Source organism: Nostoc sp. NMS9, from assembly GCF_017114995.1.
Lineage (GTDB): Bacteria > Cyanobacteriota > Cyanobacteriia > Cyanobacteriales > Nostocaceae > Nostoc.
This window is the reverse complement of record NZ_JABXKL010000009.1, coordinates 1-57,671: the sequence shown is the minus strand read 5'-3', so window position 1 is coordinate 57,671 and position 57,671 is coordinate 1. Positions and strand designations below refer to the sequence as shown.

Here is a 57,671-nt window from a genome sequence, read left to right as displayed (position 1 = left end):
TCCCAACGGTACTTATTGGTATCAACGGCGTGGGAAAATCGAGTATTCTTGACTGTCTTGCTATTCTTCTAACACAGTTTACTGGACAGATGCAAAACTCACTCGAGTCTTTACGTTTTTTTATTACGCAAGATGTTACAAACGGACGGGAAAGAACACTCAATAAAATTACTGTACTTATAGAATCACAAGAATTAAGTTGGTCAATGAGTGAATATGATTTACAAGCTAATATCAAAGGTATTTTAGATTTACAAAAGCAAATAAAAGAGAGTCTAGAAAAATATAAAAATGTTGAAATTGAGACTCTTTTTATGGAAAGTGAAAATCTGGGTACAGAGATAGCAAATACAATACGTACCAGATTAAGAGAATATCTAAAAATAGCTATTGAAAACTTAAACAATCAGTTAGCAACTATTGCTGATACTAATATTCCTTTAGCAGTTTATTACCCCGTTAATCGTGCTGTTATTGATATGCCCCTAGAAATTTCAAAGGTATCTTCTTTTAAACAAGTAGATGCTTATGAGCAGGCACTCACAGGAGGGAGAATAGACTTCAAAACATTTTTTGAATGGTTTAGGAATCGAGAAGATTTAGAAAATGAAATGCGAAGAGATAACCCTGATTATAGAGACAAACAATTAGAAGCAGTAAGACAAGCTATCTCTTCATTAATACCGGAATTCTCAAACTTGCAGGTTGAGCGTTCACCTCTGCAAATGACTGTCAGAAAAAAAGGTGAGAAACTCATAGTTAATCAGCTATCTGACGGGGAGAAATGCTTGCTGGCAATGGTAGGAGATTTAGCAAGACGATTAGCAATAGCCAACCCAGGTTTAACAGAACCACTTGAAGGTAACGGTGTTGTTTTAATTGATGAAATTGAACTACATCTACACCCAAAATGGCAACGGGAAATTATTTCAGCGTTGACAAGAACATTTCCCAATTGTCAGTTTATTGTTACTACCCATTCACCCCAGGTTATTAGCCAAGTCAAGCCTGAAGGAATTTACATTCTAGAAAAAACAGACGAAGGTGTTGTTGCTAAAAGACCAGAAAGTTCCTTTGGGAGAGATAGCAATCGGATATTAGAAGACCTCATGCGTGTTCCAGCACGTCCACAAGAAATTAAAGATCGTTTACATGAGTTATTTAGACTAATTGATGAAGGAAATCTTGATGGTGCTAGGCAATTATCTCAGGAAATTGCTGATATTATTGGACAAGATGAACCAGAATTAGTAAAAGCAAGTGTATCTATTCGACGTAAAGAGATTTTGAAGCGGTGAAATATATCAAAAAAAGTGAGGAACCAGAAAGTTTTACCGTTTGGAAAAATCTAGCAAATGAGGATTGGCAACCAAGTTGGGAAAACTTCAGCAAACCACAAAAAACTGATGTACATGATTCTTTATTGCAAGAGCAAGGTTTTATATGTTGCTATTGTGGAAGGCGTATTACCAAGGATATTAGCCATATTGAACATCTAAAGCCTAGAAAAACTCATTATAACTTAGCACTCGAATATACAAATCTGTTAGCTTCATGCTAAAGAGAAAGAGAACGTAAAGAACCTCTGCACTGTGGAAGCAAGAAAGATGAATGGTATGACGAAAACCTCATGGTTTCGCCTCTAGATATAAACTGTACTGAGTTCTTTAGATATATAGAAGATGGACAAATTCTCTCAACAGAAGTTCTAGAGAAAAAATCTGCTGCCGACACAACAATTGATAAGCTTGACCTGAATATTGATAAGCTAAAAAAAATGCGTAGTGATGCCATAGAAGGTATCTTGGAAGGTTTTGAGGAACTCACAGAGGATGACCGACAAAGATTACTCCAAGCTTTCTGCCAACCAGATGATAATGGGCGAAATGAAGAGTTTTGTGCTGCTATTGCGTATATCCTTAAAAATTATTTTTGAGTTAATGAAGTAAGCGCCATCGCCTTACCATAGTTTCAGTGTAATTTTTAGGAAAAATTGTATGATTCTTGAAGCAGTTATTCTTCATGTTAAACCTGGTCTAGAATCAGATTTTGAAGTTGCTTTCAAAAAAGCTTCTAATTTTATTTCTTCAATGGACGGATATTTATCCCATGAATTGCATAGATGTGTAGAAGTTCAAGGAAAATATTTATTACTTGTCAGATGGGAAAGTTTAGAATCTCATACTGTGGGATTTAGAAGTTCTGCTGAGTATCAAGAGTGGAAAAAACTGCTGCATCATTTTTATGAGCCATTTCCCACTGTTGAACACTTTGAAGAAATTGAAATATGAAAAACAATAAGTTACAAAAACTCATCCTTTGATAAGTTCAAAAGAAGCTAGAGTTAATACAACCTAAGCTCAACTTATAAATCTTGATGTTTTAGTTACAAATAACTCGTTTTTAGATAAGTAAAACTAAAGTTGGATTTAATAGATTTAATTATTAATTATAAAAAGTCCAACAATGATAAGTAAAATAGGAGCTTTAGTTAACAAAACTTCTTCCTAACTTATTAATGAACAAGTTTTAGTTACTACAGCATGTTCTGGAGCTATAAAAGCTTCTTCTGTAGTTGACACAGCTTGTTCTATAGCAACGCACCATCAAAATATAGTCAGTCTATCTGGTCATTTATATACCTTTTACTCTACTCGTTGCAACTGCGCTACTCTGGGGTCAACAATTTTTTGCCCCAAGCTAGCAAATTTAATAGCTACAGACATCTTACTACCCGTTCCGAAGACATGAGTGATTTCACCAAGACCAAAAGTTTTATGTAATACTCGATCGCCTACTTGCCAATTTTGCTTTGTATCTTGTTTTCCATTGGGAGTAGAGGCACTTTTGGTATAACTTTGACGACTCAGGCGTTGAGTAGTTAGTAATTCTTCTGGCAATTCGTCGAGAAATTGCGATCGCACAGCAGGTTCACGAGAACCATACAAACGGCGTTCCCGCGCGTGTGATAAATACAACCTTTCTTGGGCGCGAGTAATCCCCACATAACACAAGCGGCGTTCCTCTTCCAAAGATGCCGGGTCACTTAGCGAACGGTAGCCGGGAAATAGCCCTTGTTCTAATCCCACCAAAAATACTACGGGAAATTCTAGCCCTTTAGAAGCGTGCAAAGTCATCAAAGAAACGGCTGTCTGTCCTTCTTTTAAGTTATCCAAATCGGAACTGAGGGCGGCGCTACTCAAAAAGTCTCGCAAGGAAATCTCTTCGTTTTCTTCTTGAAATTGCAGTGCGGCGTTATAAAGTTCCTGGACGTTTTGTACCCGATCTGTGGCTTCATCTGTGCCTTGATTCATCAAGTCTTGAACGTAACCAGAGTCTTCTAATATTCCTTGTAAAACCTCAGTCACGGGAAGCGTAGCAACTTGTCCTTGCCAACGGCTAATCATTGCGGCAAAGCTATTTACAGCTTTTGTTGCCCGTCCAGCTAACGTATTAACTGATGTTTCATCGCTGAGTATTTCCCACAAGGTTATCCCTAATTGCTGAGAAGCGTTCATCAAAGCATCAATAGTGGTTTTGCCAATTCCCCGCCGGGGAGTATTAATAACTCGTAATAAACTGACTGTATCAGCTGGATTATTTATCGCTCTTAAATAAGCGACGACATCTTTAATTTCTTTGCGATCGTAAAATCTCATTCCCCCCACAACTGTGTAAGGAATTTGATATTTCACCAGCAATTCTTCAAAAGGACGAGATTGGGCGTTTGTCCGATAAAGTATGGCAAAACTACCCCAGTTCAATTCTGGATTTTGCTGTTCTAAAGTGCTAATTTGATTAATTACAAATGCCGCTTCTGCCAGTTCTTCATCAGCTTTGTGACAAGTAATCTGCTCACCCGATCCCCGCGTCGCTTTCAGGACTTTATCAATCCGTTGGGTGTTATTTTCAATTAGTTCATTAGCCGCTTGCAGAATGTTTTCACAAGAACGATAGTTTTCTTCCAGCTTAACCATCGTTCGGGTATCATCATCTACCAAACCATCGCCAAAGTCTTCCTGAAATCCTAGCAAGATGGTGAAATCTGCCATCCGAAAGCTGTAAATTGATTGATCTGCATCGCCGACAACAAAAACTGAGCGATTTTCCCATTGCCATTCGCTCTTTTTGGTTTCGCCATTAGTAACTAATAAATTAATAAGTTGATACTGAGTACGGTTAGTATCCTGATATTCATCTACGAGAATATGGCGAAACTTGCGGTGCCAGTAACCCAAAACTTGCTCGTTTTGTTGAAATAATCTCGTAGGTACAAGAATTAGATCGTCAAAGTCGAGAGCGTTGTTTTGTGCTAATTTATCTTGATATAAATTGTAAACTTGGGCAATTACTCGTCCGCGATAATTTGGTTGGTCGTGCTCAAATTCTTGGGGTGATAAACCTTGGTTTTTAGCGTTACTAATAGCGTAACGAACAGAGCGGGCGTCAAACTTCTTATCGTCTAAATTTAGCTCTTTATTAACGATTTCTTTGATTAGACTTATTACATCTGATTCATCAAAGATAGAGAAATTACGATTCCACTGGCGTCCTTTTTCGTCTACGTATTTTTCAATATCAAAGCGGAGAATGCGAGAAAATAGACTATGGAAAGTGCCACACCATAAGTCTTTGATAGTATCTTTGTAAACTTGCGATCGCAATTGTGTTTGTTGATATTCTGTCAACAAATCCAACCGCTGTCCGTGTTGTTTCATCGCCAGTTGTTCTGCAAACAGCCGTTGAATCCGGTCTTTCATCTCCCGCGCAGCTTTATTGGTAAAAGTAACCGCCAGAATATTTTCTGGATCAACACGGTGTTTCAGAATCAGATTTGCAATGCGATAAGTCAGCGCTCGTGTTTTACCGGAACCTGCGCCAGCAACAACTAGCAACGGGCCGCAGTAATGTTCGACAGCTTGGCGTTGGCTGGGGTTAAGGTGACTGAGAAAGTCGATGGTTGTTGTCATGGATGTGAAAAAGCGATGTCTAAGGGCGGGCTACGCCTACGCCTGGCGTCACATCAATAGAGAGTTGCTATTGCCCAGGTTACAACATCTTAACGAAACTTGGTCAACAAAGATTGTGTGGCAATATTCTTAACCAGAATGGTACTCTATCATGATTTATGTAGAAGCAAGAAAAAGCTATGCTCTCAGTCAAAGGCACATTCCAAAACGGTGTGGTTCATCCTAACGAACCAATTGAAGGGCATGAGGGACAGTCAGTTATAATCGTGTTTGTCGAAGAAAACCCTACACCTGGGCCAGCAACACCAGAAGACTCAGATTGGGATAAACTGAGGCAGTTGATTAAAAACTGTGCAGTTGATACAGATATTGGCGACTTGGCACACCAGCATGACCATTATCTCTATGGAATGCCAAAGCGAGAATCATAACCTTGACGAAAGTTTTTGTAGACACTGCTGCCTGGATTGCCCTTCTTAATGTTAGGGATAATCTTCATCACCAGGCAAATCAGGTAATGGATAGACTTTTGCGCTTAGAAACACCTTTGGTGACAACAGAGTTTGTACTATTGGAGGTTGCAGATGCTCTGTGTACACCAGTCAGCCGTGTTCAGACAGTTGCTTTCATCAACAGTTTGCGACTTTTAAAAAGTGTGCAAATCATCCCTTTTGACCAAAAATTGTTGGATAAAGGTTGGATGTTATATAGCCAGCGTCCCGATAAAGATTGGGGGTTAACTGACTGTATTAGCTTTGCGGTGATGACACAAGAGGAGATTACTCAAGCCTTTACATCTGACCGTCATTTTCAGCAAGCGGGGTTTACCAAACTGTTGTAAATCAAAAAATACTGGGATTTAGACAAGATTTGTGTCGTGGTGGCAATTCATAAATTGCCCCGACAATACGTTAATTTTTCTACGTAGATAGGTTAGCCACGAGTTATTCCTGCACGTTCTGTCGTAAAATCAGCGACGGGGAATCAAATATCATAAAAATACTGGGCAAGCTCTCACTTGTTCTGTTGTTAACAGAGCTTCACAGCTATTTTCAGTTAATTTAACTACGGATTTTCGTAGGGACACCGCAATGTTCCCTAGCCCGTGGTTTATTGAAGTGAAAAACGCTGTAATACCTAACCAAGAGTCTTGTCACCAATCGGACTATTCACTCCTTGAGTACCCAATTGACATAGGGTAGCAATACACGATACATCATGATTCAACCGTTAAATTTTTAAAGATGAAAAATTTCTTTAATTTCAGGTTTAACCAATACAAGGAGGAGTGGATATGGATGTTAGCTTAATTGTATCCAACATTTTGAATCCGCCAATCCTGTTTTTCTTTTTAGGCATGACTGCTGTTTTTGTCAAGTCCGATCTGGAAATTCCCGCACCAATGCCCAAACTCTTTTCGCTGTACCTACTGTTTGCCATTGGTTTTAAGGGAGGGGTAGAACTAATCAAAAGTGGCATCACTCAGGAAGTAGTTCTAACACTCGTGGCAGCAATGATGATGGCTTGCCTTGTTCCAATTTACACCTTTTTTATTTTAAGGTTGAAACTGGATACTTACGATGCTGCTGCGATCGCAGCAACCTACGGCTCTATTAGTGCCGTCACTTTCATCACGGCTAGTGCTTTTTTAACTGAGCTTGGTATTACTTTTGATGGTTACATGGTGGCAGCTCTTGCGCTCATGGAATCCCCAGCGATTATAGTTGGTCTAATTTTGGTGAATATATTCACCGCCGATGGAAAGCGGGACTTTTCGTGGCCGGAAGTTTTGCAAGAAGCATTTCTTAATAGTTCAGTTTTTCTCCTAGTCGGTAGTCTATTAATAGGTGTCTTGACAGGAGAACGCGGTTGGCACGTATTAGAACCCTTTACTCAAGGGTTGTTTTATGGCGTTCTCACCTTCTTTTTACTCGACATGGGACTAGTCGCTGCCAGAAGAATTAAAGACTTGCAAAAAACCGGAGTTTTCCTAATTTTATTTGCCATACTAATTCCAATACTCAATGCAGGCATTGGGTTGGTGATTGCCAAATTGATCGGTATGCCTCGCGGAGATGCGCTGTTATTCGCTGTATTGTGTGCCAGTGCTTCTTACATTGCTGTCCCAGCGGCGATGCGGATGACTGTACCAGAAGCAAATCCCAGCCTCTATGTTTCCACCGCTCTAGCAGTGACATTTCCATTCAATATTATTGTGGGAATTCCGTTATATCTCTACGGAATTAACCTATTTTGGAGGTAAGAATATGCACGTAGTTAAAAAGATAGAAATTATCGCCAACTCCTTTGAGCTTGCCAAAATTTTAGATAAATTAGACAAGTCGGGTGTACATAACCATGCCATAATCCGAAATGTTGCTGGTAAAGGATTACGAGGAACGACAGAAGATTTAGACATGACCATGCTTGATAATGTTTACATCCTCGCGTTTTGTATGCCAGAACAACTCAAGCCTGTTGTCGAAAATATCAAACCACTCCTTAATAAGTTCGGAGGTACTTGCTACGTTTCCGATGTGATGGAGATTCGCTCTGTCAGATGTGTTGCGTCGATGTAGGAGAGTGATAAATTCAATGAAGCATTTCATGGAACGTCGTGACTTTTTGAAGTTAGGAATGACTGGGGCATTTGGAATAATGCTATCTGCCAGCGATTTCCTCTGGCAAGTTGAACAGGCGAAAGCTGCCGAAATCCCCTCAACTTCTCCTGAATCCCTCAGTCCCGATGCAGCCTTACAAAAGCTGATAGAGGGAAATCAGCGGTTTCTTGATCATCATCCCCAATACCCGGATCAATCTGCGCTGCGGTTGCAGGAAGTTGCTCAAGCTCAACATCCATTTGCAACTATTCTTAGTTGTGCGGATTCACGAGTACCCGCAGAAATTGTTTTCGATCAAGGCATTGGGGACATCTTTGATGTTCGGATTGCCGGAAATATTGCTACACATGAAGCGATTGGCAGTATTGAATATGCGGTTGTCTTGTTAGGTTCTCCACTGCTGATGGTGATGGGTCATGAGCGTTGTGGGGCTGTAACTGCCGCTGTACAAAACGAATCGTTGCTTGGTGATATTAGTACTTTTGTTAAGGCAATTAAGCCAGCAGTGGAAAAGGTCAAGGGTCAGCCGGGTGATGCAGTTGAAAATGCTGTGGTGGCAAATGTGCAATATCAAATTGAACGATTGAAGCACTCAAAGCTTTTAACTAAGCAGGTGGAGTCAGGCAAATTGAAAATTGTCGGGGGTCGTTACGATTTAGATACAGGTAGGGTGACTATTATCACTTAATTCGGCAGAGGATTCTTAGATCAGGGGGAGCAGGGGAGCAGAGGAGACAAGGAGACAAGGGGACTTACAGCTATTTTCAGGTAAATAGACCACGCGGTAGGGGCACAGCATTGCTCATTGGTGTCAACTTAAGCTGAAACCCTTTTCAAACCTCGTTTCCAGCCTCTTGCTGGAAATGCACATCATTGCGGCTCTGCCGCAAGTCTAGAGGCGGAGCCTCTAGGACGGCATTCCCAGTCGGAGCAGGGGAACGAGACAACGAGACAATCTCTCAAAGCTATGTCTAGACTGGTTTTTACGTTAAGTTGACACCAATGAGCATTGCTGTGCCCTTACGACAGATGTGGTTCAAATACATGAAAATTGCTGTAATCTGAGTATTACAACAATGCATCGTGCGGTCGAAAAATTACGCTTACGTCTAAAAAAAAAGTCTTTATGCTAGAGAGCAAGATACCCCGCGAGTGCAAGAGTTAAGGCATGATTATCGCCGAACTTTAGATAAGATTGATGTCCGAAACCTCATATTTGTCGATGAAGCGGGATTAAATTTATCAATCGCTGCGCGGGTTGTTCGCCAGAGCAGTAGATGGTGAACGAGCGGTTGGTAGTATACCTGGAAGCAAGGGCGGAAACGTTTCTTTAGTTGGTGCTTTAAACCTTGATGGACTGATTGCAGCAATGACTGTGCTAGGAAGTATAAATACTGAAGTATTTCTCACTTATGTCACTCAAGTCTTAGCACCTCAGTTGTGGAAAGGGGCCATTGTCGTCATGGATAACCTGAAAGTTCATCACGCCGAACGTGTAAGGGTTGCAATTGAGTCCGTCGGTGCAAAAGTCAAGTTTTTGCCCCCTTACTCTCCAGATTTATCTCCTATAGAACTGTGTTGGTCGAAACTGAAGCAATTTCTCCGTTCTTGTGAGGCACGCACCACCGAATCACTCGACCAAGCAATGGCTGTTGCTGTCAATTACATTACCGAAGATGATGCCTTCAGTTGGTTTAATCACTGTGGTCTATTTACCTGAAAATTGCTGTAATCCTACACAGTCATTGGCAGACGAATAGTGAAAGTAGAACCAATTCCTGGCTGACTTTTGACAATAATTTCACCACCCATCATCTGGCAAAAGTGGCGGCTAATTGCCAACCCCAGTCCCGTACCTCCATACTTTTTCGTAGTTGAGGTATCACCTTGTGTAAAAGGTTGAAATAACTGCTGCTGTTGATGGTTAGACATACCGATACCTGTGTCGGTAACGGTGAAAATAATGCTGCCCAAAGGAGCCTCCAGTCGAAATTCATCCTTTTCTCTGTAGACTGTCAGCGTCACCTTGCCGTTTGTAGTAAATTTACTGGCGTTGCTGAGTAAGTTTAACAAAACCTGCCGCATCCTAGTTTGATCGGCGTACATGGTGCCAAGTTGCTCATCAAAATCTACTTCTAAAACATTGGCATTTTTTTCTATAGCTGGTTTGACTGTGAGGACAACGTTATGAATCAGCGTTGCAATCTCGAATGTCTCAGGATACAGGGTCATTTTCCCCGCTTCAATTTTTGACAAGTCGAGGATTTCGTTAATCAAGTGCAGTAGATGCTTACCAGCAGCGTTAATTGTTTCTAAATCTGTGATAAAATCTGCCGATAAACCAAGATCGGTAGCGTCGTCTTCTAGTAGTTGGCTTAAGCCAATGACAGCATTTAATGGTGTGCGTAATTCGTGGCTGACATTGGCCAAAAATACGCTTTTTGCTTTGCTAGCAGCTTCGGCTAATTCTTTAGCTTGTTGTAGTTCTTTTGTTCGCTCAGATACGCGCTCAATCAGACGATTTAGAGATTTGGCGAGTAAGCCAATTTCATCTTCAGTGGTGACGGGCGCTCTCAAATCGAAATTATGTTTCCTTGCAACTTGTTCAGCTACTTGGGTTACAGTGATAACTGGTTCAGCGATCGCTCGACTGGTACGCCAAGCTACAATAGCTGCGATCACTACCGAAACTAGCATACTCACAATCACGATAAATCGCTCAACTATTCTCGCCTGCTCAACGGCTTTTTGCCTTTCTTGCTCTTGATCTTCAGCAGTTTGCAGAATGTTAGTCAAGTTTTGAGAAAGCTGGTCTAGCCGCATGGCTGTTTCACCACGCATTATTGTTAATAACTGCGATCGGGCAGAGGAAATCTTCTGAGGCTGTACTTTTGGGGAGTCAATTTTCTGTAAGACGACCTCGATTTGGTCAACGTAGGCTTTTAAATTAGTCTTATAATCCAGCAATAACGTCTGTAAAGTCGAACTTGTTGCTGCTAGTCTTTTAGGTTTAGTATCGAGAAATCCGCCAATTTTTGACTCTAGTTGCTTGGCTTTTTCAACATTCTTCAGAAAATCAGCTTTTTTGCTTTGCAGTTGTTGTGAATTTTCTAATACAGCAACTAGGTTAGAACTATGTAATTGCGCCCCTACTACTGCATCTTTATAATTACTCAGTAGTTGTCCTTGTTCATAAGCTTGATTGAATTGTCTAACTTCCCTTCCCCGGTAGTAATTAGCAATCACCAACCCAGTCAGTGAGCCAAAAAAGCCAATTCCAATAGCTACAAAGTACCCATAGCCAATTTTTTGATGGATACGCCAAGAACTAGCTTTGAGTTTCCCTCGTGAAGGAAATTCTATAGTTGGGAGTTCGTCTGTCGATGGCTCTTCGGCTGACACTTTTTTGCTTTCTGAACTGCTGTAGATAGGGGTTGGCTTTTGAGTTGGCATTTCTCAAACCTCCTTGCCTTCCCGCAAAAATAATCAAATTAGTCTAGATTGTCAAAATACTTTAATTTAGTCATTAACATCTACATTATCTTCTTTTATCGCAAGAGCAAATCATTGCTTGCTAGATAATTAGCATCACTTAGATTATATAAGTAAATTTTACAACAAAATTAATAAGTATAATTACTAAATTTAATATAATTCACTTTTTTTAGGAGCAACGATATAGTTTCCTGCACTAAAGACCCGCCTGAGAGCTTTTTCTCCTTACTACACTACTTTCTACAGTATGCAGTTGATAGCAAGCAATGAGTTCTTGCGATCGCTTACGCCACTGCTCTACCTTACTGCTTCTCTATAAAATTAATACAATCAGGAAAAAAACAAAAGGTTTGATACTTGTTGGGGATGGGGCATTGGATATTGGGCATTGATTATTTTTCCCTCATCCAGGCAGACATATCATAAAATAGGTTAAAAGTCTAGTCTATATGAACACACAAAAATTTTTATTACGTATTAAAATCAATACGAATGCCTTAATTGACGAACGCGGCTTAAGATAGCTTTAATATCAGATAAAATCGGCTTCTAGGCTTATATAAATGAGAAGTGGATTGATTTTTGCATGATTTGTACTTAGATTTAGTACGATTATGAGCAAATGAGACGGAATCGGATAATCACAACCTGAGGATTCCAGTTGATTCCAAAAATAGAACTCAGGAAGTTGATTATAATACATCCTGCTGCCTTCTGAGTTCTATCCTCCTACTGACTGTCTACCTTGTAGTTGATGCAGTAGATAGTACCGGGCAACTATGGTTATAGGACACTAAAATCTTTTTGTGCCTTTCACCAAATTGTACTGATGCACAAGTACATTACCTAATCAACAACCTTTTGGTTGTAATTATCCAGGATTAGAAAAACTCAACTGTCAAATTAATAGGAGTGAAAATGCCAGAACAAGAATTTACCGAAACCGCATCTAAAGAGACTACAGTGGCAGAGATCAACAACCAAACGGGAACCATCACCAAACTCCAGCCTCCGGCACAGTCTCAAGACGAATGGCTAAAATACGGGGAGCAAATTTCTACCTTTTTAGCAACATTACCAGATTATCTGGGGAGCTTCTTTAATCAATATAAGCAACCCCTGGTAACAGTTGGTTTAATTGTAGGATCAATTGTTGCCGTTAAAGTACTCTTGGCAATATTAGATGCTTTGAATGATATCCCTTTGGTAGCACCTACTTTTGAGTTGATTGGTATTGGTTACTCTGCCTGGTTTGTTTACCGCTATTTACTCAAAGCCTCAACCAGGAAAGAGTTAACTAGTGAAATCACCACTCTTAAATCACAAGTTGTCGGTAAACAAATTCCAGAAGCTTAATATCTAATTATCGCTTCTCTACGAGACGCTACGCGTAGCTTGCTCCTATGTAGAAGTACGCTCTAATTCCAAATCACCGAAGTCTGAATGCCGGAAGTCGGCGTTCAGACTTCTTTCAAAATGCCTACGAAGTGTTAGTAAAGTTTGTATAGAATTCGCTCCTTTGACCCTGCGTTGAATTACGAATTACGAATTAGTAATTATTGTTGAGGCGAACCTCCGGTGGGCAATTTAACTTTTGGGTTCGGTTTTGAGGTCTGTGGAAGTTCTGGAGATATTTTAGGCGATACCTGCGGCGGACTACCCCTACGCACTATATTAGGAGATGTAATTGCCTCCAGTTTGCCCCGTTTTACTAAAGCTTGATGAATCATCGCCGCCACTTGTGCCCGACTAGCTACTTTGTTGGGATCGAGGACTTGGGGATTTGGGTAGTTAACTACCAGACCATTGGTTGTAGCAGCGGCGATTTTACCGATAGCATAAGGCGGAATATCTTTAGCATCTTTATAGACACTGATAATCTGATTTGGGGAAGTGGGTGCTTTCAAATTCAACCCACTGACAAGGGCAACTAAAACTTGCACTCGTGAAATATTTTGTTGTGGTTTGAAGGTTTTTTTCGGGTAGCCTTTGAGAAATCCGGCACTGATGGCTTGGTCAATTGCTGAAGTTGCCCAGAATTTTGTTGGTACATCTTGAAATGCGATCGCAGTCTTAGACGGTTCTTGGTCAAAGGCTTTTTCTAGTATGGCAGCAAATTCGGCGCGGTTTACAGGCTGATTTGGTCTAAAAGAATAATCAGGAAATCCTTTGAGAATCCCACGGGCGGAAAGAACGTCTATAAAACGCCGACTCCAAAAGTTATCGGGCACATCGTTAAATGCAATTGGCGGCGGAATGATTGATTTTGGTTTTGCCGGAGTTACTAAAGGCAACGCTGATGATTTGAGTGATGACTCAAGTTCTGTTGGAGAGGATACAGGTGTTTGTGGTTGTGGGGATTGAGTTGGGATTACCAGAATAGATGGTAACATTGCGCGGTAAGGAGTTGCGCTGTTAGTTGGGAATGAACGTATTGTGGGTTCAACAACAGCTTCAGGTGGAGAATAGGGCAAAACGTTGTTGGGGACTGCATAAGGTTCTACCTTGACAGTAGGAGAGGGCAATACTGGATTTGGTCGAACACTAGGAGATGGAGTGGAAGAAGGCAACAGCAGCCCGTTTAAGTTCCAACTAGAATCCCTGCGGGACAATGACCAAAAAAGAATCGCTCCGATAGTGGCGAAGGCAACCAGAATGGCTATAAATTCATCAAAGCCAAGGGCGGTTTTTTGAGATGACTCCGGTTCGGAAGGAGGTCTATTTGTCATCGTGATTACCCTGATAGCAGTAAAAATTTGTGTCTAAACAAATTAAGCCACAGATGACTCTTTTACACCAGCCCTTTTTTAATTCGCAATTCGAGTAGGATATCAGATTTCTGGTTCAACGCCTAGCGATCGCGATTGGGCAGCTAGGCGATCGGCTCTTTGGGATTCCTGTTCTGCTCTTTGGGATTCCTGTTCTGCTCTTTGACATTCCTGTTCGGCTCTTTGGGATTCCTGTTCGGCTCTTTCATCGCCATTCAACAACAAATTACCTTGTAAATCCCACCAACGCAGCCAGGGTAATTCCACATTCTGATAAACTCCTACCCATAAACCTAATTCAACTTCTAACGGGCCTATGGGATAATGTCCTCGTTCATTTGCTGGTAAAACCTGATACTGTCCTTCAATCAGATGATAAACTTCTAGGCTGGCTTTACTCACTTCATAAATACCGTAGAAGGGAGGACGAATGACTTGCTCATAAATCCAAAATTTCCCCTTCAAAGGAGTTTTATCTCGTTCTTCATTACCGTCCCCAGAGACAAATTCTAAGACAATCAACGGAGCAATAAACTCTCGCCACAACACATAAGAACGTCGAGTTTGTCCATTCAGCAAAAACGGTACATTCGGTACATAAAACCAATCTGGTGCTTCTGCGCCTTTTTCAGGGGGATCGGTCAAGCGCCAGTAAATGCCTAAGTCCTGCCCTATACAGTATTCACCTTCAGGATTTAATTGCTTGAGGATGGGTGTAATTGAGTCAGTTAGTAAAATGCTTTCTTTGGGGATGTTCTTGCCAGTTCTTGCCTTCGGCACGCTCCGCGAACACAAAAGTACCATCGGACTCAGGAAGCTGAGTATGATCGGGGAAGGGGAAAAGAGTGAGGGCGTTGGGTGGATTGCTTACAGAGGTCATAACGCTACCTTTGCACGCTTCGTAAAGATTATTTTTAGTTTAGCTTGCGATCGCTTTCTAAATATTCTCCACCCAGATTATAAATTGCACGCCAATTACTTCCAGTCGCCTGAGAAGGATTTTCAGCTTGATAGACCACTAGTTTTATTAGATACCTAAACTAAAACCGGATTTTGAGGGTGGCAGAATGTAAAATATTAACTTATTGTTTACCTGTCTTTGAAAAAATCAGGGTGTCTAGTGCCAGAAGAATTCAGTTGCCAAATCTCACCGCCATTTTTATCTAAGGGTAGCGATCGCGATCTTGGTTTAGATTCAACCCTCCAAGAACTACCAATGTATAACTTCCCGGTGGAAATCAGCCACACTGGTATGGAAGTGGCTAGTTTTTTGGAAAAATACCCCTTGCTACCAGGAGTAATTTTGGTAGAACAGGGACAGTTTATTGGGATGATTTCGCGGCGGCGACTACTGGAATTTTTGATTCGTCCATTTGGACAAGAGTTATTTGTTCAGCAACCATTAGCTGTTCTTTACAGCTATGTGCGGACATCGATGTTGATTGTTACTGATACAACATCGATTTTAACAACAATGCAACTTAGCTTAAAGCGATCGCCAGAATTATTAGCAGAACCAATTGTCGTACAAACTGAATCTGGTGCTTATAGATTGTTAGATGTCCAAGAATTGAATATTATTTCTTGGCAAATTCGGGGAATCGACAATCTGATCCGATATGAACGCAGTCAAGCCCAAATGATTCAAAATGATAAAATGGCAAATTTAGGGCGTTTGGTAGACGGCGTAGCCCACGAAATTTTAGACCCAGTGGGTTTTATTTGGGGTAACATCATTTATGTTTCAAATTACAGTCAAGATTTACTCAAACTCATAGCGGCTTACGATCAAGAGTTACCATCAGTTTCTCAGGCAATTAATCAGATTAAAGAAGAGATTGAGTTTGATTTTTTAGAGCAAGATCTGTCGCGATCGCTTGCTAGTATTCGCACGGGTGCGGAAAGATTAAAAAAACTCGTTACTAGCTTGCAAAATTTTTGTCATATTGATGAACTTTTTCCCAAGCCAGTAGATTTGCACGCCTGTATAGATAGCATCATTTTATTAATTAATAGTCGTCTTCAAGGAGAAATTGAAATCGTCAAATACTACGGTCAATTACCCCCAGTGTATTGCTTTATGGGGCAATTAAACCAGGTTTTGATGAATATTTTAAGTGAAGTTGTGGATACTTTACTCAATGAAGCAGTGCGACAGCAGTTACATTTAGAAGAGACAAAGACTGTTCAAAAACCCCGAATTGAGATTACCACAGAAGTTATATCACAAGAAGCAAGCAACCCAGATGCACCAGATTCTCGCTGGGTTTTAATTCGCATTGCTGACAATGGCTCTGGAATGTCTGAAGAATTACAACAGCAAATTATGGAGTCTTTTTCTCTGGAAACAAAGAATGGTAAAAATACTAGTTTAGCGGTAAGTTATCGAATTATCACCGTCAGACATGGCGGGAAATTGAATTTTCATTCACAGATTGATATAGGTACAAAATTTGAAATATTGTTACCTCTCGTGTAAGAAGATATATTGAGGAAAATGACCCATATATTAACAATTTTTTCAAATAAATAATTGCTCAAATACTGATTCTGAAATCAGCATGAGATCGTGTTGAAGTTAGTGTTTTATAACTTTAAGATACTTAGATAGTATTTAAGGTTTCCCACTCATCTAAAGAAACTTCAAACTCTCTCTTAACTTCTTCCATAGCTAACTTTTCTGTCTCAAAATAGCCAATTTCTGAAATTTCTCCCGCTTGTGATACATCGAAACGGTAAAAGCCAGAATCGGTTGTATATTGCACAATTCTAATTTCTTTAGGTGGATCTAAGTCTTTGTATATCCCATCTATACATATACGTCGATATATAGCTCCAGTAGATTTATGGTTTTGATTTAAGAAAACACGATGCTTGACAACAGGAAACCGTTGCTTAAATAATTCAAGGAGTTCAAAGAATACATCACATGCTTTTGCTTCGTCTCCAACTTCTCGGAGAATAATATTTTTCCATCCTGCTGTTGATTCGTACCATTTATAATATCGAGCTACCCAGTCGTTGAACTGTGTAAAAGGAGGTGTCTCTTCTCCATAAAAGATCCCATTTTCCCCCAGAGCAAAAGAATAGCCACCAATAAAGCCATCTAACGCAGTTAAGGAACGCTGTCCTAAATACATTGCTGGTCTTGGTCTAATCATTTCTAAAATCTCATAAAGATTTTTCATTTATACTGCCTATTTAGAAATCAATACGCAAGGTATTAATGACACAACCCCCTTTTGTAAGGAGGTTGAATTCACTAATTTTTAAGGAAGTTTAGGGAGAATGCAAGTCTAACCATCCATATCCGTTTCAGCCTCCAGTTCAATTCATCTGCAATAAATTTTCGCCACGTTGGTAAATTTCCCGTGCGTGATCAGTCCAAGCACCTTGTCCCCAATAACGAAAACAACTAGTTTGCAGCAAAAGATTATGTAGAAGAACATTACGGTATTGAGATTGTCTAGTAATCGGTTCTGCTGAGTCAGTTTGCAGTAAGGGATCGATCTTTTGATGAAATAAGCTGCTTAATTGATACATGGGAGACAACACATTTTCATATCCTTTTACCCAACTGATATGATTTGTCCATGAGGCTCCATCCAGATGAAAATTAGAGTTTGTTTGCTTTAATTCTTGAATGGCATTCTCTACAGCTTGTGGTTGAATATTATCTGGTGAAATGCGCTCCCAAATCTGATGTTGTCCCACTGGCTGACAAGTTGGATAATCTTCAGGTTTGCATCCAGCAGCTTCGATTAATTCTAAATATTCTGTACCACACATCCCAACTACACCTGATTTTCCTCCCCCATTATTTACCATATCCCCCCAAGCTTGTTTAAAAGCGCTAGGAAATTCATTCATCATCACGCCGCCATTTTCACCATCACCAATTTGGCTAACTATTGGTGGCACAAATACACTACCAATTTGTTGTTTGGATAATGTTTTCGCTTCATAATAAGGCTGCATCTGAGCAACTAATTTAGTATCGGAACCTTGGGTTTTAATTAAAGCTGTGATACTAATTGTTTCGCCTTGAGAATTACGGGCAATTAGACGATGTGGTAAATGTTTATTAGTGAGAGATTGACCAGTAAGAGTTTCTACAGAATGTTCTTGAACAAGTAACCAGCGATATCCACATTCTTTTAGCGCTTTCACAAATTCAAAGAGAGCATCAGGATGATTTGGTAGATGCATTTCTGGGGGCGAAAATCCTTTCACTCGCGCTAGTGCTTCCCAGCCAAAAATTGCCGCAAAGTGATGTTGCCATGCAACGATATGCAATTTAATATCTGCTATGGGTGTGGAAGGAATAACTGCATGGCCCCACATTGTACCCAGCCATTCTACATAAGGTTGGTAGGTGCGATCGCAAGTAATCCGTTTAAGGTTATCGAGAACATCACCGCGTCCCATTTGCCGCAGTCCCCACAGAAGATTACCAGAGTAATCCAACATCACACGCGGATTGCAACCTTGATTTACAAGTTCGGGGATCAAGTCACCCATGCGGCTGTAACAATGGGCAAAAGGATCTGCGTTGTGGTTATCCCCTTCGTTGGGATGTTCAAACATATATTGCAGATTGCTGATGAGTGTACCGCCATTTCCAGCAGGTATAGTTGGCTGGTGCATGTGTAAAGCGATCGCAAACACAGCATTTACGTCTTCTAAACGGATATTCGTTGTTGGTAAAAATACTGATTGCTCGTGGTTAACCACAGAGAGAACCTCTGTTTCCCAACCAGAAATATTCGGCAAGCCATCAATGATTTCGGGCAAAGGAGTCAGGGTTGTAGGGAAGGAAAGCATTTCTGATTGCTCCGAAACAAGGTATGTCTAATTATGCGATCCCACAGCAATTTCTGATCTACAACTTTATCTATTGATGCAAACTGCGATCGCCTTGTAGTCCCACAATATCTGTGTAATTCAACAGTTTGGATATCACACTTATATAAAAAATGTTGGAAAATATACAGCAATCCTATTTAATTTTGTTGCTATAGCTGTACATCTGTATGCCCCTACAGCCGATTCATTATGTTGCAAAGATTTTTGGAAATGGTATGATACAACTCGAAATTAAGAAATTCAGATTTCATCTGGGTTTCTGGGTTTGAATCTGTTTCCCTCTTTTAAATAAGCTGTAAAATCCACAGAAAGTATACACAGTAAATATTAGTATTTATCAAGATAAAATTTTCTATTGTATGCTTTACGCAAATTTAATTTTAGGAGGAGTCTAATGAAACTAAAGCAATTTGGAATTACATTTTTGAGTGTTTGTATTGCTGCTTTCTCGGGAATGAAAGCAGCAGAAGCGGCATCATTTTCAGTAATTGCCGACGATCTTAATAGTCCACGGGGTCTAACTTTTGGCCCTGACGGCAGTCTCTACGTCACAGAGGCAGGAACAGGCGGAAGTGGAGCTTGTGTTCCTTCACCGAGTGCCGCAGGTCAATCTTTATGTTATGGCACAACTGGTGCAGTGACAAAAATTGGAAATGGTACACAAGAGCGTATACTTACAGGACTTCCTTCTTTGGCATTACCAGATGGTACTGATACTGCTGGGCCTCATGATATCAAATTTGATGCTACTGGCAAGCCTTATATTGCAATTGGGTATGCTTCTGATCCCACATTTCGCGCTACATTAGGTAACACTGACTTAGGAAAAATCATCACTGCTAATTTCAATACAAATTCTTGGACTAGTGTGGCTGATTTAGCTAATTATGAACTTGCAAATAATCCCGATCGAGGCGATCTAATTAGCAATCCCTTCTCTCTTCTTTTAGATGGAAATAATATTGTTGCAGTTGATACTGGTGCTAATGAGTTACTCAGCGTAGGTATTGATGGAAGTAATTTAAAGGCGATCGCCACAATTCCCCGCCAGACATTAACTAATCCAGTTTTTCCCTCTGGCGCATCGTCATCGCCATTTGAAATCCAAGCAGTACCCACAAATATCGCCAAAGGCCCAGATGGCGCTTATTATATTAGTCAATTAACTGGTTTTCCTTTTCCAGAAGGTGAAGCAAAAATCTATCGAGTTGGTGCTGATGATAAACCAACAGTTTATACCGATGGCTTTACCCAACTTACTGACTTAGATTTTGATACTGAGGGTAATTTATATGCTTTGCAGTACGCTAATCAGTCCCTCTGGAAAGGTAATCTAGATGGTTCTGTAATTAAAATAGCCAGCGATGGAACTCGCACAACTATTCTTAGTGGCAATGGATTAGAGTCTCCTACTGCTTTGACTATTGGTGCTGATAATGCTATCTACGTGACAAACCGAGGCGATCGCCCAGGACAAGGACAAGTTATCAAAATAGAGAATCCCAAGTCTGTTCCTGAATCTACTTCTACTTTCAGCTTATTAGCATTTCTTGGCACTGTGAGCGTTACTTTGTTGCACAAGGGTAAAGCCAAACGACTGAAGATTTCGGGCAAGTTTGTTCAGGAGTGTTGAGTCAGCGATCGCGCTTGGCGTCTCCCCTTCTCTACGAGACGCTACGCGAAGGGATAAGTTTTTCAATCAGCCGTTGTCTGCTTGGTGCTGGCGGTGTCGCTATTCGTAAAATTAGCTCTAACAACCAAGGGGCGAGGCGTTGACACAACACGGCTAAATGACTTTGCCATCCGACTAAAATTTCTGATGAATCATTTTGCATTCCGGTGACGAGGGCTTTAGCCACTTGCTGGGGAGTCATGGGGATCACCCAGCGAAATAATTTTAAGTCGCGCACCATGTCTGTGTCTGTCAGGGAAGGCAATAATGCAATGACGCGGATATTGTGTTCGGCTAGTTCTTGGCGCAAGGCTTGGGTAAATCCTAAGATGGCAAACTTGGTTGCTGAGTATGTCGCCATCGTTGGTGCTGCAACTTTCCCCATCAGGCTCGATACATTGACAATTGTCCCTTGTCTTTGGCTGGCCATGCGTCGAGCAATCAAACTAGTGAGGTTGTACATTCCTAACAAGTTCACAGAGAGTTCTTCTTGAACTTGGGGCATTTTTGATTGCAAAAATGAGCTTTGGTATGCGACTCCCGCACAATTAACCAGCAGGTGAATCTGTCCGTAATTGCGCCATAGTTGGGCAACAGCGATATTTACTTCAATTGTTTGAGTCAAATCTAAGGCCACGATCGCAGCTTCTGTACCCATAGCTTCGATTTCGTTGGCTACCTCCAATAACTTGCGGCGATCGCGTGCTACCAATATCATCCGTTTGATGCCTTGTTGCGCTAATTCGAGAGCGATCGCTCGTCCAATTCCACGCGAAGCCCCTGTAATTAGGGCAACTTTACCTTGAATCTCCATTAGTTCTATTCTCCAAAATTTAAGTCTTACCAAACTCTTCGTAATTGCCGATACACACAAGCAAGAGCTACTTGCTTGTCGGCACAAAGTAAGACAAATAATCAATCACAATTGAAATCAAATTGAAACTAAGCCTTTAGCAACAAGATATTTCTTGGTTAATCTGCAATCCCTCATAGTTGTCTATATGAGGCAGAAATTTCTCGTTTTGAACCCGTCAAAGCCTAACACACTTGGCTGAATGGGTATAGCTCATAGATTTTATTTCTCCTAGATCCGAGCGTTCATCAGCATCGCTTTCATACACACGTTAGCAATTAAATCAAGCTATTGCAATATTCTTTAATAAGGATTTCTTAATACTTCTTAACGACAAGTATATATATACAAAAGATTTTATTAAATAAGTTTTTATGAATCCCTCAGTATAAATATCTCATTTTCCTGACAAATAGCCCTGTTTTAGGAAATTGTGATATCTAATTCATGGTTTAGAAACAAAAAAGACATATAGCATTTTGGCTGATGGTTGCAATAGTTAGAAGTCTCAACTAACTCATATAATTGCAACAGTATATTTACTGTTTTATTGAAAATTAAGGTTGATGACTTTTATTTATTGAAAACAATCAAAAAAGGCTAGATATTTGTCTGAAATTATCTGTCAAAACTTTAGGATAAATAGTAATTTGTTTAGGTTTAGCTTTGAGTTCATCAAAGTAATGCTTGAGACTTGCCTCGTCTATAGCAAACTTCAATCATTCTCGAACAATAAGATCCCCGATTTATTAGAGAAGTCGGGGATCTGAACTGTAAGTCAATATGATTTCTAATTAATGATTCCGCCGAAAACTGCACTCCGTACATTTACGTAATTATTAATTATTACCCCACAGTTAAATCGACTTACTCGCAGCAAGGATGGATATCAATACTGCTCGGTTAAAAATATTCGTAGGTTGGGTTGAGCGTAAGCGTTACCCAAGAAAGCAAGCAAAATGTTGGGTTTCGTTCTTTAGCCCAGAGCAGGCATCGCACTTTTGATCTCAATGTCTGAGCCGTCCCCCCAAAGCATCGCTTGTGTGTAGACACAAGTATTTGAGAGTTGCACCACAGGTTTTTGATCCCTCCAACCCCCCTGCAAAAGCAACAGGGCTGTTTCATTGCCTCAAAGGTTGATAAGGGGTAGGAATAGGTTGAGGATTTGATGGTTTGCTGGACTGGGGAGTTGACCCACTCCAAACTTGATTGAACTGAGCTACCGACAACGACTGTAAAATACTGAGATTAAGCGGCTCTTTGCTGATAAAAGTGGCATAAGAAGGCTGCAAATAGGAACGATATTCAGGGCGGTTAAGGAGATGGGTTTCTAAAAAAGCGACGCTGAGGGCGTTGAGATAGGAATAAACAGCAGCACGATCGGGGGGGCCCAGCAAGGCAGGTGGCACAGGTAAGACATCGTTTTGAGGAGTAGGTTCGGCGATCGCTGAAAAGTGGGTGGCATTTTCAATCAAAGCTAGGTACTTATTGGAGTCAGAAAGCCAGGTAAAGGGGCGAATTTGCTCAAATACGGGTGGTGCAAAAACATCTTGACTACCTGCAACCAGCATGACGGGAATTTTAATTTGACTGATTCCCCCCTGACCCAAAACTGAGCTGTCAATGGGATTAATTGCAATGATGGCCTTGATGCGATCGTCTTTGAGTTCGTAATTCTTTGGAGGTAAATCGTTTGCTTGACACTGCAAAAACAGCGACAAATTAAAGGATGAATTATCGGGATTGCAATCTTGCCTCAGTTGGCTAAAGTTAATATTTGCTCCTGCTAAAGTCAAAACAGTATAACCACCAAAAGACTGACCGATCGCCCCAACTTGCTGAAAATTGAGTTTTCCTTGGAGGGTGGGATCGGATTTATCTAGACGCTGGAGTTCATTGAGTAGATATTTGATATCCAAAGGTCGGTTGATAAATTCTGCTGCATCTGGCGGCCCTGCCAAACCCGCAAAATATTGTTGAAAGCGTTCGGCATTACTACCAGGGTGTTCTAGTACAGCAACGGCAAAACCATAGGATGCTAGATGTTCAGCCAGATAGACAAAGGTAGAGCGATCTGAGGCCAGTCCGTGAGAAATTACAATCAGGGGAAAGGGAGGCGAGAGTAATTCTCCAGCTTTTTGTGAACCTGCTGACGGCAGATAGATATCCACAGGTAGACGGCGTGAGCGAGAAATGTCATTTAACTCCAGGCTTTTTTTCTGCCAGGTGAATTTTCCTGGCGATCGCAAATCTGGTTTTTGGGAGAAATCAATTTTGGAAGTGGCTGCTTGAGCGATCGCTTCTTTTTGAAGAGAGGCAAAAACTTCATCCTTTTTTTTAATCAATTGCGACAAGTCATCGACTATCCTTAACCCCTCTGTGAAATTCACCCGTATAGTATCGCTAGGAAATTTCCGCAGTAAATTCACAACCGTTAAACCCTCTTGTTGATCGGCAGCAGACAAAATTAAAGAGGCACGTATGGCATAGAAGCCATTTTTTCGAGACTCAGTGAGAAGTAATTTTCCCAATTGTTGCACCAACTGCTCGCCTATCGGTGAGTAGGTAACTTGAGATACTAGTGTAGGAGTGACATTAAAGCGCTGCTGGAGTAGATCCCGCAATTGAGCAAGTTGTTCGGGAGTCGCACGACTAGCATAAAATGAAAAATCTTGATCGATTTTGCCTTCTTTAGCAAAGGTTTCCAGCGAGTTCACCGATAAGGAAAATTCGCCGAAGGGAGGATAATAAAAGCTAATGCGTTCAGCCCCCAATCCGGGAGTAGCAGTCAAGAACGTAGATAGAAAACCTAGACCCAGATATCTCAAAAATTTTTTCATTAGAAAAACCCACTATCTAACCCTGGCAAACAAGTTTGGGCAGGTAGGAAAGCGGGGCGGGATCTATAACCGCTTTCCTGTTTAATTGGTTTGGATATATCAAACAGGCTAGAAGCACAATAAAGCAAGTACTTACCATAAATTTGACAGGAGCTTTGAATAATCAAAATACATGAGTAACAAATTTTTCAGTCAAACAGCATCAGTAGCGCGATAATAGATATAGAGAGATCAAAATTAAGTTATATGTCCTTTGCTTCCTGCGCCTGTTGTGTTGTCGTCCTCAACCAACAACAAGAGCAAAATATCTCCCACCAAAACCAGTGCCAGGATGTGCCAGTTAACCACAGTAAGAGCACGGTTAAAAGTTGTACTGTAATTGAAAATGGCCGGGTGGTCGTTAAACCCTTACAACCACCACTCAATGAGACTTCCGAGTAACTTTCAGAAATTTAATCCCTTCACTCTAAAGGTAAAACATCGTGGAAGCGGTTGTAATCAATGTAGCGATTTCCATCGGGTGTGTGGTAAAAGATATCGACAAATTGATTGTTCCATAAAATCTCATTCGCACTATAGCTATGACGGGCATGGACGACTTGGGCAACCGTTTCATCAATGCCACTCAAAGAGACAATCAGTATAGTATTTGTCTGGCTTAACGATTCTGGTGTCATTCCATATAAAGGACTAAACTCATCAATGACATGCATCACTGACCAGCTTAACGTGAAGCTAGGTGTTTGGTTCCTCACCAGTTTGAGATCGTGGAACCGACGCATGAACTGTCCTTCTAGGGTTACTTCGTCGCGCATCAAGTAGACTCGCATCTGCGCTTCCAGAATCGTATTGCGACGCTTATTAGCGCTGCGAAATATGAGAGTCGGCATCGCATTATGAGCTGTAATGACAGCAACACGGCTAAAGAGTACACGGGCTGTAGGCCGAGAGAATCGAGCAAACGCTAGTCCTGTCATCACAGCAATTCCCACCAAACCGATCATTGCTTCAATCGTGACAATAATGTTGGCGTAAGTTGTTTTCGGATACATTGCCCCATAGCCAATAGATGCTAGGGTTTGCACACTAAAGAAAAAGACATCTAAAAAAGAGCCAGGTCGGGCGTTGGCAATACAATCTCCTCCTATCAAGTAAGCTAGGGCAAATAGAGCATTAATAGTTACATAGAAAGTACAAATCAGGAGCAGAAAGCCAGTCCAGGGAATCGTTAGCAGCAGATGATAAGGATCGCGCCAGTAGGAATGCCATGCACCCATACCTATAATCTCAAATTTTCCATCTTGAACTTGAATCTTAATCGGTGAGATCGGACGGTGTCGTTTCTTGAGTGAAAGTCTCTTCAGTCGAAATTTCATTGCAAGTAGCCAAAAGAACGGCAACTGCTTAGTATTGTAAATTAAGTTGCTTTAGAGACATTCACTCTAGACAAGTGGGGAGTGGGGAGTGGAAATTTAAACTTTCTTTTCTTAAATCAGCAAAAAAATAGGGTGTGCAATGCCCACCCTACTAATTTATCTGCTAGAAACTTATTGTTATGACTTTAGTGATTGACCTTTAGAACACCGATCAAACCACTCCTGGTATTTTTTCTGGTGTGTCTCATCTTCAACAGTAATGGTAACACGCACCTGCTTGCAGCCGTGATTTCGTTCTAGTGCGATCGCATTCAATAATAAATTAGCAATTTTAGGTGAGCTAAATTCGCCGCTTACCGTTAAACCGTTGTCAAAATGTGTAGCTTCAAGTTTTTCGACTTCGGCCAAGTCAAAGCCAGTAATTTCTCCTTGTCCTAAATCAATTTCTGCGAGTTGTTTGTGTTCTGGGCTAATTTGTTCCACAATCAGCCTTTCACGCCGGACAGGAACTTGTACCATCCGAGTTTCAATTACTTTGCGAACAATTACCTCACCAACTTTACGCTTACTGCTTTCAACAAATAGTCGTTCTTCTAGTAGACGAATAATCTGTTCTTCAGGAACCTGTTCTAAATTATTTAATGACTCAACTGGGCTATTTGTAATTTGATTGTTAGCTAGCTGCTCAGTTGAGTTAAAATCGCCTGGTGTTTCTGATTCTAAATATTCAGGCATATATTCAATTTCTGATTTGTTTAAGTCTATGAAAACAGATTGAGTGGGCTTGTCTATTTTTTTTATTCTCTGGCTCTGCAACTGAAATAAAGAAGGATGTGTATCAGCTAACTGCTGGCTATATTCAGCAGTTTTTTGATTAGCCTGGTTAGATATAACGAGGTTTAGCCGACGATTACCATCCACAATTAAATCATGAACCACTCCTACTAGCTGACCTTGATTATCAAACACAGCAAAATTGTTCACCTTCTTTCTTAAATCTGCCAGCGAGGAGATAGTGTGAGAATTACCCTTTGCCTGTAAAGTGTTTTTTGCCATAGTTTGGCTATTCATCTGGAAAGTTTACTAACTGCTTTCTACTTAGCTAAATTAAATGTATTAATCATCTGGATACCATTTAGAAAATATTTGCGATCGATGGATTTATCCAACTCATATCCAGAGTAATATTTGCAATCAAAAATCCTAAGTGGTATCAGCTATTGTAAGCACAGGTAAAGCTAATTCAACAGCCTCACCTGTACTGTATAGAATTAATATTATTAGTCATTAGCTATTAACTAATGACTATATTTAGTTAGCGTTCTTCAATCGGAAGATTACCAGAATTAACATCTAACTCTTCACGACGCACGGTTTCTTGAGTTTCAACTGTTTCTTGATCGACCACTTTTCTAACTCTGACTTCTTCACGCAAAAATGCTTCTTTGCGAATATCAGGAGTTTCTTCATGGATTTCTATACGAGCAACTTCGCCTTCACGAAAGTCTGCTTCGCGCCCAGAAACAGCCGTACCCGCATCTGCTGGAGTTACACGCTCAATCACAACTCGTTCTCTTTCTACTGGCACTGCAATCCGTGCGGTATCAGTTTCAACATGCTTGCCAATCGTTACTTCTCCAGTTTTTTGGCGTCGTTTGCTGGCAATCAGCCGTTCTTCATACAATCTTAGAGTTTGATGATCTTGCTCATTTAACCCGTATAAAGCAGGCTCATTTTCGTAAGTATAGCTATCACGGGCGTAAGTAGGAGTTGTACCTAATGGTACTACAGGCGATCCTAAAGGATCTAATCCTGCTAAAGGGTCTAATGGTGCTGCAGCTTCTACAGGAAGGTTGTAGTCTGTGGGTTGGCGATATACGCCACGCACCCGTTCTTCATAGTCGTAATCAAGGGTTTGACGTTCATTGAACTCAGGCAAATCTTCAGCTTGCTCTCTAGTCAAGCCAATTGTGTAAACGCGATCGATGTTATAATCGATACGGGCGCGGCCAATTGGTAGTAATACTTTTTTACCAAAAATCCAGAAGCCTAAGTCAACAACTAGATAGCGAAAATGACCTTCTTCATCAACTAAAACATCGCTAACAGTACCAACTTTTTCATCAGTTCCCTGTGTATATACACCCAGCCCTTTAATGTCATGACCATCAAAGCTCTCTTGATAGCTAGGCTCAAAATCTTCTAATTTGTAAAGAACCATTATGTTTAACCTCAAATATTTTTTGTCATCTCCTAATAACTAAACTAGACATTTATTTATTTTTATACATCCTTCTGCCGAATGAATTATTTCCAAGGTTAAATAACCGAAAGTTATAGAGAATTTTGATTGATATGGCTAACTAGAGACACGAAATTGGGAGCATCTCGCTTTACTTTTGTAAAGATATGTCTAGCTTTAGTACACGGGATTCACCAGATATATTAAGATTCTCACTGCAAAGTTTTGTATCTTTGGATCTGTGCATGGTTTCTCAAAATATAATTTTTTTGAATGTTAAGATTCCCGACTTTTTAGAAAGTCGAGAATCTTGTTATTGAATAAAAAACACAGGCAGAGATAAAAATTAACTTTGCCTGCATGATTATTTTTAGATAAATCTATCAAACAAATTTATAACCCAGCTAATTAAATAGCTTCATGTGCAGTAACACCATATTATTGCACATGTACATTCCCCGCAGTATCAACATCTAACTCTTCTCGACGAATAGTGTCTTGTGCTTCCACAGTGTCCCGTTCTACTACTTTCTTCACCCGAACTTCTTCACGCACAAATGCTTCTTTATGTATCTCAGGCGTTTCTTCATACACTTCTATGCGTGCTACTTCCCCTTCTTGAAACTGAAGTTCATTAGAATTTACAACCTTTCCTGCTTCTGTTGGCGTAACTCGCTCAATCAGAACTCGTTCTTTTTGAACGGGTACTGTAACGCGTACAGTTTCTGTTTCAATATGCTTACCAACCGTTACTTCTCCGGTTTTGATGCGGTGTTTGTTGGCAATTAATCGTTCTTCATAGAGTTTAAAAGTTTGATGAGATTGCTCATTCAACCCATACAAATCTGGATCTTTTTGGTAATTGTATGTATCGCGATCGGAAGTCACACCGCTAGTTGGAGAACGAAATACACTACGTACCTTTTCTTCGTAATCATTATTAACAATCGCGTCTTCTGTATGATCGGGTAAACCTTCTATTTGCTGTCTGCTTAACCCATTAACATAGACACGTCTTTCTGGATAACTGATCCGGCAAAGACCAATTGGTAGTAAGATTTTCTTGCTAACAAAATCTAAGCTGATATCAATAATTAAATACCGAAAATGACCATCATCATCAACTAAAACGTCAGCAACTGAGCCAACTCTGTCTCCTCCGTCAGTATAAAGATCCAGCGCTTTCAGGTCGTCTCCGCCAAAAGTATCTCGATAATTTTGGTCAAAATGTTCAAGTTTATGAAGAGGCATACGCTGTTCCTAAGTTGTTTATAAGGTTTATTTACAAGTGTAAAAAATATTGAGTTAAGTATCCTCCTGCTGGCGACTGAGTTCAATGGAGATATTTGAGGATTTATATTATTAGGGGAATACTCAAGTGAAACAGCCCTGCGTTTTAAGGGGATTGGGCGATCTCGTCTGCGTAAGTCCTAATTAAGAGCCAATACTGAAACAATGAGAGTAGACATTACAGAACCATACAGATTATGAGTGAACTTCCAAATAGTCTTGAAGATGCGATCGCCCAATCCCGTGTAGCCGTTCAAGCTGCCCTTGCAGATGGCTGTACTCGCTTACAAGTTGAATTCCTATTCCCAGAACTGAAGTTTATGCCGGTAGCGGAACAATTTCTGCCAGCGTTTACAGATTATGATTCCCATTTGAAGATTTTCTTTGCTGACGCTGGGGCTGCGGCCCTAGCCCGTCGTGATTGGGCAGATGCACCATTTCAAATTTTGGATATTGGTACGGGTAGGGCTGCTTCCTTGCAGACAAAAATTCAGCCAGAGGATGAAATTTTCTTATTCATTGCCCCCACATCTGTAGAAGTGCCGCAGTTGGAAAAGCTGTGTGAAGTAATAGGCGATCGCCCTTTAGTCTTGTTAAATCCCCGTTTAGAAGATTCTGGGGTTGTGGGCATTGGTTATACAGCCAGAAAAATCCGCGATCGCTTTATAAGTACTATTGAATCCGCCTATTACGTGCGCCCCATAGACGATCAAAGTGCCCTATATCGCTGCTACCCAGGACAGTGGGAAGTTTGGCTGGAAACCGGCGGCGAATATCAAAGAATTGCCGAATTACCCACAAAACCATCTGGTGATGATTTGGATCTCATTGTTTTAAAAGGACAACCGCAAACAATAGACGCGACACCTGCGAGAAAGCCCAGTGTGTTTAAGAGTTTGCAACGATTTTTAAAAGCGTTGAGCAGTTAGGCAAAAGTAGAGGTAGCAGGAGGAAACTTGATCATCTGCTGCCTCATTTTGAGTTTTTTATTTATCCTTTGAGAGTAAATTGTCACGAGGAAGACCGCTCCCGTCACGAGGAAGACCGCTTCCGTCACGAGAGAGACCGCTCCCGTCGCGAGGAAGACCACTCCCGTCACGAGGAAGACCACTCCCGTTGCGAGGAAGACCACTCCCGTTGCGAGAAAAACCGCTTCAGTTTGTTGGGGAGTGCGTAGACGCAAAGCGATTTGTTGTTAGATATCGCTGCTTTGGCAGAGCAACAACTTAGGCGATCGCACTATATAATTCATAATTCACGCCTGATGTGAATTAAAAACGCCTCTTGTACCGTAAAGGTTTTGAGATTGTCCAAAATCATAATTTTGGAATTATCAACGCAATTACAAGGGTTTCAACACTTAATTCACATTAAACGTGAATTATTAATTATTCGGTCACACGGTGAAGTTACTGATTTATTAGGGGTGCTATGTCAGGGATAACTCAAAATTGGCGGTGTTGGTGTAGTAAATTTGTAATATCAGTCAGTTGCTTGGTGGGAAGTGTGTTAATTGCCTCTTTGCAAGAGCGTGTTTTTGCCCAAATTACCCCGGATACCAGCTTGCCTAATAACTCTAGGGTTACAAGGGATGGGAACATCTTCAATATTACTGGAGGAACGCAAGCAGGATATAATTTGTTTCACAGTTTTGGCGAGTTTTCTGTGCCTACTGGTGACACTGCTTCTTTTAATAATAATGTTGCAGATATTAAAAATATCATTAGCCGAGTTACGGGTGGGTCAGTTTCTAATATTGATGGGTTAATTCGCGCTCGTGGTAAGGCTAACCTGTTTCTGATTAATCCAAATGGGATTATTTTTGGTCAGAATGCCAGCTTAAATATTCGTGGTTCTTTTCTGGCAAGTACAGCTAATGCACTGCAATTTGGAAATATCGGATTTTTTAGCGCTACTGAGAAAAATATCCCTTCCCCGTTATTGACTATTGATCCTTCAGCATTGCTGTTTAATCAAAACGCACCGATTATAAATAACTCAGTAGCACCAGCAGGAACAGATCCAGCAGGCTTTGACGCATTTGGTTTACAAGTACCAAATGGAAAAAGCTTATTGCTGGTGGGTGGTAATGTCAGCATGGATGGGGGACAATTAAATGCTTATGGTGGGCAAGTTGAGTTAGGAGGATTGGCAGAACCTGGTAGTGTCTTGCTGGGTGTAGATGGCGATAATCTCAGCTTAAGATTTCCTTCTAATGTTGAGCGAGCGTCGGTATCCCTCACCAATCAAGCAGGTATATATGTAGAAGGTGCTGGTGGCGGTAATATTGCAGTCAATGCCAGGAGTCTAGCGATTGTAAGAGAAAGTGTCCTATTTGCTGGTATTAAGGAAGGTTTGGGGACACCTGAAACTGTTGCAGGAGATATTACACTGAATGCTACCGGGGCAATCTTAGTTGCTGATCGGAGCAGAGTTTACAATCTTGTGCTTTCTGGGTCACTTGGCAATGGGGGTAATATTACTATCGATTCTGGTTCGTTCTCGTTACGCGATGGCGCTCAACTTGCTGCCTCAACCTCTGGACAAGGCAATGCAGGGAATGTGACAGTGCGGGCACGAGATGCTGTTTCTTTTGCAGATAATGCTTTCATCCTCAGCACGGTGGAATCAGGGGGTGTAGGTAAGGGAGGTAATATCGACATCAAGGCTGCAACACTATCACTAATTGATGGCGCTCAACTGCTAACCATTACTCGTGGTGCATCTGCTACCCAGCCAGCAGCACAGGGGGATGCGGGGAATGTCAATGTTAATGTTACTGGCGCTGTTGATATTGCTGGGGAGAAAAACGGTTTGAAGAGTGGGATTAGCAGCAGTGTGCAAACGGGGACACTTGGCAATGGGGGTAACATTACTATCGATTCTGGTTCCTTCTCGTTGAGCGATCGCGCTCAACTTACTGCCTCAACTTCTGGACAAGGGGATGCAGGGAATGTGACAGTGAGTGCAAAAGATGCTGTTTCTCTTGCAGATGCTGCCATCTTCAGCACACTAGGTTCTACAACCGCGCCAATCATTAAAGTAAATTTTGATGACTCTCGGCGTCCCACAGTCACAATTGAGCCTCGCGAACAAACTATCAACCCAAATACTTTAGGTAGTAGTGGAGATATAAACATCACATCTGATTTACTCAGTATCACTAATGGCGCTCGACTGACTACTAGCACCTTTGGCAAAGGAAATGCAGGTAGTATCAATCTTAAGACTCAGAATGCAGTATTTAGTGGTAATGATATCAGTGGTTTATCAAGTGGTGTTTTTAGTGCAGTGGAAGAAAAGGCAGTGGGAAATGCCGGAACCATTGGAATTACCACAAATGAACTAACACTTAAGAGCGGCGCTCAATTAGTTGCCAGCAGTTTTGGAGAAGGAAATGCAGGTACTATAACAATTCAAGCCACCGATAAATTTTTAGTAAATGGAATCAATAGCAATGGCTTACCTACGGGTGTATTTGCAGAATCCAGAACAGGTCAGGGTGGAAATATTCAGCTAAATATAGAAAATTTACTTATCTTACGTTATCAGGGTTTAATCTCTGCCACTAGTGGTGTTGCTGGTAATAATGGACTTGACGGCAATATAAACATCGACACCAAATTCTTAGTCGCTGTCCCCTCCGAGAACAGTGATATTATTGCCAATGGCTTCGGGCGAACTCCTGGTAGTAATATTCAAGTCAATGCCCAAGGAATTTTTGGCACTCAATTTCGGAAACAGCAAACCTTAGAAAGTGACATTGTTGCAACTGGAAAGGTCACATTAAACACGCCCTATGTTGACCCCAACCAGGGATTAAGCGAATTGCCAACAACACCAGTTGATACCAAGTTAGCCCAAGGTTGCTACAGTCCTGGTTACGCCCAAAACCGATTTGTGATCGCTGGACGCGGCGGTTTACCACCCAATCCTAAAGACATTCTCACTCCTGATGCAGTCCAAATAGATTGGGTATCCCTTAAACCCCGCAACAACAACCGTTCCTTACCACCTGTTACTAGTAAACCAACTATTTCCACTCCCAAACGCATTGTTGAAGCCACAGGTGCAACGCTAAACGCATTTGGACAAATAGTCCTCAGTGCTAATTCATCCACCGCTACTCCTCACACTTCCAGACAGAACCCAATTCAATGTTATGGTAGCTAAAGTTACTCAGACTTTTGCAGCGTCCTGCTTGCTGTGGCTCAGTAACCTGACAATTACATCTAGCGGGTGCCTAAATCCAGCTACCATCTCAATTAACCAGACAATTGATTAAGCCCCCCTTAAACGTAGGCAAACTTCCGTCATAGTGTACTAGCTAGCTGCTATGGCGAGTGGGATCGCCGTAGTCGATGAAGTATTGCAGCAAGTAAGTAAGCACAACTGCGATCATGACGCATGGCAATTTAATAGTGCTTATTCTGAAGCATTTTGATGATTGCATTGGTTATATTGAATAGGAAAAACTGAGCAATCCAGATGTGTATCGTGTACAGTTTTTCAATGGTGCAATACACCTAGAGCGAATGATATTTTTCTAAATAGTTTAGCAACAACCCTTTAACTCACAGCATAATCTGTATACTGCCGTATGTAAGGCGGGTGAAACCCAACGACAATATCGTGTTTTGGTACTCCCATTGCTGTAAGTTGCTCACCTACATCCTCTTGTGTACCATTCCACTGAATCCAAATTTTGCTGTTTTTGATATCAAAATGCATCACAGGGCCAAAAACCCTACGTCTATTTTGCCAACCAATATATATCAGTTGGTAATGGTCTTGTTCTACGTCAAAAATTGTTTGAGCTTCAATTTCATTATTAGAGGAAGCGCGTTACAAGCGATAAATATTACCTACGGATACTCTCGTGACCATCGGCCAGACTTAAAACAATTTCTGATACAACTAATATGTTCTGGAGATGGAGATATCCCAATATTTTTCAAATCAGCATCGGGAAATCAAACAGATTCATCTAGCTTTGGTCAAATAGCAGTTGATTCTAAAAAACAGATAGAAGTGGATAGTTTAATACTAGCTGATGCCGCCCTGTACACAGAAGACAATATCAAATTAATGTCCAAAATGACATGGTTATGTAGAGTCCCAGGGACTGTGAAATCAGCACAATTCTTAGTAGCAAATACTGCGGAATCAGAATTTGTTAAAAGTGAGTTATCAGGATATTCATTTGGAGTTAAAAATATCACTTATGGGGGAATAGAACAAAGATGGTTAGTAGTACAGAGCCAAGCCAGAAAAAAATCAGATTTAGAGAAGCTAGCTAAAAAAATCACGAAAGCTGAAGAGAAAAATAAAATTGATTTAAAAAAGTTGTCTCAAGAAAGATTTGCCTGTGAAGCTGATGCAATTAAGGTAACCGCTCAAGAATCCGGGGTAAATCGCTCAGTGACAAGGCTCAAATGGCGTAAACTCGTTCCTGAACTGGTAGTTCGCCCCGATTTATTGAGCGGATAGTAATGATGGATGAGCAGAACAATCAAAATATATCGTTCACAAAGTCGTTACTGACCGTCCCGCACGCAGGGAACCACGAGTTCAAAAACGCCGCCCCAAAGCTTACCCCTTTATGACAAAACCTCGACAAGAATTACGTAAACAACTGCAAACTTCTTAATTGGCAACTGTTTCCGCTTTTCTTAGTACCATTTGTCTTTAGACTACAGTGATTCCTAGCGTATAAGAACCAGGGTCAAAATAGCCAGAACTGAAAGTTCCGCCATTTTGAGGGAAGTAATCATAATCACTTACTGAAATGGAGTAAGTACCTGCCCCTAGTGAAGCGGTGATTGATTGAGAAGTACTGGAACTCTGTAAGTTCCCAGCACTATTAAATAGGCCGAGAACTGGATAGGTACCACTGTAATTCGGCGTGTTAATAGTCACAGTTCCTGGGTTAGCTAAAGAAAATGTGAAAAAGTCGAAATCAGGATTGTTCCCTGGAAGTCTTGCCAGTTGAGCAGAAGTATTAACTTCTGAACCTGATGTTAAAGTACCTAGCTTCTCAGCAGTAGCTAGTGTGTTGTTTGTCCCTTGTCCAGCATCTTCTTTCTCGTAGAACAGGAAGTCGTCACTATCAAGCTTCAGAGGCGATGCTTGCACAACACCAACGAGTTCATCTAGCTCTCCTGAGTTGTCCAGAAATACCCTTGTATCGGCTCCCACAGTCTGCAAGCGATAGTCTGCCAATGTTCCTTTGAGCTGGATTGTATCTTCGTTGGAGTTGAAGCCACTGATGGTAGCGTAGTCTGTCAAACCACTACTTCCACTGTTGTTATCGTCATAAAAGACATTAGTAGCATCTCCAAGTAAGAACTGATCTTCCCCAGGTCCTCCAGTTAGGGTATCAACCTCCCCTAATCCAGGAGAATCAGAACCGTTAGTATCAACGCCTATGAGGACATCATTTCCAGGCCCTCCAAGGAGAGTGTCATTGCCGACCCCGCCACGGAGGGTGTCATTGCCTTCCCCTCCTTCGATTTGGTCATTGCCAGCCCCGCCAAACAGGCTGTCATTCCCATCCTCGCCCAAGACGAGGTCATTACCTTCCTGACCATCAAGAAAGTCATCACTATCCCCACCAAGCAAGGTGTCATTGCCGCCTCTGCCAAAGAGGGTATCACTGCTGCCTCCTCCAATCAGGGAGTCGTTAAAACTAGAACCAAAGACTTGCTCGATATTGAACAGGACATCATTCCCATCTCCCCCACTGGCAGTTCCAGTGCCAAGGTCAACGGTAACTCCGGCAGTGGCATTTAAATAATCAGCAGTATTAATGCCAGTCCCACCAAAGAGTTGGTCATCCCCGCCTCCACCTTCGAGTTGGTCGTCGCCGTCCCCACCAAGCAGAATGTCATTGCCGCTGCCGCCTAGCAGGGTATCATTGCCTTCTCTACTAATGAGAGTGTCACTCCCGTCCTCACCAAGCAGGATGTCATTGCCAGCCCCACCAAGCAGGATGTCAATGCCGCTACCACCAAGCAGAGAGTCATTGCCGTACCCGCCATTGATAAAGTCGTCGTTAGCCCCGCCAAGGAGGGTGTCATTGCCGTTATCACCAAAGAGGCGGTCATTACCAGCCTCACCATTGACAAAGTCATTCCCGTCCCCACCACTGAGGAAGAAGTCATTGCCAGCTCCGCCCAAGATGGTGTCATTGAACCTAGAACCAACGATTCTTTCAATCTCCAACAGGACATCATTCCTGCCTTGCCCTGTAGCGGTTCCAGTGGCAAGGTTAATCGTGACTCCGGCAGTGGCACTGAAATAATCAGCAGTATCAACGCCAATTCCACCCAAGAGTTGGTTATTGCCAGTCCCACCACGCAAGGTGTCATCGCCAGCCCCACCACGGACAATATCGTTGCCTTCCTCGCCATCCAGCAGGTCATCGCCAACTCCACCATCAAGCAGGTCATCACCACCTCTACCAAAGAGGGTGTCATTACCGCGCCCGCCAATTAGAAAGTCCTTGAAACCAGAACCAAAGACTTGTTCGATATTAAACAGGACATCATTCCCTGCCCCTCCCTTGGCGGTTCCAGTCGCCAGGTTGACGGTGACACCGGCAGTGCTATTTGAATAGTCAGCAGTATCATTGCCAGTCCCACCAAAGAGTTTGTCATCCCCGTCCCCTCCTTCTAGTCGGTCATGGCCAGCCCCTCCTTGGAGGGTGTCATCGCCAGCCTGACCAATCAAGTTGTCATTGCCATTCTCGCCATCAATCAGGTCATCGCCAGCCCCGCCATTAAGCGTGTCAACCCCTTCCCCACCAAAGAGTTGGTCTTTACCGTCTTCTCCAGCGAGTCGGTCATCTCCGTCCCCGCCTTCGAGAAGGTCATTGCCAGATCCAGCAAGGAAAGCATCATTACCGAACCCACCAAGCAGGGTGTCGTCACCGCCTTTGCCAAGGAGTTGATCGTCATCCTCCTCACCATCGAGAAGGTCATTGCCAGGTCCACCAAGGAGGACATCATCGCCGAACCCACCAAGCAGGGTGTTCTCGCCGTCCTCACCATTGAGAAGGTCATTGCCGTCCTCGCCATTAAGCGAGTCATCGCCAGCCCCACCCAAGAGGTCATCATTGCCGCCCCGACCAAAGAGGTTATCATCACCGCCCTGACCAAGGATAGCGTCATTCTCAAACGTGCCAATTAGAGTGTTATTCGTGTTGTCTCCAATAAGGTCTGCCATATCAATCCCCTCGGTTATAAGTTTGATTCAGAGATATTCGCTGGCAGAGGTGTCATCTATGAGTAGCCCTGCCAGCGGGGAGAAACCCTAGATAGGTAGTTCAAATAAATGTAGCATGTACTTACACTGGTTTCGTAACCGCTCAATAATTCAGGGTAAATCGCTCAGTGACAAGGCTCAAATGGCATAAACTCGTTCCTGAACTGGTAGTTCGCCCCGATTTATTGAGCAGATACCTGGTTTCTTGGTCTAGACACTGCCTAAATAGTTATCACTAGCATAGGGCAAAGGCATCTTATTTGCTACTAAAAACTAAGAGAGGAATGGCACTAAGAAAAGCTGAAACACTTGCGGTTTAAGCAGTTTGCAATTGTTTGCGTAATTCATGCCGTGGTTTGGTCATTAAGGGGTAGGCTTTCGGACGACGTTTACGAACTCATGGTTCGTTTCTAGCAGGACGGTCAGGAACAGCCTTGTGAGCAATAACTTTGAGTTGCATTGCGATAAATTTTAAGACATTTTGTTGAAGTTGCAGCTAAGAGGCTATTTATAAAGTAAATCTAAAGGTGGTTAATCAAATGAAATGATAACGATAAGATACTTTTGAGATAGTGCATTTACATAGCGTTCAATGACTCGAAAGGCTTATTCTACCGACCTGAGTGACTCAGAATGGGCTATTCTAGCTCCCTTAATTCCACCAGCTAAGTCCGGTGGACATCCGCGCACAACTGATATGCGCGAAGTATGCAATGCCATCTACTACCACTTGAAAACAGGTTGTCAATGGGACATGCAACAGGCGTGACTTTCCTCCAAGCTCGACGGTTTATAGTTACTACCGGAAATGGCAGAAATAAGGAGTTTGGCAACAATTGAACCACACACTACGTAACCAGGTTCGGGAACAAATGGGTAGGTCAGTCCAACCAACTGCGTTAGCAAAGCTCGCCATAGGCATCGCAGCAGACAGTCAGTCGGTGAAAACGACTGAAAAAAGGGAGCCAGTGCGTTGGGCGGCTCTGCCGACTTGAAGCAACTGGCGTGGGAAGTGTACGGCTTTGATGGCGGTAAGCTAGTTAACGGACGTAAACGCCAAACTAAAGATTTACTTTATAAATGGTCTCTGAAAGTGCCAATTCCTAACTTTTTTAATTTGTTTGCAACGGTGCATTCAAGACTTTCTCGATGCGATCGCGCGTTTCTAATAAGTGCGCTTTGGTATATTCATCCTCGGAATTAACCCCCTTAAGTTTTTCATCAAGCTGTTTGAGTTTATACCAAGCTAAAGTACGAGCATCTTCTGGAACATATTCTTTTCGCAATACCATACTAGTCAAAATGTCCAAATACTGACGCTGCAAGGCTCGCCGCAAGCTGGCGATCTTCATCGGTTTAGCTTTTGGTTGGATAACTTCCGTCCAAATACCCGACTGCAAAGTGTCAAATAGTTCTGGCAGAGTCAGTGCTTTTCCTTCGGGAGTTTTGAGTTCAATATCCTTGAGACGAGAGAGGCGATCGCCTGAGAGTAAATCTCGCAACACAGAACCCTGCATCAGTAGCACCAAGTCATGAATAGGAAAATCCAAACGACCAACTTGTGGAGAACTACCCCAATGTCGCCAACGGGAAGGTGCTAATTTATTCAGTAATTCTGGTGAAAAACTGAGGGCATCTTCTGCAAATACATATTTTTGCAGCGTTTCTAAAGCTTGTCGTTGTTCTTCAACTGGTACTGGTTCAAATGGTAAACGGTGTTGCGGGACTCCAGAGACTTTCTCGGAAGGTATTTCACTGGGGTGAATGCGATAGAAAGATTGCCCCCCGATGTATTTTGTGGTGAAATATATTTGCTGGAAATAGTTACCCAATACTGTGCTAAAACGTTCGCTGACATCGCTGTAACTATCACCAGCCATTGGGAAACGCTTATCCAGACGTTCCCACATCACCCGCGAATTATTCAACTGCCACTGAGAATAAAGCAGCACATTACCGCTGTTATCCCAAGCATCAGCTGTGGGGTCAAGATCGTATACATCTTCATCTGTGGAATAACTCAACTCTGGCTTGTAGGATTGTGCAGCAATTTCCTCCAAAATTGGCTTTTCTGCTATAGGAGTTGATGTCTGAATTGTTGTATAGCCGTACTTAATTGCCCATTCATCATAAGGCCCCACCATATTAGGAAAATAATCTCCTTGTTTTGTACCTTGAGGGGCGATATTTGGGGGAATATAGTCCATGACAGAAGTTGTCAGACCTTTATTTTTAGTAATTTCCGTATTATTCATCTCCTCTGGTGGTAGCAGTGTACTACCACGGAAGTTATGACGTAAACCAAGAGTATGTCCAACTTCGTGAGCGATGATTAAACGTAAATATTGATTAATATATTCTTTCACCTGGTCTGGAGTAGCCATAGTATCAGGCAGCAGTGACATCGCCAGTGAACCAAAAGCAAACTGGTTAGCGGCTTCCATCCCGTAGCATAAATCGTATTCGCCTGCCATTTTCGATAAACGACTCAACAATCCCTCTTGCCCTTGCATTTTCTGGGGCACACCATTGTTTTTCGCATCTAAACCATTGGCGCAAAGTAGACGATTTTGCATCAAAGCTGATAAAGTAGTGCGATTTTCTGTTTGGCTGGGTTGGACGATTTTGCGATATTCACTCTTGAGTGCCCGCACAAAGCTAGCATCTACGAGAATGTCTGCATCCAAAATTTCTCCTGTCAATGGGTTAACACGGGATGGTCCCATCGCAAAGTAGCCATCGACTGTATTAATCCAGCGAATCGTGTTGTAACGAATATCTGCCGGGTCCCAGGTAGCATCATCTGGCATTTGGCGGACTTCAATTGCATCCTTGAATCCGGCTTTGAGAAAGGCTTTGTTCCACATAAGAACGCCTTCTTTCATGGCATCGCGGTACTCTAACGGCACAGCGTTATCAATCCAGAAAACAATCGGTTTTTTGGGGTGAGAAATGACTGCTTTCGGGTCTTGTTTTTCTAAATGCCAGCGATTTATGTAGCGGACAAAAGAATCGCCGCGATCGTCGTCTTTGGATAAATCTTGGTAGGCGGTGATGAAATAGCCGATGCGATCGTCAGCAAGGCGCGGTCGATAATCTTGATCGGGTAGTTGGGAGAGACTGTAGTGAACGCGCAGGGTAAAGCCACGGTTGTCAGCTAGCGACGCAAAGCTTGCCACTTCACTGTTGGGTTCAACGCTACCAGAGTAATTTAAAACTGACTCAACTTCTAAGTTTTGGGGAAAGGCTTTAGCAGTACCAAAATATGACTGGTCTGTGCTGGCGGGGACTCCTAAACTTGCAGATAATCCAGCTAAGTCTGTGAGTAACAAATCTCCCAAGTCAATGAGAAGAGTTTTGCGTTCTGGATGAATGCTTTTAATGGAAATGTTGTAGAGAACAGAGTCACTAAAAGATCGCGTCAGCGATCGCACCTGGGGATCTCCCTCACGAGTGCGAAAATTCACATTGCGGATGACAAAGTGTAGTTTATCATCCACCCGTTGGAAATAAAACAAAAAATCTTGCAGAGGCATACCACTGTAAATACCTTGTTCGCCAATGCCCGATTCCAGGGTTGCCGTAGCTAGGTAATTTTTATTAAGTTGTTCTGGTTTAATTTCTAGATAAATCTTATTCTTTTCTTTATTGCGATAAAGTGTGAACAATCCCCCTGACTTTTGGGTGTTTTTAATTACTTCGTTAAATGGCTCTAAATCATCCTTTGCTGCTGGTTTAGCACTAGTATTGGGCTTTCCATCCGGTTTTTCTGCGGGTTTGGCAACTTGTAAAAATGGTTGCTGACCTACTTTTTTCAGGTTTTCTACTATCCAAATAAACGGTTGAGGCTGTACGTGTTTATTTTGATTAACTACCCAAACTTGCCCTGACGGTAGCCTCTTCTGAGGAATATTAATGTCCTTTAATGATAAGGCTGAAATTTTCGTTGAAGAAGTTTCTGTCGATAACTTACTATTGGATTTATTTTCACTTCTAGCTGTAACGACATCTTCTACAACAATATGCTTGGCTGTATCAACATTGTTAACAAACGGTGACTTAGCACTAGCTGTCGCTATCCCTAAAAACAAACTATGTAAGAAAATCATATAAAAGGTTAATCTGTTCATCGCATTCATGACCTGATAACAATCTCTCGTTAATTTTTAACTTTTGCAAAGGCAAATAGCCTGCCCTCTGCCGATTATCTCTCTTAGCTGCTTTATATTAGGCAACAAACTTTCAAGTTTAATTTTAGTTGCCATTTTTCAGCTTTGTTGTGCTGTTTTAGTGTAGGATTTTTCCTAACAATTGTATCTCCAACAAACAGTAAGTATGATTTTTACATCAGACTAGTAAATTTTTTGGAAAAAAGTATAACAAATTAGCCAAAGCATGGAATTACTTGATTTTTGAAAGAATTTTTAAGTTAACACTTTGTTTACATCATGAGAAGAAGCTTAAGGCTATTACAGGTGAGCCAAAAGCCGCCATCCAACAACGTTGTTGGCAAATTCACCAGAAGTAGCCCGCCGTAAACATCGCTAACTCATGATTTTTTTACTATAGTATTTATTTATACTATTGATTGTTGGGAATGAAAAGCAAACTAGCATAAAAAAGTTTTTAATTCAGGATTATCAAAAACAGTTATTTAAATGTAACAACGGAAACAGAAATGTCAACATATTTATCTCAAGTCTGGCAGCTGCTGAGAAATTATGTGAGGGGTACAAGGTTACAAGAGATGCCAAAGACCACATCGCCACAAACTGAAGCAGTTTTACCTCTAGGAAAAAATATTAAAGAACCAGACAAAAGGGTTAAATTGGCTCAAGATAATTTGCAGGAATATTTCTACTCTCCAAGACTGCAAAAAAGCTTAGAAAAATGGACAATACCAAAGAACGGTTTGAGTTATCAGATAGACGATCGCACATTGGGAACTTTACCCACTGGGTTTTACTTTAGAGTATGCGATCGCCAGATGCATGAAGAGATTTACGATTTATTGGGCAATGGTGCCCTGAAACCTGAAATAGTCAAGCAACTAATGGAATTGGTTGTGACTGGTCAAAAAATCCGCCCAAAATTGCTTTTTTGGCGGCTAGAAGATTTTTATCGTCGCTGGTGTCAGGGAGAATTTATCGATGGCACACCAGATGATAACCTGCCTCAGAAAACAAAGTTAAAGCTAGCGGCACAAAATATTGCGATCGGGTTGAGACAGGTAGACATATATACAGGACTAAACGTACTGATTTTATTATTAGAGTTACACCGCTACGCCCAAGGGCGAGATGAACTCAAACAAAAAATCACCTTTTATCCATCTGCCCAACCGGACACAGACAATTTTTTCACATCCCAACTGCTGCGGATTATCAATTATAGCGATGCCCTGGAAATTGGCAACTTTAGCAGTATAGTTGGACAATTCCTTAAAGGCGGTAACTTTCGCAATGCTTATCTCGGTGATGCCAACCTTACAGGGGCAGATTTTAGTGGTGCTGACCTAAGCCTTGCTTATCTCGGCGATGCCAACTTAACTGGCGTAAACTTCAGCGGTGCTAACCTTAGCGGTGCCAACCTCGGCGATGCCAACCTCAGCGGTGCCAACCTCAGCGGTGTTAACCTCAGCGGTGCCGACCTCAGTAGCACCAACCTCAGCGGTGCTAACCTTAGCTGTGCCAACCTTAGCCGTACCGACCTCAACCGTGCCGACCTTAGCAATACCAACCTTAGCCGTGCCGACCTTAGCCACGCCGACCTCAACCGCGCCGACCTTAGCAGCACTAACCTCAGCCATGCTGACCTAAATAATGCCATCCTTTTCGGTGCAAATCTGAGTGAAGCCAATCTTAATAGCGTCAGCCTTAGCCATGCCGACCTTTGCCGCGCCGACCTCAGTGGTGCTGATTTGAGTTACGCCATCCTCAACGGTACTAACCTCAGTGACACAATTCTTTTCAGTACCAACCTCAGCAATGCTATCCTTGTTGCCGCAGACCTCAGCTATGCCAAACTTAACGGTGCCAAACTTAATAATGCCAGACTTAATGGTGCAATGTTCTTAGGTGCCGACCTCAGCGGCGTAGACCTGAGTCAGGTGATTCTCAACGAAGCTGATCTCAGCGGCGTGAGTCTCAACGACGCCGATCTCAGTGGTGCTGACCTCACCGACGCCATCCTCTTTGGCACAGACTTCAGCTATGCCAACCTTAACAGTGCTAACCTCAGTGGCAGTAACCTCAGTGGTGCTATCCTCAACGGCGCGGATCTTAGCCATAGCAACCTCAGTTACGCCATTCTGGGTGGTGCAGACCTTAGCGACGCCAATCTAGAAGAAATGATCTGGGGTAAAAAGCAGCAGTGGGAAAGTGTGCGGGGATTAGAGACAGCAGTTAATGTACCGGAGGCGTTGAAGGAAGAACTGGGACTGAATTGAGATGAGGCAGATGAGGAGAAAGGTAAAACCCAAGCTTGATGCGATCGCCTTTCCTCTTCCTCCGTTCTTCCTTCATGTCCTCTGCGCCTCTGCGGTAGTCTGCGGCAAGCCGCTGCGCGTCTACGTCATTCTTCCCACACCTATCAACCCCAAATTTGACACTAAACTCTAAATAATACCAATTTGAAAAAAGAATGCAACAAATAGACCATTTGTAGAGACACGATTCATCGCATCTTTATCCAAGGATGTGTTGCAATCATTAATTGAATTGGTATAAGCAGTAATTACGCGAGTCCCAGTGAATGAACAAGCGTTTATCGCAAATCTCAGCCAGAAGAGTTGGGGAGATATGGACTGGGATGAAAATACAAACTGGGAAAATGTGGAAGGACTTGATACAGCAGTGAATGTGCCAGAAGCCTTAAAGAAACAGTTGCGGCGGAGTTAAGAAGAGGTGGAAGCAAAGGAGGCTTTCCCTACTTGACTTTTTTCACATCACTCTAAATTGTCACCAATAAACGTTATCAGCAAAGAAAGTCACCATCAGAGCAGAAAGCCCCCAGATGAATCCAGGGGCTTGGGTAATTTTGGTTGCGATCGCTATAAAGCGGGCGGGTACGCGATCGCAATCTGCGGTAAATGCACTCTAAAATTCTTAATTAATTACGGTGATTATTGCTGTAGTGAACCCTTGTACCTGCCCACAGCAACTTCTCCCGTAGCGTCTGATAGTAGGAATTGTTCTCGCGCAAAATAATAAATTTAGCCCGACACTCTGCCATCCGTACATCAACACGGTGTCCGGGCCAAATTGAAGTTCCCAAAACCCCATCTGTCCACAGCTTGGTACTCAAATCGTAATCACCCAAAGGCCAAATACTCACCACAGAACCAGGGGGTAAAACGAGGGGACGACTAGAAAGGCTCATTGCACAAATAGGAGTGATGGTAAGCGCCTCCATACCATCATGCATAATTGGCCCATTCGCAGAAACAGTGTAACCTGTGGAACCTGTAGGAGTGGAAATAATCAACCCATCCCCGACGTATTGATCGACTACCTCACCATCGATTTCCATTTCCAGAATTGAGGTGATCATTCGGTCAGCGGAGGCGGGTTTGACACAGAATTCATTCAAAGCCAGGTAACGTTCACTCACTGGTTCCAAGTTAGATCCATGACCCTCATACACCGCAGCTTGCAACATCATCCGTCGTTGGATAGCATAGCGATCCTCAAACAGCCGATCCCAAACTTTCTCTGTATCCTGAAACTCTTCCACTGACTCAGTTAAAAACCCCAGATGACCTCCTACATTCACTCCCAGAATTGGGATGCCAGCCGGGGCTAAATGTCTAGCACTAGTTAAAACAGTACCATCGCCACCGAGTACCAAAGCGAGATCGATTGGTTGACCCGCCGAAGCCAAAAAGACTGGATAGGGGTTGTCTTTCGGCCCGCTAGGTCCCATCAACACTTGGCAATCGCGACTTTCTAGTTGTTTCGCACAGATTTCTGCCCATTCTTTACTCCGGGCATCCCGCGCTTTATAAGCAATGATTACCTGCTTGAGTTGCACGCACAATTACCACTTCAGGAGATTAAACTGCTCCATATCGACGGTATCGCGGTTGCGATAAATGGCGAGCACGATCGCTAAACCCACCGCCGCTTCGGCTGCGGCCACGGTAATCACAAATACTGTGAAAACCTGACCCTTAATTAATGTTGAGTCGAGGAAGTTGGAAAATGCCATTAAATTCAGATTAACAGCATTGAGCAGTAATTCAATTGACATCAGCACCCGCACAGCGTTGCGGCTAGTAATTAAACCGTAAATGCCGATGCAGAATAAAGCTGCTGCTAGTAATAAAAAGTACTGGAGTTGCATGAATCTGAGTATCCCTCCTGAAAAAACTGGCTGTTTCTCTGCAACTGAGGTCGCAAATCTTACTCTTTGGTTTCGCTAGTTGTTGATACTAGTTCTCTGGGGCGTTCTTGCAAAGTTAAAACAGTTTGCCCCAGTTTGGATGGTGTCAACAGGTCTGGCAAATACTCGCGACGTGCCAAAATAATTGCTCCTACCATCGCTATCAGCAGCAAAATGGAAGCTAATTCAAAAGGTAGTAAAAAGTCAGTGAAGAAATGTTCTCCAATCAAAACTATAGAACTTTCGCCACCCGCTACAGGAGGAGTTGAGTACGCCCAAGGAGTAGCCAGCACCATCGTACTTAAAAGACCAAACAATCCTACACTGACTACACCGGTAAGTACTTTACGCACCCAAGAGTTAGGAAATGCTACAAAATTTTGCCGCTTGTTCACCAACATAATGGCAAACAAAATCAGCACGTTAACCGCCCCAACGTAAATTAGTATTTGTGCAGCCGCAACAAAATCAGCATTTAGCAACAGGTACATTCCCGCTATGCTGATGAACACACCCCCCAGCAAAAAGGCAGAATAGACGATGTTGGAGAACAGCACCACACCAATGGCTGCCCCAATCATCATCACGCCCAGTATGCCAAGTGATACTAACTGTACTCCTTCTGCTAGATTCACTGTTTTTTGTCCTTAGTCAATTGTCATTGGTCATTAGTCATTAGTCATTGGTCATTGGTCATTAGGAAAGGACAATGGACAAATGACAAATGACATTTATTTTTCTGTTTGTTCTACCAAGTCTTCTGGACGCGCACCCGCACGTGGCGCATCTGCGGGCAGTCCGTGGGGTTCGAGGACGCCTTTGGGTAGGTAAACTAGTTCGCGCAGTGGTGTAACCATTGGATCATCTGTTACCTTATAGGGCAGACGACCTAGCGCCACACTGTCATAGTTCAATTCATGGCGATCGTAAGTGGAAAGCTCATACTCTTCTGTCATAGATAGACAGTTAGTGGGGCAAAATTCCACACAATTACCACAAAAGATACAAACTCCAAAGTCAATGCTGTAGTGGTTGAGTTTTTTCTTTTTACTGGCTTTGTCGAATTCCCAATCTACTACAGGTAGGTTAATTGGACAAACGCGAACGCAAACTTCGCAAGCGATGCACTTATCAAATTCAAAGTGAATCCTACCGCGAAACCGTTCGCCAAGAATTAGTTTCTCGTAAGGGTACTGTACAGTAATTGGACGCCGCCGCATGTGGTCGAAGGTGACAGAAAGTCCCTGACCAATGTAACGCGCAGCTTGTACCGTTTCTTTGGCGTAATCACCAACTTGTTTTAGGAACTTTAGCATTGTGTTTCACTCTCTCTTTTAGATTTTTGATTTTGAATTTTAGATTTTAGATTCAATCCAAAATCTAAAATCTAAAATCTAAAATTGGTTCATCCGCCAAAAGCGAAGGGAAAGGCTAGTTTCAGGGCGGCGGTTAATAGGAGATTAACCAAACCAACTGGCAACAAAAACTTCCATCCTAAATCTAACAGTTGGTCAATCCGTACCCGTGGTACTGTCCAGCGCAACAGGATGGCGACAAACACTAGTAAATAGGCTTTGAACACGGTCATGATGATACCCAAAGCCGCAGTTACTATCTGGAACACAGGATTTACTTCACTGACTCCCAGCCAACCAGCGATGAGATTAAGGGGAATAGGAAAGTCCCAACCGCCCAGGTAGAGAATTGCTACTAGTAAGGAAGAAAGGATTAAGTTAACGTATGAACCCAGGTAGAACAGACCGAATTTCATGCCTGAGTATTCAGTCTGATAGCCTGCGACGATTTCTTCTTCCGCTTCGGGTAAGTCAAAGGGTAATCGTTCGCATTCAGCGAGGGCGGCTATCCAAAAGATCAGAAAACCAATTGGTTGTCGCCAAATGTTCCAACCCAGAATGCCGTAGCCAGATTGCTGATTGACAATATCAACGGTGTCGAGGCTATTAGACATCATAGCGATCGCTAACACCGCCAGCGCCAAAGGAATTTCATAACTAATAGATTGCGCTGCTGCCCGCAACCCCCCTAAGAGGGAGTATTTATTATTAGATGCGTAGCCAGCCATTAACAAACCGATGGGTTGAATACTTGACAAGGCAATCCACAAGAATACACCCATACCCACATTGCTAATTACGATATTCTGTCCAAAGGGCACAATCAGGAACGACAGAAACACCGGAATTACAACAATAATTGGGCCAAGGGTAAACAGCCAGGGGTCAGACTTGGCTGGTACTATATCTTCTTTAAATACCAGCTTCAGACCATCCGCTACAGGCACCAGCAACCCAAAAGGCCCCTGGTATTCTGGGCCAATTCGCTGCTGTGCAGAGGCAGAAATTTTCCGTTCTAGCCAAGTAGCAACTAATACCCCCACTGTTGCCCCAATCAGCATCAGTATCATTGGCAGCGGCATCCAAATCGCTTTGGCTGTTCCTGCTGGTATACCTAAATCCCGGAGGGATTCAATAAAAGTTCCTTGGAGGTCAATTCCTGAATTCATGTTTCCGCTCTTTAAGACATCGAGTCATGGTGAGTTACAACTATTAGTTAAATTAATACCTGTAAATTCACCCATTTTTAATTTTTGCTGTGATGACGCCCGATTGAAGATTTGTTGGCAATTCCCATGCCTAGTATATCGTTGGATGGTTTGACCACCCTGAAGCGAGATGAGAACTTCTACTTATGGTTGGCATTGAGATTGACTATTGAGCAGACGCGGGGACAAGGAGACAAGGGGAAAAATTATTGAACAAATCTTTCCCTTGTCTACCTTGTCTCTTCTTCATGCCCAATGCCCATTTACCGTTGGTCAATGGGGGTATAAGTAACTTCGTGATGACCGTTGTAAACCTGTGTAGGACGGAAAATCCGGTTTTCTGCTAGTTGTTCTTTCCAGTGGGCTAACCAACCGGCAACACGGGCGATCGCAAATATTGGCGTAAACAAGTCTGTGGGAATCCCCATCTTCCTATACACCAAACCGGAATAAAAGTCAATATTAGGATAAATCCCCTTGCTACCGAGTTTTTCCTCTACCACTCGTTCCATTTCTTGAGCAATGTCATAGAATTTGTCATGGCCAAACTTCTCAAACAGTTGCTCTGCTAGTCCTTGTAAAATTGTGGCTCGTGGGTCTTTAACTTTATAGACACGATGTCCAAAGCCCATAATCTTAGATTTAGTTTCCAGACAATGCTCTATGTAGGGACGGACATTTTCCACAGAGCCAATTTTTTCCAACATCTGAATTACTTCTTCATTGGCTCCACCATGCAGAGGCCCACCCAAAGTTCCGACGGCACTAGCAACCACAGCATAAGGATCAGTTAAGGTGGAAGCTGTCACCCTGGCACTGAAAGTGGAAGCATTCATTGTATGCTCGACCTGAAGTATCAAGCAGATATCAAAAACTCGCGCCATCAGAGGATCGGGTTCTTTCTCATCGAGCATGTATAGAAAGTTGGCGGAGTAGTCTAAGTCATCACGGGGACGTACCGGATCATTGCCTTTTCGCATCAGTTGGAACGCTGCTACCATTGTGGGAATGGTTGCTATCAGGCGCACCACCGAATCTCGAATATAGACAGGATTATGTAAATCACGGAGCGAATAAAACAAGCCTAAAGCAGCAGCGGAGGCTTGCAAGGCATCCATTGGATGACCGCTTTCTGGAAAGCATTTCATCATGTCCCGAATGCGGTATTTTATCCGTCGGTGGTAACGAACTTCATGCTCAAATGTTTCCAGTTCTTCTTTGCTTGGCAGTTTACCCCAGATTAAGAGATAAGCAGTTTCTAAGAATGTACTTTTTTCTGCTAATTCCTCAATCCTAATGCCACGATATTCTAGTATTCCCTTTTGCCCATCAACATAGCTGATACTTGATTGAGCGGCGGGAATGCCTTCTAAACCAGGCTTGTATTCGCACACCATCATGGCAACACCATTCGCTTTGTGAAATATCTGATCAAGCTAACTTACCAGAAATTTATTGTCGCCATAACAGTAGCCGTTCTAACAACAATTGGAAATGTTGAAAAACTGTTATAGCAGGTACTTGGGTGGTGTCAACCAAAACATCTGACTACGACCCAGAGGAGAATCAGTTTCTGGTAGTTTTATCCCAATCATACCTGCTTTTTTCAAGACTAAGCTTGCTTTGACTTCTCCCCACAGGAGAATTTCAGCCCAACTGGTCAAATCAGGTTCGTGTCCAACCAGCGCTAGTTGGGTATTTTGGGAATAATTTCTTGGTTCTAACCAGTCTTTTAGCCAACTAGAAATTTGACCATCGTGGGCGAGGTGGCTAGATTCCTCTAACTGGGAGCTTAGTTTTTCTGCTATCAGGATTTCAGCCGTTTGGCGGGCCCGTACTAAGGGACTGGTAAGAATTAAATCAAAGTTTAAACCTAATTTAACAAGTTTCTGGGCAACTTTCTCAGTTTTTTGCCTTCCTTCTTTGGTAAGGCTGCGCTCCTCATCCTTGATGCCTAATCCCTTGTCTTCGGCGATGCCATGACGAATTAAATATAGTTCCATACTTTGTATTGTGAGTGATCAGTTAGGCTGCTCTTAGGCAATGTTAGAACGCTATCCACCACTTAGCAATCTGTCATACTCTGGATGCGATCCAATCCAAAACCATACAAAATTATCATCTTCTTTTACAGCAAGCGCCCGATAATATATACCAATACGCACTGACCAAAACTGACTGACTTTTTTGAAATGCAATGATGGATATTTGGGATCTTCCCGAAGAAACTCGTAACATCGATCAGCAAGCTCTTGGATATCAATTGGTAACTGGCGATAGTAATACCAAAAATCTGGGGTTGCTCGATGTTTCACAGGTCAGTGCAACGCCCTTCTCGCAGATGTTTGAGTGCTTTCTGTGCCAATGCATCTAACCGACCTTCAGCCACATCTTTTTCAATCTGTTTATCCCAAGCTGCTGCATCGAATTCTGCAAACCAGGTACGAAATGCGGCGAGATCCTCTGGTGAAAGTAGACTAACAGCGAGTTTGACATTTATAACCTGTTCGTCGTTTACGTTTAATTCCTTCTTTAGTTTCTCATTTCTTATTAATTCTTGCGCTAAAAGAAGGCTTGTCTGATTGATTAAATTTTTCCTTAATTGTTCTCGTTTATCCAAGGATGCTGCATCAAATTCCGCAAACCAGGCACGAAAAGCAGCTAGATCCTCTGATGAAAGTTGACTAATAGCGAGTTCGACTGTCCATTTTCCTAATAATTCACGAACCAAATTGTCAAAATTATGTACAGCTGGCAAATTTAGGTTTTCAATATATCCGTGAGCAAGACGATTCCAAACTTCAAAACAAGCTTGAGCAAGGTCAAATTGAGAGATTGATAACTCTCCCAAGGAATACAGATGTCTTAGTAATCCTATAACGGGGAAACGTTCAATAGGAATTGACACATCGACTGCTCGCTTTCTTAAAGCCCCCTCAAATATACTCCACAGAAAAAGAAAAGCAGGCTCAATTTCATCATTTTCAATAAGCTTATGTGCTTGGATAAACCGATCGGTTAGCTCTTGCCATGAAAGAAATTGTTCGGATGTTCCAGGTAATGACTTGGCTTCTATGTCTTCAAGCGTTACCAATAAAAAATGCCAACCTGGATGCGTACTAACTTCCTCTGCTAAAGCTTGTAAACGATCAACCGACAGACGGTTGAGGCTGTTTTTTACTTCAATTACCAAACCCGAACCGTCTTTAATAGCAATTAAATCTGGCTGGTAGTTACCCAAATCAAATGGTAATTCATCTGTTTTGAGTTCAGTTAAAACATGAAATCCTTGACTTTCGTACTTCTCTGCCAGAGATTTCACTTTTTCATCATATAGGATTTTAGTATTGTTAGTCATAAGTATTTTTCCAATGGTTGAGATTCACTTACTTTTACATAAACACACTCTTGACCTGTGATGACAGCACGCTGTAATAAGGAAGGTAGACTTTTAATCTCAATTGGGTCAGACATAAACCGACGATGGCTTTCTACATCTGATACCAAACTATCATCTTCAAAAACTAAGCCTACAAGTGCATCCTGAATCGGCTTGATAATATTATCGGTATCAGCCGGAAAATCATCACAAAGATAAACTAGCGTCAGTTGTAAATCACCTTGTTTAATGACGCTGCGATCTTTCCAAACTTTTTGAGCTTCAACGCGCACAAAATTCTTCCATGCCTGAAGGTTTTCTTTTTTCTTTGTCTGTAACGAAACAGGTCGTCTGGGAATGAGAAATTCAAAAGGTATTATTCGCATCCCAAGTGCATATCTTTATAATTAGTTAAGAAAGTTACAGCAATTTTCACAGATGATTACTCATCATATTGAGCATATCTACACTTATACAAAAATTCTACATGGTTATTCGTTAGGGTTAGGATAAAAGTCTAAGTCTAAAATCTCATCGACAGAAAATGGACAAGCGATCGCAAAGTTATCCTCTGATAAACTCGTTTCCACCATTGCCTCTCGCCGCGCTCTTTGATAGGTAGTATTTATCCACTCGGCATCATTTAAAAAATGCCGCAAGCTAGGACTTTCTTGCAGCAATTCATCTATATTCAGTCGCTCACGGGTAATGGTCACTTGCCAACTGTGACTACGACGTTCTGGTTGATACTTCCACTTCAACAAATGCGATAAGATTAACCGCAACGCACTTTGCAACGCCCGCTGTTGACTCTTACCCAAGTCCACCACTTCCTCAATTAAGTGTTCTAAATCCAGGGTGTCCCACTGATGCGATCGCAAAAGCTCTGCTGTCTGCTCTACCCAAGCATAAAAATCTTGCTCATACAGAGTTTGTAAGATTTGGAGTTTTATAGACTTCATGGCGCTCCTTCTTCACAAATAAATAGGTAGGCGCAAGTTAACTTTGATTTAGTTCAGCATTCGTCATAAAACCCAAATTCCCGACTTTTATCAAAAATCGGGAAGGGATGCTATCTGAACAAACACTTTGACTGCTGCATTGGTTAGGAGTTTTCCGCGTCTCCTTGAGTTCCCTCTACTCCGACTGAATCGGATTATCTCTAGGATTAACTAACCTCAACAGTTTTTGCTTAATTTGAGCGTCGAATACTTCCCATTTCATTTTCGCATAAGCAGAATTTTCGTTGCTGCCAGATAAGAAGCCCATTGGAATTTCAAAGCCGCCTGCGCTTGTTCTTCCACCGCCAAAAAAGCGCCCTGCACTATCTTGTCCAAAGGCTTCTTTGATGAATTCATCGGGGTCAAGAGTGAGTTTGCTGGTTCTCAGGGAGCCAATGACTATTTCTAATTCTTCGTCTTCATCGTGAACAATGCCATAAACTACGGCGGTGTGGACATTTTCTTCGGTGACCAGAAAATCAGCCGCTTGGGGGATGGCATCACGGTCTTCGTAGCGTAAGTAACCAACACCAGCAATGGAAAAGTTATTTTGGACGATGCGGTTTTTGAGCGATCGCTCGATCACATCCATTACCCGCTTGGAACGGTTGGCCTGTAAAATGGCATTCAGCAGTTGGGCGTCATAAAATCGGCTTAAATACGCCGCTGCCATAAAATCTTCTTCTTGCGCTTGCATGAGCCGATTTGTATCCGATCGCAAGCCATGCATCAAGGCAGTAGCGCATTTGACGTGTTGATTTATGCTGCTATCTAATGCTAATAATCCTGTTTGGAGATATTGAGTAAAAATTGTTGCCGTCGCTCTTACATAAGGACGAATATCCTCAAACTCTGATTGCAGATCGCCTTGGATACTGTGATGGTCGATGAGTACCACTAGGGGAATTCCAGCCTGCTGCATCGCTGACAGTAGTTGCGAAGTGGTTCCCTGGTTGTCAATTAATACAAAACCTTGATAAGATGACAAATCTTTGGTTTTCAAGGTTTGCGTTGTCCAGCGTTGGATAGGTAAATTAGTCAGCCTTACCAAGGCAATATTTTCTTGATGGCTCAATGCGCCAGCATAAATGATTTCACATTTGATATCATATTGCTGGGCAATTAACTGATAAGCCCAGGCACAGGAAAGGGCATCAGGGTCAGGAAAATCTTGCAGAATTACCAGTTGGCGATCGTGTCGGTGTGCCAAAAGGGTTTTTTGCAGTTCTTCTGACTTTTGTTGTGCCAGAGAATTACCACGCTGACTGAGATATATAGCCCCATCACCTACCGATGGCGGTAATGATGGACTTTTAAATGCAACTTCCACTGGGGCTTTCTCGATTTCAGGTTCCTCTGGGTTTGGCTCTGTGGTCAATGACAAACTCTCAAACTGAGTAACGGGAGAATTAAAGTACATAGGGAACTTTTTTAAAGTGTGAGGCTCCTTTAATTCAGAAATACTACGAGCAGCAATTCACTGAATTTAGCCACATTATTATGATCTTCGCAAAAATCTGAAAACATTGCACTATACATCTAAGTATATTTCTTGTCAGTAACAGCGCTCAACAATCAACTAATTTCCACTAAAGGGCATACAGCAAAGAAGTTTAGGATATCGGGCTGTATCTGGCAGCATAAATATGTTTTAGGAGTTTTGTTCTCTTTCGTAAATTGAATCAGGGGGATTTTTATCTAACTTAGGGTATACTTTCTATCTTATACTTTAGAATTAGTCCTTGATATTTGAATATTCTTATGCTTAATATTCTCATTATTGTGACTATTGAGCAATTAACAATTATTTTTGATTAACAAGGCGTGTTTCCTATAATATCCTTTGAAAATTCTGAAAATTTAGAGTAAATTCCAATGGAAAAGGGCAAAATACAAGGGGAATAAAGAGCAAAGAGGAAACATATATACATACAACAAATTTAAAAGCTTGATAGTTGATGCAATCGCCTTCGTTGCCAGCCATATAGCTACCAATTTTTTAACACTCGATAACTAAAGTTATTGGCTATCTCCCAAAGAAAGAGGGTATTTCTTCTTTCTCCTTTGCTCCTCTGATTTTTTGCTCAAAGACCTATAACATACTTTTGCCACTCTGTATGCAGTCCACTCTTAAGATGTTTGCTGACCTCGAAATAGAGGCTGCTATAAGGTTGGCGCGGGGGATGACGCAAAGGCATGTGAGCTTCGTGGGGAGTCCGACTGCCTTTTTTGACATTGCAACGGACACAAGCGGTAACAATATTCTCCCAAGTATCGCCTCCGCCGCGCGATCGCGGTATTACATGATCTAGTGTCAACTCATCCCCTGTGTAACCACAGTATTGACAGGCATGACCATCACGGTGCAATATATTTCGGCGAGTTAGAGGGATTTCTTTATAAGGAACGCGTACATAATGACGCAACCGGATCACGGTCGGCAACGGGAAATCCGTATACAGAAATTTACCGTTGTGTTCCACGCGTTCTGCTTTGCCCTTGATTAAAAGAACTACAGCACGACGCCAACTCGTTATATTGAGAGGTTCGTAAGAGGCGTTTAAGACTAAAACCTTCCCCATTATTTGCGCTCAGGGTATGAGTTTTACAATATATTAACACAAATACACCCTGCTAGGGAGATGACAAGAAATTATACTTTCGGGAGAATTTGGAAATTGAGTTAAGAGTGAGGAGTTAGGAGTTAGGAGTGAGGAGTTAAGAGTTGGAAAGTCAGATTTATTACTTGATTAAAAGGTTTACGTAGACTGACGTAATCGCGCAGCGTCTCGTAGAGAAGAACGGAGCGAAAAGTTGAGTCTTAAGATTTACTTCTAACTCCTCACTCATAACTCTTACTTTAGCGCCGCAACATCTTGTATCAATTCCAATCTGAAGGTTAAACTTCCTATTTAATCTGATCTCGCTTTTAGGAGCGTGTATAGATAGATAACTTGCAAGTTTAGCCGTGGCGGGATAGGAGTCAGTACAAATGTTAAGTCGCAAACAAATCCCTGGTGTAGTTCCTAATCAGCAGTGCGATACTTACGCGTGGTTTTCGCAACGAGCTTGGGTAGAAATTGATTTAGAGGCGTTGTCGTACAATGTAAAGCAACTGATGCAGTTTTTATCGCCGCGTACCCAGTTGATGGCAGTAGTAAAAGCTGATGCCTATGGACATGGAGCAGTAACAGTCGCTCAAATTGCCATCCAATCGGGAGCTAGTTGCCTGGGAGTGGCTACAGTTCCAGAAGCTATTCAATTGCGAGAAGGCGGGATTCAAGCGCCCATTTTGATTTTAGGGGCAACTCATACGCTAGAGCAGATTCATGCGATCGCCCAATGGAAACTTCAGCCCACACTCTGTAGCCCTAAACAAGCTTTAGTATTTTCTGATACTCTGGAATCGATGAATCATGGTTCTCCAGTGCCCGTACACATTAAATTAGACACAGGAATGTCTAGATTGGGAACTAATTGGCAGCAAGCTGGCGAATTTGTGCAATTAGTGCAGCGATTACCACATCTATCTATTGCCAGTATTTATTCTCATTTGGCAACAGCAGACGATCCCGATCCGACGGCAATGGAAGAACAGCATAAACGATTTGAGGATGCGATCGCCCAAATCAAAGCAATGGGAATTGAACCACCTTGCTTGCACTTGGCAAACTCAGCTGCTGCACTCACAAATCCGGCATTGCATTACGACATGGTGCGAGTAGGTTTAGCTGTTTACGGACTTTATCCAGCACCGCATTTACAAAATGCGATCGACCTCAAGCCTGTTTTGGAACTTAAGGCACGAGTTACCCAAGTCAAAACAATTGCCGCAGGAACTGCTGTTAGCTATGGCCATCAATTTATTGCCCCACGTGAACTTCGCCTCGCCGTCGTGGGAATTGGCTATGCTGACGGTGTTCCCCGCAGTCTTTCCAACAAAATGCAGGCGTTAATTCGCGGTCAGCGGGTGTCGCAAATTGGGACAATTACAATGGATCAGTTGATGCTGGATGTGAGTGCCATACCCAATATCCAAGAAGGAGAAGTAGTCACTTTACTAGGGGAACAGGGAAAAGAACAAATTTCAGCGGACGAATGGGCAGAAGAATTAAACACTATTTCTTGGGAAATTCTCTGCGGGTTCAAGCATCGTCTGCCTCGTGTTGCAGTTATGTAGCTGGGCACTTGTACTGAGCGAAATCGAAGTATGGGGCATAGGAAATTAATGTCTCCCTTGTCCCACATTTTCCCTTTCCATAAATAATTTCTTATGGTATTATAGAAAACTGATGCGGATATGGCGGAATTGGCAGACGCGCTAGATTTAGGTTCTAGTTCCGAAAGGAGTGAAGGTTCAAGTCCTTTTATCCGCATTTTTAATTGTCGAAAGCTGCATAAGCCAACAGGCTCATGCAAGAAATCTATGAATTAATTCATCCTCAACTGCAAGCAGGAAAATCAGTAGAGTTAGATTCTACTGTGGTAAGAAGATTATTGTCTGTGTTTTTTAACAAAACAGAATTCAGGAGTCAGGAGCCAGAATTCTGCAATTGAATTCTGTATTCTCATTCTTCTTCAAGATTAATTTTCTGTATAAATTCAGCCTTTGATTTTCAAAAAAATTAGATCGTTCCGCTTCGGTACACTCAAAAAGGGTAAAGAAAATAAGAGTAAAGGGCTAAAGAGTCCTCCCAACAGCGCAGGCTACACGAAAACCAATATAGTAGTTGAAGTTGTCGCGCACCGCCCAAATGATGTTGAAGCGGGACGCAAAACGGCAGTACAGAAGATAGTAGAGCCAGGAACCGCCCCGCAGAATACAAGACTGATTATCATTATATATCCATGCACTTCCATCTCTAGGCGCTCCTTTATAGCTGCCATGCCAAGTATCTTGACACCACTCCCAGACATTCCCGTGCATGTCGTATAATCCAAAGGCGTTGGGTGGAAAACTGCCTACTTCTATTGTTTCTCTACGATTTTTTCCTTTTGGCTCAGAAGCGTAAGTAGAATTTCCATCGTAGTTGGGGACTTGCAAGAAAATAAGATCCCAATCAAACTGGAGTAATCGTGATATCCCAT

48 protein-coding genes, 1 tRNA gene and 2 pseudogenes (1 of these 51 running past the window's edge) are annotated in these 57,671 nt (G+C 42.1%); 22 read left to right on the top strand and 29 right to left on the bottom strand.

Annotated features, from left to right (window positions below; translation table 11 throughout):
- The 4 genes from HWQ40_RS04035 to HWQ40_RS04020 all read left to right on the top strand — a co-directional run.
- Positions 1-1,298, top strand: partial view of an AAA family ATPase gene (locus HWQ40_RS04035; RefSeq protein ID WP_292775106.1) — the 3' portion only. The gene continues 73 nt to the left of window position 1, outside the view; 1,298 of the gene's 1,371 nt are visible here — the last part of the coding sequence; the start codon falls outside the window, past its left edge; its stop codon occupies positions 1,296-1,298.
- The gene (locus HWQ40_RS04030; protein WP_292775105.1) at positions 1,295-1,561 is read left to right on the top strand and encodes a retron system putative HNH endonuclease; all 267 of its coding nucleotides are present in this window, start codon (positions 1,295-1,297) and stop codon (positions 1,559-1,561) included. Before HWQ40_RS04035 ends, HWQ40_RS04030 begins: the two co-directional genes overlap by 4 nt.
- 69 nt (positions 1,562-1,630) lie before the next feature.
- Complete coding sequence (locus HWQ40_RS04025) at positions 1,631-1,936, top strand: hypothetical protein (protein WP_292775104.1); 306 nt, start codon at positions 1,631-1,633, stop codon at positions 1,934-1,936.
- Positions 1,937-1,997: 61 nt separating this feature from the next.
- The gene (locus HWQ40_RS04020; RefSeq protein ID WP_292775103.1) at positions 1,998-2,291 is read left to right on the top strand and encodes an antibiotic biosynthesis monooxygenase; all 294 of its coding nucleotides are present in this window, start codon (positions 1,998-2,000) and stop codon (positions 2,289-2,291) included.
- Positions 2,292-2,645: 354 nt separating this feature from the next.
- Here HWQ40_RS04020 and pcrA read toward each other — a convergent pair whose 3' ends face one another.
- Positions 2,646-4,970 carry a DNA helicase PcrA gene (gene pcrA / locus HWQ40_RS04015; protein ID WP_292775102.1) on the bottom strand — a complete coding sequence of 775 codons (2,325 nt, stop codon included), beginning with the start codon at positions 4,968-4,970 and terminating at the stop codon, positions 2,646-2,648.
- 179 nt (positions 4,971-5,149) lie between these two features.
- On the opposite strand from pcrA, the gene HWQ40_RS04010 reads away from it, so the two are divergent.
- From HWQ40_RS04010 to HWQ40_RS03985, 6 genes are all read left to right on the top strand, one after another.
- The gene (locus HWQ40_RS04010; RefSeq protein ID WP_292775101.1) at positions 5,150-5,401 is read left to right on the top strand and encodes a hypothetical protein; all 252 of its coding nucleotides are present in this window, start codon (positions 5,150-5,152) and stop codon (positions 5,399-5,401) included.
- A gap of 2 nt (positions 5,402-5,403) precedes the next feature.
- The gene (locus tag HWQ40_RS04005) at positions 5,404-5,811 is read left to right on the top strand and encodes a PIN domain-containing protein (RefSeq protein WP_292775100.1); all 408 of its coding nucleotides are present in this window, start codon (positions 5,404-5,406) and stop codon (positions 5,809-5,811) included.
- Between the two features lie 453 nt (positions 5,812-6,264).
- Positions 6,265-7,233 carry a sodium-dependent bicarbonate transport family permease gene (locus tag HWQ40_RS04000; protein WP_292775099.1) on the top strand — a complete coding sequence of 323 codons (969 nt, stop codon included), beginning with the start codon at positions 6,265-6,267 and terminating at the stop codon, positions 7,231-7,233.
- Positions 7,234-7,237: 4 nt separating this feature from the next.
- Entirely contained in the window at positions 7,238-7,549 is a 312-nt protein-coding gene (locus tag HWQ40_RS03995) for a P-II family nitrogen regulator (RefSeq protein WP_292775098.1), read from the top strand.
- 28 nt (positions 7,550-7,577) lie between these two features.
- The gene (locus tag HWQ40_RS03990; RefSeq protein ID WP_292775097.1) at positions 7,578-8,279 is read left to right on the top strand and encodes a carbonic anhydrase; all 702 of its coding nucleotides are present in this window, start codon (positions 7,578-7,580) and stop codon (positions 8,277-8,279) included.
- Between the two features lie 570 nt (positions 8,280-8,849).
- Positions 8,850-9,311, top strand: coding sequence for a transposase (locus HWQ40_RS03985; RefSeq protein ID WP_292775096.1), 462 nt, complete (start codon positions 8,850-8,852; stop codon positions 9,309-9,311).
- Between the two features lie 14 nt (positions 9,312-9,325).
- Here HWQ40_RS03985 and HWQ40_RS03980 read toward each other — a convergent pair whose 3' ends face one another.
- A complete protein-coding gene (locus HWQ40_RS03980) occupies positions 9,326-11,044 on the bottom strand; it encodes an ATP-binding protein (RefSeq protein ID WP_292775094.1) in 1,719 nt (572 codons plus the stop codon).
- Positions 11,045-12,004: 960 nt separating this feature from the next.
- Between HWQ40_RS03980 and HWQ40_RS03975 the strand changes: the two genes are divergently transcribed.
- A complete protein-coding gene (locus HWQ40_RS03975; RefSeq protein WP_292775093.1) occupies positions 12,005-12,442 on the top strand; it encodes a CAAD domain-containing protein in 438 nt (145 codons plus the stop codon).
- A 200-nt stretch (positions 12,443-12,642) separates the two neighbouring features.
- Here HWQ40_RS03975 and HWQ40_RS03970 read toward each other — a convergent pair whose 3' ends face one another.
- Together HWQ40_RS03970 and HWQ40_RS03965 are read right to left on the bottom strand one after the other, a co-directional pair.
- On the bottom strand, positions 12,643-13,815 hold the full coding sequence (locus HWQ40_RS03970) for an S-layer homology domain-containing protein (protein ID WP_292775092.1): 1,173 nt from the start codon (positions 13,813-13,815) through the stop codon (positions 12,643-12,645).
- Between the two features lie 102 nt (positions 13,816-13,917).
- Positions 13,918-14,734, bottom strand: a pseudogene (locus HWQ40_RS03965) (Uma2 family endonuclease).
- Positions 14,735-14,974: 240 nt separating this feature from the next.
- Between HWQ40_RS03965 and HWQ40_RS03960 the strand changes: the two are divergent.
- Entirely contained in the window at positions 14,975-16,333 is a 1,359-nt protein-coding gene (locus HWQ40_RS03960) for an ATP-binding protein (RefSeq protein ID WP_292775091.1), read from the top strand.
- 124 nt (positions 16,334-16,457) lie between these two features.
- Here the strand turns inward: HWQ40_RS03960 and HWQ40_RS03955 are convergent, their stop codons facing one another.
- Positions 16,458-17,042: a hypothetical protein gene (locus HWQ40_RS03955; protein WP_292775089.1), complete on the bottom strand. Its 585-nt coding sequence runs from the start codon at positions 17,040-17,042 to the stop codon at positions 16,458-16,460.
- Positions 17,043-17,181: 139 nt separating this feature from the next.
- The gene (locus HWQ40_RS03950) at positions 17,182-18,678 is read right to left on the bottom strand and encodes a glycosyl hydrolase family 57 (RefSeq protein ID WP_292775088.1); all 1,497 of its coding nucleotides are present in this window, start codon (positions 18,676-18,678) and stop codon (positions 17,182-17,184) included.
- Between the two features lie 436 nt (positions 18,679-19,114).
- Here HWQ40_RS03950 and HWQ40_RS03945 point away from each other — a divergent pair, with 436 nt between their 5' ends.
- Positions 19,115-20,353 carry a ScyD/ScyE family protein gene (locus HWQ40_RS03945; RefSeq protein ID WP_292775086.1) on the top strand — a complete coding sequence of 413 codons (1,239 nt, stop codon included), beginning with the start codon at positions 19,115-19,117 and terminating at the stop codon, positions 20,351-20,353.
- Positions 20,354-20,384: 31 nt separating this feature from the next.
- Here HWQ40_RS03945 and HWQ40_RS03940 read toward each other — a convergent pair whose 3' ends face one another.
- The 6 genes from HWQ40_RS03940 to HWQ40_RS03910 form a co-directional block, all read right to left on the bottom strand.
- Positions 20,385-21,206 (bottom strand): SDR family NAD(P)-dependent oxidoreductase, encoded by an 822-nt coding sequence (locus HWQ40_RS03940; protein WP_292775084.1) that lies wholly within the window; start codon positions 21,204-21,206, stop codon positions 20,385-20,387.
- Positions 21,207-22,366: 1,160 nt separating this feature from the next.
- Positions 22,367-24,085: an alpha/beta hydrolase gene (locus HWQ40_RS03935; protein ID WP_292775083.1), complete on the bottom strand. Its 1,719-nt coding sequence runs from the start codon at positions 24,083-24,085 to the stop codon at positions 22,367-22,369.
- A gap of 461 nt (positions 24,086-24,546) precedes the next feature.
- On the bottom strand, positions 24,547-25,461 hold the full coding sequence (locus tag HWQ40_RS03925; protein WP_292775081.1) for an ion channel: 915 nt from the start codon (positions 25,459-25,461) through the stop codon (positions 24,547-24,549).
- 177 nt (positions 25,462-25,638) lie between these two features.
- Positions 25,639-26,517 carry a DUF2382 domain-containing protein gene (locus tag HWQ40_RS03920; RefSeq protein WP_292775080.1) on the bottom strand — a complete coding sequence of 293 codons (879 nt, stop codon included), beginning with the start codon at positions 26,515-26,517 and terminating at the stop codon, positions 25,639-25,641.
- Positions 26,518-26,776: 259 nt separating this feature from the next.
- The gene (locus HWQ40_RS03915) at positions 26,777-27,682 is read right to left on the bottom strand and encodes a DUF2382 domain-containing protein (protein ID WP_292775079.1); all 906 of its coding nucleotides are present in this window, start codon (positions 27,680-27,682) and stop codon (positions 26,777-26,779) included.
- Between the two features lie 459 nt (positions 27,683-28,141).
- Positions 28,142-28,954, bottom strand: coding sequence for a DUF2382 domain-containing protein (locus HWQ40_RS03910; protein WP_292775078.1), 813 nt, complete (start codon positions 28,952-28,954; stop codon positions 28,142-28,144).
- A 236-nt stretch (positions 28,955-29,190) separates the two neighbouring features.
- Here HWQ40_RS03910 and HWQ40_RS03905 point away from each other — a divergent pair, with 236 nt between their 5' ends.
- Both HWQ40_RS03905 and HWQ40_RS03900 read left to right on the top strand, forming a co-directional pair.
- Positions 29,191-29,922, top strand: a complete 732-nt coding sequence (locus HWQ40_RS03905) for a DUF1995 family protein (RefSeq protein ID WP_292775076.1) — start codon at positions 29,191-29,193, stop codon at positions 29,920-29,922.
- 577 nt (positions 29,923-30,499) lie between these two features.
- Positions 30,500-33,166, top strand: coding sequence for a filamentous hemagglutinin N-terminal domain-containing protein (locus HWQ40_RS03900; RefSeq protein ID WP_292775074.1), 2,667 nt, complete (start codon positions 30,500-30,502; stop codon positions 33,164-33,166).
- 396 nt (positions 33,167-33,562) lie between these two features.
- On the opposite strand, the gene HWQ40_RS03895 is transcribed toward HWQ40_RS03900, so the two are convergent.
- Positions 33,563-33,772, bottom strand: a complete 210-nt coding sequence (locus tag HWQ40_RS03895; RefSeq protein ID WP_366933907.1) for a XisI protein — start codon at positions 33,770-33,772, stop codon at positions 33,563-33,565.
- Positions 33,773-33,784: 12 nt separating this feature from the next.
- On the opposite strand from HWQ40_RS03895, the gene HWQ40_RS03890 reads away from it, so the two are divergent.
- Positions 33,785-34,483, top strand: coding sequence for an IS1634 family transposase (locus tag HWQ40_RS03890; RefSeq protein WP_366933903.1), 699 nt, complete (start codon positions 33,785-33,787; stop codon positions 34,481-34,483).
- Positions 34,484-34,681: 198 nt separating this feature from the next.
- Here the strand turns inward: HWQ40_RS03890 and HWQ40_RS03885 are convergent, their stop codons facing one another.
- Positions 34,682-37,219: a calcium-binding protein gene (locus tag HWQ40_RS03885; protein WP_292775073.1), complete on the bottom strand. Its 2,538-nt coding sequence runs from the start codon at positions 37,217-37,219 to the stop codon at positions 34,682-34,684.
- A 631-nt stretch (positions 37,220-37,850) separates the two neighbouring features.
- On the opposite strand from HWQ40_RS03885, the pseudogene HWQ40_RS03880 reads away from it, so the two are divergent.
- Positions 37,851-38,321, top strand: a pseudogene (locus HWQ40_RS03880) (transposase); the annotation flags it as partial.
- Between the two features lie 49 nt (positions 38,322-38,370).
- Here HWQ40_RS03880 and HWQ40_RS03875 read toward each other — a convergent pair.
- Positions 38,371-41,388: a zinc-dependent metalloprotease gene (locus HWQ40_RS03875; RefSeq protein WP_292775072.1), complete on the bottom strand. Its 3,018-nt coding sequence runs from the start codon at positions 41,386-41,388 to the stop codon at positions 38,371-38,373.
- Between the two features lie 548 nt (positions 41,389-41,936).
- Here HWQ40_RS03875 and HWQ40_RS03870 point away from each other — a divergent pair.
- Positions 41,937-43,706: a pentapeptide repeat-containing protein gene (locus HWQ40_RS03870; RefSeq protein WP_292775071.1), complete on the top strand. Its 1,770-nt coding sequence runs from the start codon at positions 41,937-41,939 to the stop codon at positions 43,704-43,706.
- A gap of 301 nt (positions 43,707-44,007) precedes the next feature.
- Complete coding sequence (locus tag HWQ40_RS03865; RefSeq protein WP_292775070.1) at positions 44,008-44,157, top strand: hypothetical protein; 150 nt, start codon at positions 44,008-44,010, stop codon at positions 44,155-44,157.
- Positions 44,158-44,368: 211 nt separating this feature from the next.
- Here the strand turns inward: HWQ40_RS03865 and HWQ40_RS03860 are convergent, their stop codons facing one another.
- The 5 genes from HWQ40_RS03860 to nuoH form a co-directional block, all read right to left on the bottom strand.
- Positions 44,369-45,289 carry an NAD(+) kinase gene (locus tag HWQ40_RS03860; protein WP_292775069.1) on the bottom strand — a complete coding sequence of 307 codons (921 nt, stop codon included), beginning with the start codon at positions 45,287-45,289 and terminating at the stop codon, positions 44,369-44,371.
- A gap of 6 nt (positions 45,290-45,295) precedes the next feature.
- Positions 45,296-45,601: an NADH-quinone oxidoreductase subunit NuoK gene (nuoK, locus tag HWQ40_RS03855; RefSeq protein WP_006199065.1), complete on the bottom strand. Its 306-nt coding sequence runs from the start codon at positions 45,599-45,601 to the stop codon at positions 45,296-45,298.
- A gap of 59 nt (positions 45,602-45,660) precedes the next feature.
- On the bottom strand, positions 45,661-46,275 hold the full coding sequence (locus HWQ40_RS03850; protein WP_292775067.1) for an NADH-quinone oxidoreductase subunit J: 615 nt from the start codon (positions 46,273-46,275) through the stop codon (positions 45,661-45,663).
- A 96-nt stretch (positions 46,276-46,371) separates the two neighbouring features.
- Positions 46,372-46,956: an NAD(P)H-quinone oxidoreductase subunit I gene (gene ndhI, locus HWQ40_RS03845; protein WP_273763572.1), complete on the bottom strand. Its 585-nt coding sequence runs from the start codon at positions 46,954-46,956 to the stop codon at positions 46,372-46,374.
- A gap of 89 nt (positions 46,957-47,045) precedes the next feature.
- The gene (gene nuoH, locus HWQ40_RS03840; RefSeq protein WP_292775066.1) at positions 47,046-48,164 is read right to left on the bottom strand and encodes an NADH-quinone oxidoreductase subunit NuoH; all 1,119 of its coding nucleotides are present in this window, start codon (positions 48,162-48,164) and stop codon (positions 47,046-47,048) included.
- A gap of 126 nt (positions 48,165-48,290) precedes the next feature.
- On the opposite strand from nuoH, the gene HWQ40_RS03835 reads away from it, so the two are divergent.
- Positions 48,291-48,416: a hypothetical protein gene (locus HWQ40_RS03835; RefSeq protein ID WP_292775064.1), complete on the top strand. Its 126-nt coding sequence runs from the start codon at positions 48,291-48,293 to the stop codon at positions 48,414-48,416.
- Between the two features lie 50 nt (positions 48,417-48,466).
- Here HWQ40_RS03835 and HWQ40_RS03830 read toward each other — a convergent pair whose 3' ends face one another.
- The 8 genes from HWQ40_RS03830 to HWQ40_RS03795 all read right to left on the bottom strand — a co-directional run bounded on the left by HWQ40_RS03830 (position 48,467) and on the right by HWQ40_RS03795 (position 55,165).
- The gene (locus HWQ40_RS03830; RefSeq protein ID WP_292775063.1) at positions 48,467-49,603 is read right to left on the bottom strand and encodes a citrate synthase; all 1,137 of its coding nucleotides are present in this window, start codon (positions 49,601-49,603) and stop codon (positions 48,467-48,469) included.
- A gap of 108 nt (positions 49,604-49,711) precedes the next feature.
- Positions 49,712-50,206 carry a phosphohistidine phosphatase SixA gene (gene sixA / locus HWQ40_RS03825; RefSeq protein ID WP_292775062.1) on the bottom strand — a complete coding sequence of 165 codons (495 nt, stop codon included), beginning with the start codon at positions 50,204-50,206 and terminating at the stop codon, positions 49,712-49,714.
- A 51-nt stretch (positions 50,207-50,257) separates the two neighbouring features.
- Positions 50,258-50,518: a hypothetical protein gene (locus tag HWQ40_RS03820; protein WP_292775061.1), complete on the bottom strand. Its 261-nt coding sequence runs from the start codon at positions 50,516-50,518 to the stop codon at positions 50,258-50,260.
- The gene (locus HWQ40_RS03815) at positions 50,515-51,561 is read right to left on the bottom strand and encodes a hypothetical protein (RefSeq protein WP_292775060.1); all 1,047 of its coding nucleotides are present in this window, start codon (positions 51,559-51,561) and stop codon (positions 50,515-50,517) included. Before HWQ40_RS03815 ends, HWQ40_RS03820 begins: the two co-directional genes overlap by 4 nt.
- Positions 51,558-51,968 carry a RusA family crossover junction endodeoxyribonuclease gene (locus HWQ40_RS03810; RefSeq protein WP_292775058.1) on the bottom strand — a complete coding sequence of 137 codons (411 nt, stop codon included), beginning with the start codon at positions 51,966-51,968 and terminating at the stop codon, positions 51,558-51,560. The genes HWQ40_RS03815 and HWQ40_RS03810 overlap by 4 nt, the downstream gene beginning before the upstream one ends.
- Before the next feature lie 105 nt (positions 51,969-52,073).
- Complete coding sequence (locus tag HWQ40_RS03805; protein ID WP_292775057.1) at positions 52,074-52,544, bottom strand: DUF29 domain-containing protein; 471 nt, start codon at positions 52,542-52,544, stop codon at positions 52,074-52,076.
- Positions 52,545-52,719: 175 nt separating this feature from the next.
- The gene (locus HWQ40_RS03800) at positions 52,720-54,003 is read right to left on the bottom strand and encodes a bifunctional oligoribonuclease/PAP phosphatase NrnA (protein WP_292775055.1); all 1,284 of its coding nucleotides are present in this window, start codon (positions 54,001-54,003) and stop codon (positions 52,720-52,722) included.
- A gap of 664 nt (positions 54,004-54,667) precedes the next feature.
- The gene (locus tag HWQ40_RS03795) at positions 54,668-55,165 is read right to left on the bottom strand and encodes an HNH endonuclease (protein ID WP_094349059.1); all 498 of its coding nucleotides are present in this window, start codon (positions 55,163-55,165) and stop codon (positions 54,668-54,670) included.
- A gap of 410 nt (positions 55,166-55,575) precedes the next feature.
- Here HWQ40_RS03795 and alr point away from each other — a divergent pair, with 410 nt between their 5' ends.
- On the top strand, positions 55,576-56,763 hold the full coding sequence (alr, locus tag HWQ40_RS03790; protein WP_292775053.1) for an alanine racemase: 1,188 nt from the start codon (positions 55,576-55,578) through the stop codon (positions 56,761-56,763).
- A gap of 114 nt (positions 56,764-56,877) precedes the next feature.
- Positions 56,878-56,959: transfer RNA gene (locus tag HWQ40_RS03785), tRNA-Leu, on the top strand.
- A 305-nt stretch (positions 56,960-57,264) separates the two neighbouring features.
- Here the strand turns inward: HWQ40_RS03785 and HWQ40_RS03780 are convergent.
- A partial coding sequence (locus HWQ40_RS03780; protein ID WP_292775052.1) for a formylglycine-generating enzyme family protein occupies positions 57,265-57,671 on the bottom strand: 407 nt, incomplete at its 5' end.

What these genes read in the sequence shown, in the direction of transcription:
- HWQ40_RS03995 (WP_292775098.1), top strand. Translation starts at nt 7,238, where the DNA reads ATGCACGTAGTTAAAAAGATAGAAATTATCGCCAACTCCTTTGAGCTT.
- HWQ40_RS03835 (WP_292775064.1), top strand. Translation starts at nt 48,291, where the DNA reads ATGCCTAGTATATCGTTGGATGGTTTGACCACCCTGAAGCGAGATGAG.
- ndhI (WP_273763572.1), bottom strand. Translation starts at nt 46,956, where the DNA reads ATGCTAAAGTTCCTAAAACAAGTTGGTGATTACGCCAAAGAAACGGTA.
- HWQ40_RS03875 (WP_292775072.1), bottom strand. Translation starts at nt 41,388, where the DNA reads ATGAACAGATTAACCTTTTATATGATTTTCTTACATAGTTTGTTTTTA.
- pcrA (WP_292775102.1), bottom strand. Translation starts at nt 4,970, where the DNA reads ATGACAACAACCATCGACTTTCTCAGTCACCTTAACCCCAGCCAACGC.
- HWQ40_RS03935 (WP_292775083.1), bottom strand. Translation starts at nt 24,085, where the DNA reads ATGAAAAAATTTTTGAGATATCTGGGTCTAGGTTTTCTATCTACGTTC.
- HWQ40_RS03955 (WP_292775089.1), bottom strand. Translation starts at nt 17,042, where the DNA reads ATGAAAAATCTTTATGAGATTTTAGAAATGATTAGACCAAGACCAGCA.
- HWQ40_RS03910 (WP_292775078.1), bottom strand. Translation starts at nt 28,954, where the DNA reads ATGCCTCTTCATAAACTTGAACATTTTGACCAAAATTATCGAGATACT.
- HWQ40_RS03870 (WP_292775071.1), top strand. Translation starts at nt 41,937, where the DNA reads ATGTCAACATATTTATCTCAAGTCTGGCAGCTGCTGAGAAATTATGTG.
- HWQ40_RS03940 (WP_292775084.1), bottom strand. Translation starts at nt 21,206, where the DNA reads ATGGAGATTCAAGGTAAAGTTGCCCTAATTACAGGGGCTTCGCGTGGA.
- HWQ40_RS03975 (WP_292775093.1), top strand. Translation starts at nt 12,005, where the DNA reads ATGCCAGAACAAGAATTTACCGAAACCGCATCTAAAGAGACTACAGTG.
- HWQ40_RS03925 (WP_292775081.1), bottom strand. Translation starts at nt 25,461, where the DNA reads ATGAAATTTCGACTGAAGAGACTTTCACTCAAGAAACGACACCGTCCG.
- HWQ40_RS03905 (WP_292775076.1), top strand. Translation starts at nt 29,191, where the DNA reads ATGAGTGAACTTCCAAATAGTCTTGAAGATGCGATCGCCCAATCCCGT.
- HWQ40_RS03810 (WP_292775058.1), bottom strand. Translation starts at nt 51,968, where the DNA reads ATGCGAATAATACCTTTTGAATTTCTCATTCCCAGACGACCTGTTTCG.
- HWQ40_RS03920 (WP_292775080.1), bottom strand. Translation starts at nt 26,517, where the DNA reads ATGGCAAAAAACACTTTACAGGCAAAGGGTAATTCTCACACTATCTCC.
- HWQ40_RS03885 (WP_292775073.1), bottom strand. Translation starts at nt 37,219, where the DNA reads ATGGCAGACCTTATTGGAGACAACACGAATAACACTCTAATTGGCACG.
- HWQ40_RS04020 (WP_292775103.1), top strand. Translation starts at nt 1,998, where the DNA reads ATGATTCTTGAAGCAGTTATTCTTCATGTTAAACCTGGTCTAGAATCA.
- HWQ40_RS04010 (WP_292775101.1), top strand. Translation starts at nt 5,150, where the DNA reads ATGCTCTCAGTCAAAGGCACATTCCAAAACGGTGTGGTTCATCCTAAC.
- HWQ40_RS03830 (WP_292775063.1), bottom strand. Translation starts at nt 49,603, where the DNA reads ATGATGGTGTGCGAATACAAGCCTGGTTTAGAAGGCATTCCCGCCGCT.
- HWQ40_RS03805 (WP_292775057.1), bottom strand. Translation starts at nt 52,544, where the DNA reads ATGAAGTCTATAAAACTCCAAATCTTACAAACTCTGTATGAGCAAGAT.
- HWQ40_RS03945 (WP_292775086.1), top strand. Translation starts at nt 19,115, where the DNA reads ATGAAACTAAAGCAATTTGGAATTACATTTTTGAGTGTTTGTATTGCT.
- HWQ40_RS04025 (WP_292775104.1), top strand. Translation starts at nt 1,631, where the DNA reads ATGGTTTCGCCTCTAGATATAAACTGTACTGAGTTCTTTAGATATATA.
- HWQ40_RS03970 (WP_292775092.1), bottom strand. Translation starts at nt 13,815, where the DNA reads ATGACAAATAGACCTCCTTCCGAACCGGAGTCATCTCAAAAAACCGCC.
- HWQ40_RS03815 (WP_292775060.1), bottom strand. Translation starts at nt 51,561, where the DNA reads ATGACTAACAATACTAAAATCCTATATGATGAAAAAGTGAAATCTCTG.
- HWQ40_RS04000 (WP_292775099.1), top strand. Translation starts at nt 6,265, where the DNA reads ATGGATGTTAGCTTAATTGTATCCAACATTTTGAATCCGCCAATCCTG.
- HWQ40_RS03990 (WP_292775097.1), top strand. Translation starts at nt 7,578, where the DNA reads ATGGAACGTCGTGACTTTTTGAAGTTAGGAATGACTGGGGCATTTGGA.
- HWQ40_RS03800 (WP_292775055.1), bottom strand. Translation starts at nt 54,003, where the DNA reads ATGTACTTTAATTCTCCCGTTACTCAGTTTGAGAGTTTGTCATTGACC.
- HWQ40_RS03980 (WP_292775094.1), bottom strand. Translation starts at nt 11,044, where the DNA reads ATGCCAACTCAAAAGCCAACCCCTATCTACAGCAGTTCAGAAAGCAAA.
- HWQ40_RS03950 (WP_292775088.1), bottom strand. Translation starts at nt 18,678, where the DNA reads ATGCTTTCCTTCCCTACAACCCTGACTCCTTTGCCCGAAATCATTGAT.
- HWQ40_RS03795 (WP_094349059.1), bottom strand. Translation starts at nt 55,165, where the DNA reads ATGGGGAAGGTTTTAGTCTTAAACGCCTCTTACGAACCTCTCAATATA.
- alr (WP_292775053.1), top strand. Translation starts at nt 55,576, where the DNA reads ATGTTAAGTCGCAAACAAATCCCTGGTGTAGTTCCTAATCAGCAGTGC.
- nuoH (WP_292775066.1), bottom strand. Translation starts at nt 48,164, where the DNA reads ATGAATTCAGGAATTGACCTCCAAGGAACTTTTATTGAATCCCTCCGG.
- HWQ40_RS03915 (WP_292775079.1), bottom strand. Translation starts at nt 27,682, where the DNA reads ATGGTTCTTTACAAATTAGAAGATTTTGAGCCTAGCTATCAAGAGAGC.
- nuoK (WP_006199065.1), bottom strand. Translation starts at nt 45,601, where the DNA reads ATGCAACTCCAGTACTTTTTATTACTAGCAGCAGCTTTATTCTGCATC.
- sixA (WP_292775062.1), bottom strand. Translation starts at nt 50,206, where the DNA reads ATGGAACTATATTTAATTCGTCATGGCATCGCCGAAGACAAGGGATTA.